General features: G+C 62.6%; 55 protein-coding genes, 1 other RNA gene and 1 pseudogene (1 of these 57 running past the window's edge). 24 read left to right on the top strand and 33 right to left on the bottom strand.

The features are described from left to right. Window positions 1-361, bottom strand: partial view of an oxygen-independent coproporphyrinogen III oxidase gene (gene hemN / locus HUN39_RS12550; protein ID WP_175094841.1) — the 5' portion only. The gene continues 986 nt to the left of window position 1, outside the view; only the first 361 of its 1,347 coding nucleotides appear in the window; its start codon is at window positions 359-361; its stop codon lies off the left edge, out of view. 174 nt (window positions 362-535) lie between these two features. On the opposite strand from hemN, the gene HUN39_RS12545 reads away from it, so the two are divergent. Next, window positions 536-922: an AprI/Inh family metalloprotease inhibitor gene (locus HUN39_RS12545; protein WP_175094840.1), complete on the top strand. Its 387-nt coding sequence runs from the start codon at window positions 536-538 to the stop codon at window positions 920-922. Between the two features lie 130 nt (window positions 923-1,052). Here the strand turns inward: HUN39_RS12545 and HUN39_RS12540 are convergent, their stop codons facing one another. Then, window positions 1,053-1,388, bottom strand: coding sequence for a hypothetical protein (locus tag HUN39_RS12540; protein WP_175094839.1), 336 nt, complete (start codon window positions 1,386-1,388; stop codon window positions 1,053-1,055). Window positions 1,389-1,955: 567 nt separating this feature from the next. Between HUN39_RS12540 and HUN39_RS12535 the strand changes: the two genes are divergently transcribed. Next, window positions 1,956-2,432: an integration host factor subunit alpha gene (locus HUN39_RS12535; RefSeq protein ID WP_175094838.1), complete on the top strand. Its 477-nt coding sequence runs from the start codon at window positions 1,956-1,958 to the stop codon at window positions 2,430-2,432. 88 nt (window positions 2,433-2,520) lie between these two features. Here the strand turns inward: HUN39_RS12535 and HUN39_RS12530 are convergent, their stop codons facing one another. Next, entirely contained in the window at window positions 2,521-4,050 is a 1,530-nt protein-coding gene (locus tag HUN39_RS12530) for an acyl-CoA synthetase (RefSeq protein ID WP_332310757.1), read from the bottom strand. Between the two features lie 136 nt (window positions 4,051-4,186). Next, the gene (locus tag HUN39_RS12525; RefSeq protein ID WP_175094836.1) at window positions 4,187-5,131 is read right to left on the bottom strand and encodes a helix-turn-helix domain-containing protein; all 945 of its coding nucleotides are present in this window, start codon (window positions 5,129-5,131) and stop codon (window positions 4,187-4,189) included. Window positions 5,132-5,259: 128 nt separating this feature from the next. Here HUN39_RS12525 and HUN39_RS12520 point away from each other — a divergent pair, with 128 nt between their 5' ends. Beyond that, window positions 5,260-5,715, top strand: coding sequence for a hypothetical protein (locus HUN39_RS12520; RefSeq protein WP_175094835.1), 456 nt, complete (start codon window positions 5,260-5,262; stop codon window positions 5,713-5,715). Window positions 5,716-5,762: 47 nt separating this feature from the next. On the opposite strand, the gene HUN39_RS12515 is transcribed toward HUN39_RS12520, so the two are convergent. Next, window positions 5,763-6,695: a ribose-phosphate pyrophosphokinase gene (locus HUN39_RS12515; protein WP_175094883.1), complete on the bottom strand. Its 933-nt coding sequence runs from the start codon at window positions 6,693-6,695 to the stop codon at window positions 5,763-5,765. Between the two features lie 250 nt (window positions 6,696-6,945). On the opposite strand from HUN39_RS12515, the gene mnmA reads away from it, so the two are divergent. From mnmA to HUN39_RS12495, 4 genes are all read left to right on the top strand, one after another. Then, a complete protein-coding gene (mnmA, locus tag HUN39_RS12510) occupies window positions 6,946-8,175 on the top strand; it encodes a tRNA 2-thiouridine(34) synthase MnmA (RefSeq protein ID WP_175094834.1) in 1,230 nt (409 codons plus the stop codon). Then, window positions 8,172-8,894, top strand: coding sequence for a class I SAM-dependent methyltransferase (locus HUN39_RS12505; protein WP_175094833.1), 723 nt, complete (start codon window positions 8,172-8,174; stop codon window positions 8,892-8,894). Before mnmA ends, HUN39_RS12505 begins: the two co-directional genes overlap by 4 nt. Window positions 8,895-8,948: 54 nt before the next feature. Further along, window positions 8,949-9,103: non-coding RNA, 6S RNA (gene ssrS / locus HUN39_RS12500), on the top strand. A gap of 26 nt (window positions 9,104-9,129) precedes the next feature. Then, window positions 9,130-9,732 carry a 5-formyltetrahydrofolate cyclo-ligase gene (locus tag HUN39_RS12495; protein ID WP_175094832.1) on the top strand — a complete coding sequence of 201 codons (603 nt, stop codon included), beginning with the start codon at window positions 9,130-9,132 and terminating at the stop codon, window positions 9,730-9,732. Window positions 9,733-9,809: 77 nt separating this feature from the next. On the opposite strand, the gene HUN39_RS12490 is transcribed toward HUN39_RS12495, so the two are convergent. The 4 genes from HUN39_RS12490 to HUN39_RS12475 form a co-directional block, all read right to left on the bottom strand. Beyond that, window positions 9,810-10,769 (bottom strand): LysM peptidoglycan-binding domain-containing protein, encoded by a 960-nt coding sequence (locus tag HUN39_RS12490; RefSeq protein ID WP_175094831.1) that lies wholly within the window; start codon window positions 10,767-10,769, stop codon window positions 9,810-9,812. Window positions 10,770-10,857: 88 nt separating this feature from the next. Beyond that, window positions 10,858-11,880: a nicotinate-nucleotide--dimethylbenzimidazole phosphoribosyltransferase gene (cobT, locus tag HUN39_RS12485; RefSeq protein ID WP_175094882.1), complete on the bottom strand. Its 1,023-nt coding sequence runs from the start codon at window positions 11,878-11,880 to the stop codon at window positions 10,858-10,860. Between the two features lie 154 nt (window positions 11,881-12,034). Beyond that, a complete protein-coding gene (locus HUN39_RS12480; protein ID WP_175094881.1) occupies window positions 12,035-13,477 on the bottom strand; it encodes a cryptochrome/photolyase family protein in 1,443 nt (480 codons plus the stop codon). Window positions 13,478-13,623: 146 nt separating this feature from the next. After that, window positions 13,624-15,090, bottom strand: a complete 1,467-nt coding sequence (locus HUN39_RS12475; RefSeq protein WP_232366072.1) for an amino acid permease — start codon at window positions 15,088-15,090, stop codon at window positions 13,624-13,626. Window positions 15,091-15,361: 271 nt separating this feature from the next. On the opposite strand from HUN39_RS12475, the gene HUN39_RS12470 reads away from it, so the two are divergent. From HUN39_RS12470 to HUN39_RS12460, 3 genes are all read left to right on the top strand, one after another. Next, window positions 15,362-15,595: a hypothetical protein gene (locus HUN39_RS12470; protein WP_175094830.1), complete on the top strand. Its 234-nt coding sequence runs from the start codon at window positions 15,362-15,364 to the stop codon at window positions 15,593-15,595. Window positions 15,596-15,696: 101 nt separating this feature from the next. Then, on the top strand, window positions 15,697-17,280 hold the full coding sequence (locus HUN39_RS12465) for a glucan biosynthesis protein (RefSeq protein ID WP_175094829.1): 1,584 nt from the start codon (window positions 15,697-15,699) through the stop codon (window positions 17,278-17,280). Between the two features lie 27 nt (window positions 17,281-17,307). After that, complete coding sequence (locus HUN39_RS12460; protein ID WP_175094828.1) at window positions 17,308-18,657, top strand: glycosyltransferase family 4 protein; 1,350 nt, start codon at window positions 17,308-17,310, stop codon at window positions 18,655-18,657. A gap of 377 nt (window positions 18,658-19,034) precedes the next feature. On the opposite strand, the gene HUN39_RS19600 is transcribed toward HUN39_RS12460, so the two are convergent. The 4 genes from HUN39_RS19600 to HUN39_RS12440 all read right to left on the bottom strand — a co-directional run bounded on the left by HUN39_RS19600 (window position 19,035) and on the right by HUN39_RS12440 (window position 24,158). Continuing rightward, complete coding sequence (locus HUN39_RS19600) at window positions 19,035-20,366, bottom strand: glycosyltransferase family 4 protein (RefSeq protein WP_175094827.1); 1,332 nt, start codon at window positions 20,364-20,366, stop codon at window positions 19,035-19,037. After that, window positions 20,363-21,751: a glycosyltransferase family 4 protein gene (locus HUN39_RS12450; protein ID WP_175094826.1), complete on the bottom strand. Its 1,389-nt coding sequence runs from the start codon at window positions 21,749-21,751 to the stop codon at window positions 20,363-20,365. The genes HUN39_RS19600 and HUN39_RS12450 overlap by 4 nt, the downstream gene beginning before the upstream one ends. Window positions 21,752-21,951: 200 nt before the next feature. After that, window positions 21,952-22,356, bottom strand: a complete 405-nt coding sequence (locus HUN39_RS12445) for a hypothetical protein (protein ID WP_175094825.1) — start codon at window positions 22,354-22,356, stop codon at window positions 21,952-21,954. 506 nt (window positions 22,357-22,862) lie between these two features. Next, on the bottom strand, window positions 22,863-24,158 hold the full coding sequence (locus HUN39_RS12440; protein WP_175094824.1) for an adenylosuccinate synthase: 1,296 nt from the start codon (window positions 24,156-24,158) through the stop codon (window positions 22,863-22,865). A 170-nt stretch (window positions 24,159-24,328) separates the two neighbouring features. Here HUN39_RS12440 and HUN39_RS12435 point away from each other — a divergent pair, with 170 nt between their 5' ends. Continuing rightward, complete coding sequence (locus tag HUN39_RS12435) at window positions 24,329-24,802, top strand: hypothetical protein (protein WP_175094823.1); 474 nt, start codon at window positions 24,329-24,331, stop codon at window positions 24,800-24,802. Between the two features lie 100 nt (window positions 24,803-24,902). Here the strand turns inward: HUN39_RS12435 and rlmH are convergent, their stop codons facing one another. The 4 genes from rlmH to HUN39_RS12415 all read right to left on the bottom strand — a co-directional run bounded on the left by rlmH (window position 24,903) and on the right by HUN39_RS12415 (window position 27,973). After that, window positions 24,903-25,379 carry a 23S rRNA (pseudouridine(1915)-N(3))-methyltransferase RlmH gene (rlmH, locus tag HUN39_RS12430; RefSeq protein WP_175094822.1) on the bottom strand — a complete coding sequence of 159 codons (477 nt, stop codon included), beginning with the start codon at window positions 25,377-25,379 and terminating at the stop codon, window positions 24,903-24,905. Window positions 25,380-25,445: 66 nt separating this feature from the next. After that, complete coding sequence (gene rsfS / locus HUN39_RS12425) at window positions 25,446-25,874, bottom strand: ribosome silencing factor (protein ID WP_175094821.1); 429 nt, start codon at window positions 25,872-25,874, stop codon at window positions 25,446-25,448. A 421-nt stretch (window positions 25,875-26,295) separates the two neighbouring features. Further along, window positions 26,296-27,267 (bottom strand): quinone oxidoreductase family protein, encoded by a 972-nt coding sequence (locus tag HUN39_RS12420; protein ID WP_175094820.1) that lies wholly within the window; start codon window positions 27,265-27,267, stop codon window positions 26,296-26,298. Next, the gene (locus tag HUN39_RS12415; RefSeq protein ID WP_175094819.1) at window positions 27,260-27,973 is read right to left on the bottom strand and encodes a CDP-alcohol phosphatidyltransferase family protein; all 714 of its coding nucleotides are present in this window, start codon (window positions 27,971-27,973) and stop codon (window positions 27,260-27,262) included. Before HUN39_RS12415 ends, HUN39_RS12420 begins: the two co-directional genes overlap by 8 nt. Before the next feature lie 133 nt (window positions 27,974-28,106). On the opposite strand from HUN39_RS12415, the gene HUN39_RS12410 reads away from it, so the two are divergent. Beyond that, a complete protein-coding gene (locus HUN39_RS12410; RefSeq protein WP_175094818.1) occupies window positions 28,107-29,384 on the top strand; it encodes an FAD-dependent monooxygenase in 1,278 nt (425 codons plus the stop codon). A 33-nt stretch (window positions 29,385-29,417) separates the two neighbouring features. Here the strand turns inward: HUN39_RS12410 and HUN39_RS12405 are convergent, their stop codons facing one another. The 8 genes from HUN39_RS12405 to HUN39_RS19280 all read right to left on the bottom strand — a co-directional run bounded on the left by HUN39_RS12405 (window position 29,418) and on the right by HUN39_RS19280 (window position 38,266). Continuing rightward, on the bottom strand, window positions 29,418-29,918 hold the full coding sequence (locus HUN39_RS12405) for an Hsp20/alpha crystallin family protein (RefSeq protein ID WP_175094817.1): 501 nt from the start codon (window positions 29,916-29,918) through the stop codon (window positions 29,418-29,420). Between the two features lie 95 nt (window positions 29,919-30,013). Beyond that, the gene (putA, locus tag HUN39_RS12400) at window positions 30,014-33,130 is read right to left on the bottom strand and encodes a bifunctional proline dehydrogenase/L-glutamate gamma-semialdehyde dehydrogenase PutA (protein WP_175094816.1); all 3,117 of its coding nucleotides are present in this window, start codon (window positions 33,128-33,130) and stop codon (window positions 30,014-30,016) included. 34 nt (window positions 33,131-33,164) lie between these two features. Then, the gene (locus HUN39_RS12395; protein ID WP_175094815.1) at window positions 33,165-33,380 is read right to left on the bottom strand and encodes a hypothetical protein; all 216 of its coding nucleotides are present in this window, start codon (window positions 33,378-33,380) and stop codon (window positions 33,165-33,167) included. A 62-nt stretch (window positions 33,381-33,442) separates the two neighbouring features. Continuing rightward, a complete protein-coding gene (locus HUN39_RS12390) occupies window positions 33,443-34,252 on the bottom strand; it encodes a formylmethanofuran dehydrogenase subunit C (protein ID WP_175094814.1) in 810 nt (269 codons plus the stop codon). After that, window positions 34,249-35,157, bottom strand: a complete 909-nt coding sequence (gene fhcD / locus HUN39_RS12385; RefSeq protein WP_175094813.1) for a formylmethanofuran--tetrahydromethanopterin N-formyltransferase — start codon at window positions 35,155-35,157, stop codon at window positions 34,249-34,251. Before fhcD ends, HUN39_RS12390 begins: the two co-directional genes overlap by 4 nt. Next, entirely contained in the window at window positions 35,145-36,782 is a 1,638-nt protein-coding gene (locus tag HUN39_RS12380) for a formylmethanofuran dehydrogenase subunit A (protein WP_175094812.1), read from the bottom strand. Before HUN39_RS12380 ends, fhcD begins: the two co-directional genes overlap by 13 nt. Further along, window positions 36,773-37,873 carry a molybdopterin-binding domain-containing protein gene (locus tag HUN39_RS12375; protein ID WP_175094811.1) on the bottom strand — a complete coding sequence of 367 codons (1,101 nt, stop codon included), beginning with the start codon at window positions 37,871-37,873 and terminating at the stop codon, window positions 36,773-36,775. Before HUN39_RS12375 ends, HUN39_RS12380 begins: the two co-directional genes overlap by 10 nt. Window positions 37,874-38,038: 165 nt before the next feature. Continuing rightward, window positions 38,039-38,266 (bottom strand): hypothetical protein, encoded by a 228-nt coding sequence (locus HUN39_RS19280; RefSeq protein WP_232366071.1) that lies wholly within the window; start codon window positions 38,264-38,266, stop codon window positions 38,039-38,041. On the opposite strand from HUN39_RS19280, the gene pqqA reads away from it, so the two are divergent. Both pqqA and HUN39_RS12365 read left to right on the top strand, forming a co-directional pair. After that, the gene (gene pqqA / locus HUN39_RS19665; protein ID WP_407659836.1) at window positions 38,241-38,300 is read left to right on the top strand and encodes a pyrroloquinoline quinone precursor peptide PqqA; all 60 of its coding nucleotides are present in this window, start codon (window positions 38,241-38,243) and stop codon (window positions 38,298-38,300) included. The two genes, HUN39_RS19280 and pqqA, sit on opposite strands and share 26 nt — an antisense overlap. A gap of 160 nt (window positions 38,301-38,460) precedes the next feature. Further along, entirely contained in the window at window positions 38,461-39,498 is a 1,038-nt protein-coding gene (locus HUN39_RS12365; RefSeq protein ID WP_232366070.1) for a cytochrome-c peroxidase, read from the top strand. Between the two features lie 44 nt (window positions 39,499-39,542). Here HUN39_RS12365 and HUN39_RS12360 read toward each other — a convergent pair whose 3' ends face one another. Continuing rightward, window positions 39,543-40,163 carry a response regulator gene (locus HUN39_RS12360; RefSeq protein ID WP_175094810.1) on the bottom strand — a complete coding sequence of 207 codons (621 nt, stop codon included), beginning with the start codon at window positions 40,161-40,163 and terminating at the stop codon, window positions 39,543-39,545. Between the two features lie 108 nt (window positions 40,164-40,271). Here HUN39_RS12360 and HUN39_RS12355 point away from each other — a divergent pair, with 108 nt between their 5' ends. After that, a complete protein-coding gene (locus HUN39_RS12355) occupies window positions 40,272-41,603 on the top strand; it encodes an ATP-binding protein (RefSeq protein ID WP_175094809.1) in 1,332 nt (443 codons plus the stop codon). Here HUN39_RS12355 and HUN39_RS12350 read toward each other — a convergent pair. Next, window positions 41,597-41,968: a SpoIIAA family protein gene (locus tag HUN39_RS12350; protein ID WP_210266951.1), complete on the bottom strand. Its 372-nt coding sequence runs from the start codon at window positions 41,966-41,968 to the stop codon at window positions 41,597-41,599. The genes HUN39_RS12355 and HUN39_RS12350 overlap by 7 nt on opposite strands. Window positions 41,969-42,264: 296 nt before the next feature. Between HUN39_RS12350 and HUN39_RS12345 the strand changes: the two genes are divergently transcribed. The 8 genes from HUN39_RS12345 to HUN39_RS12310 all read left to right on the top strand — a co-directional run bounded on the left by HUN39_RS12345 (window position 42,265) and on the right by HUN39_RS12310 (window position 50,889). Then, a complete protein-coding gene (locus HUN39_RS12345) occupies window positions 42,265-42,993 on the top strand; it encodes a DUF1614 domain-containing protein (protein WP_175094807.1) in 729 nt (242 codons plus the stop codon). 309 nt (window positions 42,994-43,302) lie between these two features. After that, window positions 43,303-45,696 (top strand): TonB-dependent receptor, encoded by a 2,394-nt coding sequence (locus HUN39_RS12340; protein WP_175094806.1) that lies wholly within the window; start codon window positions 43,303-43,305, stop codon window positions 45,694-45,696. A 91-nt stretch (window positions 45,697-45,787) separates the two neighbouring features. Then, complete coding sequence (locus HUN39_RS12335) at window positions 45,788-46,192, top strand: EF-hand domain-containing protein (protein WP_175094805.1); 405 nt, start codon at window positions 45,788-45,790, stop codon at window positions 46,190-46,192. A 65-nt stretch (window positions 46,193-46,257) separates the two neighbouring features. After that, a complete protein-coding gene (locus HUN39_RS12330) occupies window positions 46,258-47,436 on the top strand; it encodes an ABC transporter substrate-binding protein (RefSeq protein ID WP_175094804.1) in 1,179 nt (392 codons plus the stop codon). A 131-nt stretch (window positions 47,437-47,567) separates the two neighbouring features. Further along, window positions 47,568-48,521: a YVTN family beta-propeller repeat protein gene (locus HUN39_RS12325; protein WP_175094803.1), complete on the top strand. Its 954-nt coding sequence runs from the start codon at window positions 47,568-47,570 to the stop codon at window positions 48,519-48,521. 145 nt (window positions 48,522-48,666) lie between these two features. After that, the gene (locus HUN39_RS12320; protein WP_175094802.1) at window positions 48,667-49,413 is read left to right on the top strand and encodes an ATP-binding cassette domain-containing protein; all 747 of its coding nucleotides are present in this window, start codon (window positions 48,667-48,669) and stop codon (window positions 49,411-49,413) included. Next, window positions 49,410-50,237, top strand: a complete 828-nt coding sequence (locus HUN39_RS12315; RefSeq protein WP_175094801.1) for an ABC transporter permease — start codon at window positions 49,410-49,412, stop codon at window positions 50,235-50,237. Before HUN39_RS12320 ends, HUN39_RS12315 begins: the two co-directional genes overlap by 4 nt. Window positions 50,238-50,286: 49 nt before the next feature. Beyond that, window positions 50,287-50,889, top strand: coding sequence for a class I SAM-dependent methyltransferase (locus HUN39_RS12310; protein WP_175094800.1), 603 nt, complete (start codon window positions 50,287-50,289; stop codon window positions 50,887-50,889). A 16-nt stretch (window positions 50,890-50,905) separates the two neighbouring features. On the opposite strand, the gene HUN39_RS12305 is transcribed toward HUN39_RS12310, so the two are convergent. From HUN39_RS12305 to HUN39_RS12290, 4 genes are all read right to left on the bottom strand, one after another. Then, window positions 50,906-51,604: a hypothetical protein gene (locus tag HUN39_RS12305; protein ID WP_232366069.1), complete on the bottom strand. Its 699-nt coding sequence runs from the start codon at window positions 51,602-51,604 to the stop codon at window positions 50,906-50,908. Window positions 51,605-51,872: 268 nt separating this feature from the next. Next, the gene (gene infC, locus HUN39_RS12300; RefSeq protein WP_018408763.1) at window positions 51,873-52,400 is read right to left on the bottom strand and encodes a translation initiation factor IF-3; all 528 of its coding nucleotides are present in this window, start codon (window positions 52,398-52,400) and stop codon (window positions 51,873-51,875) included. A 181-nt stretch (window positions 52,401-52,581) separates the two neighbouring features. Then, window positions 52,582-53,460, bottom strand: coding sequence for an alpha/beta fold hydrolase (locus HUN39_RS12295; protein ID WP_175094798.1), 879 nt, complete (start codon window positions 53,458-53,460; stop codon window positions 52,582-52,584). Continuing rightward, window positions 53,457-53,681 (bottom strand): FmdB family zinc ribbon protein, encoded by a 225-nt coding sequence (locus tag HUN39_RS12290; RefSeq protein WP_175094878.1) that lies wholly within the window; start codon window positions 53,679-53,681, stop codon window positions 53,457-53,459. The genes HUN39_RS12295 and HUN39_RS12290 overlap by 4 nt, the downstream gene beginning before the upstream one ends. A gap of 76 nt (window positions 53,682-53,757) precedes the next feature. Here HUN39_RS12290 and HUN39_RS12285 point away from each other — a divergent pair. Continuing rightward, window positions 53,758-54,027 (top strand): annotated as a pseudogene (locus HUN39_RS12285) (IS66 family transposase); the annotation flags it as partial. A gap of 4 nt (window positions 54,028-54,031) precedes the next feature. On the opposite strand, the gene HUN39_RS12280 reads toward HUN39_RS12285, so the two are convergent. Beyond that, window positions 54,032-54,586, bottom strand: coding sequence for a hypothetical protein (locus HUN39_RS12280; protein WP_175094797.1), 555 nt, complete (start codon window positions 54,584-54,586; stop codon window positions 54,032-54,034). Between the two features lie 77 nt (window positions 54,587-54,663). Next, window positions 54,664-55,173, bottom strand: a complete 510-nt coding sequence (locus HUN39_RS12275; protein ID WP_175094796.1) for a cysteine peptidase family C39 domain-containing protein — start codon at window positions 55,171-55,173, stop codon at window positions 54,664-54,666. Between the last annotated feature and the right edge of the window lie 134 nt (window positions 55,174-55,307).

Below are 55,307 nucleotides of genomic sequence, written 5' to 3'. Positions count from 1 at the left end.
CGATCGCACTGAAACGCGCAGGGCCGAGAATGCTCGGGGTGCCGCCGCCCCAATGGATGCTGGCGACGCGACGCGCGCGCGTCGCTTCCGCGGTCAGCACGATTTCGCGCTTGAGCGTCCGCGTATAAGCCTCAAGCGGAGCGTCCTGGCGCACCGCCTTCGTGTGGCAGCCGCAATAGGCGCAGATTGCGGTGCAAAACGGAACGTGGAAATAGAGCGAGAGCGACGAGGAAGGATCGAGGTTCGCGAGCCACGCACGCGCGTCGTCGTCGCCGATCGACTTGGAGAAATGCGGCGCCGTGGGATAGCTCGTGTAGCGCGGCGCGGATCTTTCGGCCAAGGCCAGGGACGCTGGGTCCATCCTACTGACTCCCTCGTCGCCGCGCGGCGCCGCTCAAATTGATAGCGCGCCTCGGCCTGGCGCGCAAAAGCCACGACCTGCCGCACTTTGACGCGGGCGCGTGCGAATCGGCTGGACGCAGGCCGGGAAAAAGGCAAAGTGAGGCAATTTCACGAGGGTGGGAGCATAGCGCAAATGGCGATATTTTCTGAGCGACGACTGCAATGGTTGGGATTCTGCCTTGTCGCCGCTGCGAGCGTCTCGGCGCCGCTCGCATATGCCGCCGGTTCGACGGATGCCTCTGGCCGCTACTCGATTCTTCGCGAGGGAGACAAGGATACGGGCTGCATGCTGACGCTCGACGCGCGCACGCGCGGCCGCGCCGGCCTGAAGGCGCAGCTTGCGCCGGCCTGCCGGGACAATGGCGTGGTGATTTTTGATCCGGTCGGCTGGGGGCTCGACCGGGGGCGTCTCGTGCTCACCGCCCGCAAGGGCCATAAGGCGCATTTTGACAAGGGCGCTGACGGCGTTTGGCGGCGCGACGACAAGGAAGGCAAGGCGCTCGGCCTTCGCCCCCTCTAGCAACCCTTAGCTCTTCATCAGTGAGAGACTTCTGCGAAAGAAGCCTCCCGGATTTCTCCGGGAGGCTCTCCGCCGTCGCCGCGCGAGAGGGGCGGGGTGCCGGCGACGGATCGTGTGGCGCGGTCGTCGGCTAATCGCAAACTCGTACCCGGCGATAGTCGACGATCTCGCCCCACTGCCCAAGAACCGGCTCCTGGAGGAAATGGCATTCTCCATAGCCGTAATAGGCGTCGGCGTGATCTGACCAGGAGCCGCGATAAGGCTCCGGCGCAAACCAGGCTTCGCGACCGTCATCATAGGGATCGTAGCCATGACCAAAGCTCTCGCTTTGACCCCGGCCATGACCAAAGCCTCCGCCTTGATAGGGAGCATGGCTTTCAGAGGAGTCGTCGCTCAGATCCTGCGCGACGACAGGGGAAGCTGCGAGCGCCAGGATGACAGCGAGGACGAAAGGCTGGCGCGACATGCTTGGTGGCTCCGGTCACTGGGGGAGAGCGGGCGTCGGGGAGAACAGTTCGTCAAGCTCGCCTGCCCAATACGCACAATCTGACGCACGTTAGCTGAACCGCACATGGCCGCGTCGTTCATCCGACAGTCAGCTTTGCAGTGGGGCTGCTGAGTTCTGCTGACGTCTGAGGCCACCGCGCCAAGGCGTATCATTTTGGTCCAGGCCGATCATTTCTTGCCTGCGCTGTCTCAAGATGGAACGCTTTTCTGCGTCTCGGCGCCGGCGTCAACATCCAGTTGTCCACGAAATCGCTGTGCATGCGGCGTCCCGCGAAGGTGCGGCTCAAGCGCCGCGCGTTAGCACGCAATCTGCAGAATAACGAAGATATTGCGCCCAGTTGCGTCAAATTGGAACGTGCGGCGGCTTCTTGTCGATGACTGAGATGCGCATTGAAAAGAGAGTCAATCGGCGATGTGCCTGCCGCACTTCTGAGCAATCAGGTTCCGACGCAAGTGGAGCGCAATCCCTCGGCCAAGCGGAAAGGCAAACCCCGCTTGCGGCCCAAAAATGGGGATTAGAGCGCTGATGTCGATCGCGAATCCAAAAGAGATGCTGAAGCCCTTCGTCGCGCGCGCCAATGGCGACGAAGTCGAACATGAATCGGCATCGCATGAAGACGGCGCGCGCGGCACCCTCACGCGCGAGGACATTGCCCTGGCGATCCATCGCCGGCTTGAAGGCATGTCCCGCCGCGAAGCCAAGCGCCTGACCGACCTGGTGATCGAGGAAATGGCGGCGACTCTGGCGTCCGGCGAGTCGCTCAAGCTTCACGACTTCGGCTCGTTCATCGTGCGCACGAAACGCGAGCGCGCGGGCCGCAATCCGCGCACCGGCGCGCCGGTGCCGATCGAAGCGCGGCGAGTCATTACGTTCAAGGCGTCTCCCAATATGAAAGCGGTCATTAATGGCGAAGTTGCCTTGACGAAGGTCAAGAAGCGCGCCCGTGGCCGCCTCGCGCCGCAGAACGGCGGCGCCGAAGTCGTGAGAATCTTCGCACCTTGAATTTCCGGTAGTCCGCGCTCCTCCCTGTGAGCGGACGTGGGCCCGATCGTTCGCCGCTCGCCCCGGCGAACCTTCGGGCCCTCTCTATTTACGGCAAGGCCGCGCGGTTGAGCTTGCCATTGGCGTTGCGTGGCAGCGCATCGAGGAACATGACCGCGCGCGGACATTTGTAGGCGGCAAGATGCGCGCGGCAGTATTCGAGAATGGCCGTCTCGTGCCGCGCCGCGCCGTCGCGCATCACCACATAGGCCTTGATGATCGTCGCGGTTGCGTCGCGCCCTGGCCGTTCCGCCGCCGCCGCTTCGACGACGCCGTTGATCTCGAGCAGCCTTTTCTCAACTTCCGCGGGCGAGACCCGGTAGCCTCCCGCATTCATGACCTCATCGACGCGGCCGTGGCGCCACATGTAGCCGTCGGTGTCGAATTCGACGATGTCGCCCGAGACGAACCACTCGCCGCGAAACGACTCGCGCTCCTCTTCTTCACGGTTCCAATAACCGAGCATCATGCCCGGATCGTCCCGGCGCACGGCGAGGAGGCCGGTTTCGCCTGGCCGAAGCGGAGTCTCGCCGCCCTCTTGCGGCAGCGCCGCGACCGCCCTGCCCGGCTGCGGCCTGCCGGGCGAGTCGGGACGCACCGGCGCCGTCGGCCCACTGGAGACGAAGGTCGAAATCTCGCTCATGCCGAAGGCTTCGTAAATCTCTTTGCCCGTACGGCCGCGCCAATCGGCGAGCAGGCTCGACGGCAACGCCGCGCCGGCCGAGAGCGCATGGCGCAGGCTCGATAGATTAGCGGTCTCCGGCGCGCCATATTTAAGGATCTGCCGAAAGACGCCTGGCACGGCGGCGAAGATCGTCGCGCGATACGTTTCGATGAGACGCGGCCATGCGGCGGGATCTGGATGTCCATTGTAGAGCACCGCGCTGGCCCCGGCCGACAGCGGATCGATGACGCCGACGCCAAGCGTATAGGTCCAGTTGATGGCGCCGGCGTGCAACATCACGTCGCCGGGGCCAAGCCCCGTCCAATGCTCCCGCATCGGCCTCCGGCCCCAAGCGGCGCGATGCGCATGCAATACGCCTTTCGGCCGGCTCGTCGTGCCGGAGGTGTAAACGAGATAAGCGGGATCGTCGGCGGCGGTGTCGACATAGTCCGGGATGGGCGCGCTCTCGGCGAGCCGCGCCAGATCGGCGCCGCGCAAGACGTGGAAGTCTCCGCTATGCGGCTCGTTCTCGAACGATGCGCCCAACGCCAGCGCGGACGCGCCGCAGTCGCGCGCCATGAACTCGGCTTCCTCGAAAGTGAGCTGAGAGGACGCGAGCAGCGCCACATAGCCGGCGGCGATTGACGCGAAATAGGCAAGCGCCGCATTCGCTTCGTTGCCCATGCGGATCATCACGCGCGCGCCCGCCGGAAGGCCGAGCGACTGCAAACCGGCGGCGAGACGCCGCACTTTCAGATCGAGTTCAGCGTGGGTCCAGCGCTGCGCGCCGGCGTCGCCGACGACGGTGAGCGCCGTGACGTCGGGCCGCAGCCGCGCATTTTCGGCGAGGCAATAGCGCGCGAGATTGAAGCGCGGCGGAACGGGTTCGCGAGCGGAACAAGTCTTCGAAGGCACGCCGTCTTCTCGCATTTGCGGGCGTTCAGGCGCAAGGCCGACGCGCGCATACGCAGCGCGTCCCGACAAAACGGTCGCAACACATCCGTTCAGAAAGTCCGGCTGGGCACGCCCAAATAGCGCCTGATCGAGCCGGCTATTCGGCCTGCATCCGCATACTGCGCGCGGATTGTCCAAACCGCCGGCGAAACGCCCGGCTGAAGTGGGAAAAATCGCTGAAGCCCCAGCGAAAGGCGATCTCACCAATCGGGGCGTGCGCTCGGGCGTTGAGGTCGGCGCGACAATGATCGAGACGCCTCGACCAAACATAGCGCATCAGCGATACACCCTCAGCTTCGAAGAGCGCGTTGAGATAGCGGATTGAAAGCCCCAGCGCCTGGGCCGTCATGGTCGGATCAAGCCGGGGATCGCCCAAGCGGCCTTCGATGAAGCGCTTCACCCGTCGCAGCGTGGCGTCGCGACTGCGGGCGGTCGCGGGAATTTGTTGCGAATCGGCAACGGAAAGGGCGATGAGGTCGGCGCAATGGTCCGTCGCCGCCGCGAAGGACTCATCCGTGAGTACGGCGGCATGCGCGGCGATAGAACGGATATGCGCGGCGGCGATCGCGCCAAGTCCGCGCGCGCCGGCGATCGGTGCGGCCAATCGACGGTCCATATCGGGCAAACGCGTTCGCATGGCGGCGCGCGGCAGAGATACGATCAGTTTCGAGAATGAGCCAGGACAATAGATTTTGTGCGGCCGGGTGGCGTCGTAGATCGTCATGTCGCCAGGACGCAACGCCGCTCGGCGCTCGCCTTGCTCAAGAAAATATTCGCCCGAGAGCAGCACAACGGCGAGATACACGTCCTGACTGTCGGGCAGCGAAGGCCGCTTCGGTCTTTCGATGAGGATGGCGTTTGAGCGGATCGCCGAGAGTCGCACGTCAATTTCGCCATATATCGTCATTTCATTGAACAGCGGCTGCGTCGGCAGGGCGCAAGCGTCTGCGCGGGCGTATTCACGTCCGATCACCTCACAGAGCCACTCACGGCGCCGGGCATGCGGCACGCCTTCGGTCGAAAGGAATTGCGCTTTCGTCATCGAATCCCTCCTCACGCCCGGCAGATCCATTTCAGACAAGTTTTTCAGCCGCCTCGGTCAAGCATTGATTCGATCAATGTTGCATATCCGCCCCGCGGCGAACCGCCGAAATCGGCAGGAATGTCAAAATGAGTCAAAACGCGCGATCAGTCCAAGAAAACAACATTATTTTGCTAAGAGGCGCCGCCCTTTGGGTGCTCGTTGCGCTCGTTCTGGCCTGGTGTCTGGTGGCGCTCAAGATGGAAGCGCCGCTCATGTCGGCGATCTTTCCCGGGAAATTCTCGCGCGTCTTGCAGGCCCATATCGACTTCCTGCTGATGAGCGCGCTCCTGCTCGGCTTCTACGGAACGCGAGTTCCTTTCGCCTGGCCCGTGCGCTGGGCAATGGTCGTGGGCGCATTCACCAATTCGAGCCTGTTCATCTTGCAGGCGGCGTTTCCAATCCTCGACGGCCCGCCGGCGGAAGGCTGGGGTCCGAACGTGTTCAGGCTCTATCTCATGGCGAGCATCGTAACGACCAGCTTCGGTTTCGCCGGCGCCTGCCTCACCGTCCTGCGTGCGAGCTTCCGCTCGGAGCCTTATTGACTTGATCGGCAGAGAAAGCCGCCGCGTGGCATATCCTCACGGAAGGCCTAATCGAACAGGCTTGAGACGCTTTCCTCCCGCGCCGTGCGGGCGATCGCCTCGCCGATCAGATGGCCGATCGGAATGACGCGAATGTTGGGGGCGGCTTCGACCGCGGCCGTCGCGCGGATCGTGTCGGTGACGACAAGCTGCTTCAGCTTCGAGTTGGCGATGCGCTCCGCCGCCGCGCCCGACAGCACGCCATGGGTGATGAAGGCGTAGACCGAGCCGGCGCCCGCCGCCAGCAGGGCTTCGGCGGCGTTGCACAGCGTTCCGCCCGAATCGACGATGTCGTCGATGAGGATGCAGTTGTGGCCGCTCACGTCGCCGATGATGTTCATGACCTCGGAGTCGCCGGCGCGCTCGCGGCGCTTGTCGACGATGGCGAGCGGCGCGTCGATGCGCTTCGCCAGCGCCCGCGCGCGCACCACGCCGCCGACGTCCGGCGACACAACCATGACATTCTTGAGTTCAAGGTGCGACTTGATGTCCGCCACGATGACCGGCGCGGCGAAGAGATTATCCGTTGGAATGTCGAAGAAGCCCTGAACCTGGCCGGCGTGCAGATCCACGGTCAGGACGCGGTCCGCGCCCGCCCGCGTGATCAGATTGCTGACAAGCTTGGCCGAGATCGGCGTGCGCGGCCCCTGTTTGCGGTCCTGGCGGGCGTAGCCGAAATAGGGAATGACCGCCGTGATGCGACGCGCTGAGGCGCGGCGCAGCGCGTCGACCATGATCAGGAGCTCCATCAGATGGTCGTTGGCCGGCGCGGACGTGGACTGGATCACGAACGTGTCCTGCCCGCGCACATTCTCCAGGATTTCGACCCAGATTTCCTGGTCGGCGAAGCGGCGAACCTGGGCGCGACAGAGCGGAACGCCAAGGTGGGCGGCGATCGCCTCCGCGAGCGGCCTGTTGGAGTTGCCCGCCAGGAGTTTCATCGCCGCCATTTAGATCCATCCCCGCGCCCTAAACGCCGCGGCGTCATAGCAGCGATGGCGGCTGCGAACAATATGACGCCGGGATGGCGGCTTTCTCTGTCGAAAAATATCGACAGGATTGCCTCTTGGACGGGTAATGCTCTAAATGGTGACAGCGGCCTCACCGATGCGCGGCGGGCCGGGGCGCTTGATTTTTGCGCCTTCATCCACTCGCCCCACTTTCCGTAGTAGACAGGCGTCGCTTCCGTAAATGACGAATAGCGTATCGGATCATGCGCCGCAGCCTTCCTCGCCGCGCGAGACGCGGGTCGTCGTCGCCATGTCCGGCGGCGTCGACTCGAGCGTCGTCGCCGCTCTGCTGAAGGAGCAAGGCTACGACGTCGTGGGCGTCACGATGCAGCTTTATGATCACGGCGAAGCCACGCACCGCAAGGGCGCCTGCTGCGCCGGGCGCGACATTCACGATGCGCGAAATGTCGCGGCGCGACTCGGCATTCCGCACTTCGTTCTCGATTACGAGAGCAAGTTTCGCGAGAAGGTGATTGACGAATTCGCCGCGAGCTACGCCAGCGGCGAGACTCCCGTGCCTTGCATCGCCTGCAACCAGTTCATCAAATTCGCCGATCTCATGGAGACGGCGAAGGACCTCGGCGCGCACGCGCTCGCGACGGGCCATTACATTTCCGCCCGCGACGACGGACGCGGCGGCCGTGCGCTCTACCGCGCCAAGGATGCGGCGCGCGACCAGAGCTATTTCCTGTTCGCGACGACGCGCGAGCAGCTGCGGATGCTGCGCTTTCCGCTCGGCGACTATGCCAAGGCCGAAGTTCGCGACATGGCCCGCCGCTTCGGACTCGAGGTCGCCGACAAGCCGGACAGCCAGGACATCTGCTTCGTGCCGACCGGGCGCTACACCGACATCGTCGAAAAGCTTGCGCCTGCGTCGGTGGTGCCCGGCGAGATCGTGCATCTCGACGGCCGTGTCCTGGGGCGACACGCCGGCGTCATCCACTACACCATCGGACAGCGCCGCGGCCTAGGGCTGGGCGCAAAAGTCGCCGGCCGCGACGCGGAGCCGCTTTACGTTCTGCGCCTTGACGCCGAGAAGGCTCAGGTCGTGGTCGGCCCCCGCGAGGCTCTGGAGACTCGCGCCGTACAGCTACGCGACGTGAATTGGATTGGGGAGGGCGCGCTCTCTTCCCTCCCGCCCGAGGGCATCGACATTATGGCGCGCGTGCGCTCGACGCGGCCGCCTGTTCCGGCGCGGGTGATCGCGGGCCGGGACGGCGTGCTGGTGGTCTTCGCGGCGAGCGAATTCGGCGTCTCGCCTGGGCAGGCGTGCGTCTTCTACGATGCCGACGAAAATGAAGCGCGCGTGCTCGGCGGCGGATTTATCACCGCGATCGAGCCCGCAGCGATGACGATGTCATCAAAGGCGCCGCCGCTGCGCGCCGAAGAAGTGCGAAGGGCGCCTCGATGAGCGAAGCCAGGAATTTTTTGCGCGAAGTCGAAACGCTCGATAACTGCAATGTCGAGGCCGCTTATGCCCGCTGGGCGCCGATCTACGATTTGACCTTTGCGACGCTGCTGAAGCCCGGCCGCCGCGCCGCCGCCGCCGCAGCCTCGAAGGCGCAGGGACCGATCCTCGATGTCGGCGTCGGCACGGGACTCGAACTGCCGATGTTTGCGGCCAATACGCAGGTCATTGGCGTCGATCTGTCGGAGCCGATGCTGCGCCGCGCCGCGCAGCGCGTGCGCCGCGAGCGCCTCTCCCATGTCGCCGGCCTCGTGAAGATGGACGCGACGCGAATGGCGTTCTCGGACGCGAGTTTCGCTTGCGTTGTCGCGCCTTACGTCCTGACGGTCGTGCCGGAGCCGCAAGCCATGCTCGACGAACTCGCGCGCGTGCTTCGGCCGGGCGGCGAGATCGTGCTCGTCAATCATGTGAGCGGCAAGGACGACGCGATTGCGCTGTTCGAGGCGTGGCTCGACCGCCATATGGCTCCCAAGCTCGGCTGGCGTCCGCAGTTTCCCTGGTCGATCATCGGCGACTGGATCGACCAGAACCCGCAAATGAAGCTCATCGAGCGCCGCCCGCTCGCGCCCTTCGGTCTGTTTACGCTGACGCGGATCGAGCGTCTCCCGGTGGAGAGAAAAGAACGCGAAAAATCCGCGCCATTGGAGTTAGCGCTCGCCTAGCGAATCTCTCAGACGCCACTGGCGCCCGGCCGCGCGCGGCGCTACATTCATCAGGCGGCGCTGCGGGGTGCGTGCAGGACTATTATTCCCCGGGGCCTTATCGATCCTTATGGGAGCTGTCCCTGGCCTCGCCCGTGGGCTTGGTCATATGGCGCCCACCTACGTTGTAGGTTCCCGGGATCGATGTCCCACGGCTCTTGTGGCCCGCACTCTCCTTCCCTGTTATTCCTCTCGCATGAGCGATTTGAAAGCCGAGCTGCGGCGCCGTTCGCTGGCGCGCCGCGATCTCATCACGCCGCACGAAGCGCATGAGGCGGCCGCGTCCGTCGCGCGCCGGGGCGTCGCGCTGGTCGCCGGCTTTGCGCGCGATGCGAAACTGAGCGCGCCGCCTGTCGTTTCCGTCTATTGGCCGATCCGCAGCGAGTTGAACACGCGCCCGCTCATCGATGCGCTCGCCGCCGAAGGTTACCGCGTGACCTTGCCGGTCATGCACAAGGTGCGTCAGCCTTTAGTCTTTCGCGCCTTCGCGCCTGGCGACGACCTCGTCAAAGGGCCGTTCGGCCTGTCCGAACCGTCGGACGACAAGTCTGCATATGACCCCGATATTGTGTTTTCGCCGCTCGCCGCCTTCGATCGGCGCGGTTTTCGGCTGGGCTATGGCGGCGGCATCTATGACGCCACGCTCTCTACCCTTCGCGCCAAAAAGCCGGTCGTCGCCGTCGGCGTCGCATATTCCTGGCAGGAAGCCGACCATGTGCCGATCGAACCGCATGACCAGCGGCTCGACGCCGTCATGACCGAACAGGAGACGCTGCGGTTCGCAACCGCGGTCGCCTAGGACGCCGGTCACATCTCGTCAAAATACAGACGTCTCGGCGGTTCGACAGGAGCCGCCGAGAATTGGGCGTTCGCACATCACCGCGCCGGCGCCGGCGGCAGGTTGACGAGCTGACCAGCACGCAGCCTTTTCGACTTCAGGTCGGGATTGAGCTCGGCGATCGCGCGCCATTTGCTTGTTGCGCCGTAGAGTCGCCTGGCGATGGATTTAAACGTGTCCCCCGTGCGGGCTGTATAAATTCCCGGGTCCTTCGCCGCGGTCGTCGGGGGCTCGACGGGCGCATGGCCAGCAGAGGCCTGCGGGGCTTCCGCCGCCGCACTTTCTCGGCGCTCTGTCTTCGGCTCTTCATTGGTCTCAGACGGATTGACCTCTGAAGCGGGTTCCTCGCTGGTTGTCGTCTCGCCGCTCGCAGCGGTCTCTTCGGTCTGCGCCTCCTGCTGCTGCGCAGAATCTGACTCCGAACCGATATGCGCCGCTTGCGGCCCAGCGACGAGCAGAAAGGCGATGGCGATCGCCGCGGCCGCCAGTGAGGCTTCTGCGAAACCACGACGGCGCAGGGGCGGGAACAGCGGCGGCCGCGCGCGATCGCTCGCTCCCGGGGACTCTGCCGGCTCCTGCGCCTCGCGGCCGCGCAGCCAGACGAGCGCCTCGAATATGAAATACAGGAACAGCGCCGCCGTCACCGGCGGCTTTCGAAACGAATCCGGCGCAAACATGTATGCGACGACGCCGAGCTGGATCAGCGCCGAAAGCCAGGGCAGCCCGATCGCGCCGAGCGTCATACGGCGACGCGCCGCGATGCCCGCCGCGAGAAGGAAAAGCGCGAGGTAGACCCAAAGCAGCGCACTTTGTCGGTCGAACGTCCAGCCGAAGGCGGTCGCGCCCAATAGACAAAACAGTCCCAGTGCGGCGGCGGCATAGGCCGCGTGAAGCAGCCGCTGCGGACCCAGTATCCGATTGAGATGAAAGGGCAGCGCCGCCGCAAGCGCCGCCATCAAGATCACGGCAGCGTAGGCGGATGTAAGATTGGAGTTCATGCAACCGCGCTCCTCAGGGGTCGGTTTTGACTTCAATGCGCTCCGGACGTGACAGTTTCTTGAGAGCAAGCCGCCGGCCATCCATGAATCATTCCGATTTTTCCGATACGCCCGCGCTCTCAAAAGTCGCCATATCCCTATGACACGCGAGCGCGGCTTTGATCAGGCCAATGGCGAGCGCCGCGCCCGAGCCCTCGCCAAGCCGCATGTCGAGATCGAGCAGCGGGCGCATTCCAAGCCGCGTCAGAACGTCGCGATGCGCGCCCTCCGCAGAGACGTGGCCCGCTGAGCAATGCGCGATCGACTCGGGCGCGATCGCGTGGAGCAGCGCGGCGGCGGCGCAGGCGACATAGCCGTCAAGCACCACGGGAATGCGGTTGAGACGCGCGGCGGCGATCGCGCCCATCATCGCCGCGATTTCCCGCCCGCCGAGCCGGCGCAAGATTTCTAAAGGATCGGCGAGATGTGGCGCATGCAGCGTCAGCGCGGCGTCGATCGCGGCGTTCTTGCGCGAAAGCCCGGCGTCGTCGACGCCCGTGCCGCGTCCGGTCCAGCGCGAGGCGGGCCCGCCGTAAAGCGCCGCATAGATCGCCGCAGCGCTCGTCGTATTGCCGATGCCCATCTCGCCAGGGGCGAGGAGATCAATATCGCCCTGGATCGCCTCCATCCCATAGGCGAAGGTCGCCGCCGCTTCGCGCTCGTCCATGGCCGGCGCCACAGTAAAGTCGGCGGTCGGCCGTTCGAGCGCCAGCTCATAGACCTTCAGGCCGACGCCATAGGACTTGCAGATCTGATTGATCGCGGCGCCGCCAGTGAGAAAATTCGCCACCATCTGCTGCGTGACGCTCGCCGGGAAAGCCGAAACGCCCTGCGCCACGACGCCGTGATTGGCGGCGAAAACCGCGACGAGCGGGCGCTCGATCGCGGGCTCCGCCCTGCCCTGCCAGGCGGCGAGCCATTCGACGATCTCTTCGAGACGACCAAGCGCGCCGGGCGGCTTGGTGAGCCGGCCGTCGCGCGCGCGGACCGCCTCCGCGGCTTGCAGATCGGGGTCGGGCAGAGCCGCCAACAGGATACGAATTTCTTCGAAGGGATGAATGGCGTGAGACATGCCGCCGGCTTTACCGGGTCGCGGCGACATTGGCGAGCGCTCGCGTCATTCTGGCGCAGCGAAGCCATTTAGCCGTCATTGCGAGCGAAGCGAAGCAATCCTGATATCGCGTCTCCTGGATTGCTTCGTCGGCTTCGCCCCCCTCGCAATGCCGCTATGCGGGTCGCAACGACGCCTGGCTCCGCATCCGCTCGAAAGCGGCGAGCGCGCGCTCGCGGGCTTCGGCGTGATCGACGATCGGATGGGGATAGGTGACGCCAAGCACTACGCCGGCCGCGCGCAAGACGTCCTCCGGAGCCGCCCACGGACGATGGATGTAGCGGGCGTCGAGCGCCGCGAGCTCCGGCACGTAACGGCGCACATAGGCGCCGTCCGGATCGAATTTTTCACCCTGAAGCGCGGGATTGAAGATGCGGAAGTAAGGCGCGGCGTCCGCCCCGCAGCCCGCCACCCACTGCCAATTGGCGCTGTTGTTGGCGAGATCGGCGTCGACCAGCGTGTCCCAAAACCAGCGCTCTCCCTTCCGCCAGTCGATGAGCAGGTGCTTGATCAGGAAGCTCGCCGAAACCAGACGGGCGCGATTGTGCATCCAGCCCGTGATCCACAATTCGCGCATCGCCGCGTCGACGAGCGGATAGCCGGTCTGACCGTTCCGCCAGGCGTCGAGCGACGTCTCGTCGTCGCGATAGGGAAAGCGCTCGAAAGTCGTATCCAAAGGGCGGTCTGGCAGGTCCCAGTTGGAGATCAGCAAGTGATGGCAGAACTCCCGCCAGCCAAGTTCCCTCAGATAGGCTTCGCCGCCGATGCTCCCAGGCTCGCTGATCGCGTGCCAGACTTCGCGCGGCGACAATTCGCCAAAGTGCAGATGCGGGGAAAGCCTGGAAACGCCGACGCGGCCCATGAAGTCGCGTTCGACCTTGTAGTCGCCGACATGGTGGCGCGCGAAGTCTGCAAGCTCGGCGCGCGCCGCCGTCTCGCCGACGAGCCAGACCTTGCGCATGCCGATCGCCCAATCGGGGTTCTGTGGCAGCAGCCGCCATGCGTCGAGATCGTCGCTGTCGGGCGGAAGCGGCGCGGCGTGCAGGATTTCGGGCGCCGGAAGGGGCCGCTCCGGCGGCGGCGCGGCGAGGCAGGCCCGCCAAAAAGGCGTGAACAACCGGAAATTCTCGCCCTGTTTGGTGCGAAGCTTCTCCGGCTCGAAGAGTACAGAATCATGGAAACAATGAGTTTCTACGGCATCCTCGCGCAGCTGCGCCTCGAGTTCCGCATCTCGCCGGATCGCCCAAGGCTCGTAAAGCTTGTTCCAAAAGACGGCGTCGGCGCCGGTTTCGGCGACAATCTGCTCGAAGACGTAATGAGCGCGCCCCCGGCGCAGGGTCAGCGACACGCCCCTGCCGTCGAGGCTCTGGGACAGCGCCCTCAGAGAATGGTGCAGCCACCAACGCGCCGCGGCGCCGGTCCGCCATTCTCCGGGGCTTTCATCGTCCAGGATGTAAAGGGCGACGAGCGGCGCTCCCGTTCGGGCAGCCGCCAAAAGCGCCGGATTGTCAGAGATGCGCAAATCATTGCGAAACCAGACGATCGCCGGCGCATTCATATCGCGAGAACCCCGATTGACGTTCCGAAAGGTCACGCCCGATCGCTCCGCTGCGACGAAGGATCGGGACTAAGTCGTAACCTCGCCGGCGGCCAAGGGTTCCCCCATCCGCGCTTTCATACCGTCAATACAGTCGCGCCAGCCGCCTAATGAAGGCGTTTGGCGTGCTTGAGGCCATAAAAGAGGTAGATTGCGACCCCGATGACGGTCCAGATCAGCAGCCGCAGCCAAGTGTCGAGCGGAAGCGCGACCATCAAAGCGAAACAGGACAAAATGCCGGCGACCGGCAACCATGGGATCCCCGGCGCGCGGAACGGGCGGCGGAGTTCCGGGTGCATTCGACGCAGGCGCAGCACCGCCAAGCAAACGAGCGCGAAAGCCGCCAGCGTCCCGATGCTCACCATTTCGCCGAGAATATCGAGCGGCAACAGACCCGCCGCGAGCGCCACGACCACGCCGACGAGGATCTGGCTTACGGCGGGCGTGCGCCATGCCGGGTGAAGCCTCGCAAAGATCGGGGGCAGCAGGCCATCATGCGCCATGGCGAAGAAAATGCGCGTCTGTCCGTAGAGCAGCACCAGAATCGCCGTCGTCAGTCCGGCCAGCGCGCCGAGCTTCACCGCCCAGGCGAGCCACGAGACGCCGGTGCGATCCATGACCAGCGCCATCGGGTCCGGAACGCCCAGCTCCTTGTAGTTGACGACGCCGGTCGCCACCGCCGCAACGGCCACGTAGAGTATCGTGCAGATGATGAGCGAGCCGACGATGCCGATCGGCACGTCCCGCTGTGGATTATGCGCCTCCTGCGCCGCGGTCGAGACGGAGTCGAATCCTATATAGGCGAAGAACACCACCGAAGCGCCGCGCACGACGCCGCTCCAGCCGTAAGTTCCGAACTCGCCCGTGTTCTCCGGAATGAGCGGCGACCAATTGGCATGATCGATATGCGCAGCGCCAAATACGATCACCATCAGCACGACAGTGACCTTGATGGCGACGATGACGTTATTGAACAGCGTCGACTCGGACGTGCCGCGCACGAGCAGCGCGGTCAGCAAAAGAACGATTCCGGCGGCGGGAACATTGAACAACCCATGCACGGCGCCGGGCGGCGCCCCATGCGCGGTCGGATCGGCAAAAAAGGCCGTCGTCAGTTCAGGCGGCACATGTATGCCAAGCCCTTCCATGACGCGATTGAAATAGCCGCCCCAGCCGACCGCGACCGTGGCCGCGCCGGCGGCATATTCGAGCACCAGATTCCAGCCGATGATCCAAGCGAAAATCTCGCCGAGCGTCACATATGTGTATGTGTAGGTGCTCCCCGAGACGGGAATAAGCGACGCAAGCTCCGCGTAGCAGAGCGCGACGAAGGCGCATGCGAGCCCCGACAGTATGAAGGAGATCATGACGCCGGGCCCGGCGTAATTCGCCGCCGCCGTGCCGGTCAGCACGAAAATGCCGGCGCCGATGATTCCGCCGACTCCAAGCGACATCAACGACGCCCAGCCAAGCGCGCGCTTGAGGCCATCTCCGTCCGCGGCGGCATCGTGATCGGCGATGATCTTGAGGACGGACTTGCGGTTCAGATAGCTCTTGCTGGCGCCTTGGAACAAGCGTCACCTCTTCGAATTCGCGACGTGGCGAGCGCGCCGCGCCTTCGGCGGCGCCGATTATCAGCGCGACGCCAAAACATACAAGCGGAAAGACTGCCGGAAGCGGCGCGCGATCGCGTCGCGCGTCAATTAGCGTTCCAGATCCGTGATATCGCGCTCGTGGACGCACGCGGCGCGGTCCCTCCGGCTTGCCTTGCAGCTGCCTTTGCTATAGCAAAACGTGAGCGCGGCGTTGGCCGCCTGTTAACGGGTCGAGCTCGAGAATGAGGCCATGAGCAAGAAGCCCATCAATTATCTGCATCTGTCAACGCTCGTCGCCGTGGCGGTCTTGGTCGGCACCGAGCTTGTCGGCGCGTCCTGGGCCGCCGGCTGGGCGCTGGGCGGCCTTTTTCAGCTTGATCCGCTCATCAGCCGCTCGCTCGAAATTATATTCTCCCTCGCGGGGCTGATCGGACTCTATTTCTTCATGCGGACCGCGATCCGCAATGAGCCGATTCGCGGCTGAATAAAGGGTCTCGCGCCCTCATGTCTCGCGCCCCACGAATGACTCGCGGCGGACGCAGGCCCAAGCGCACATCTCCCAAACTTCGTAACAAGGACGCCGAGATGGTCGACAAGCAGGATCGTCGCTCGTTTCTCAAAGCGGCGGCGGCGACGAGCGCCTTGGGCGCCGTAAGCGCACCTCGCAGCGCGGCGGCGACGAGCGTCTCAAATCTCCGGCTCGGCGAACCGCGGCCATTCTCTTTCGAGACGCTCAAGCAGACGGCGCAGCGCCTCGTCAAAGAGCCTTACCGCAAGCCGAATATCCCTGCCCCCGAGATCACCTCGCAGATCGACTACGAGAAGTGGGGACAGATCACCTACAACACCGATCACGCGCTTTTCGCCGACACCAAGGACCGCTTCCCCGTAGAGTTCTTCCACCTTGGGATGTTCTTCAAGAAGGCCGTGCGCATGAATGTCGTTGAAAACGGCGAGGCGCGCGAGGTTCTTTACGATACGAGCTACTTCAATATGCCGGCGGATTCGATCGCCCGCCAACTGCCGCCCGGCGCCGGCTTCGCGGGATTTCGCATTCAGGAGGCCAAGGACGGCGCGCTCGACTGGAAGAAGAACGACTGGGTGGCGTTTCTGGGCGCGTCATATTTCCGCGCGATCGGCGAATTGCGGCAATATGGCATGTCGGCGCGCGGCGTCGCGCTCGATACCTGGCAGGCAGGATCAAACGAAGAATTCCCCGATTTCACCGAAATTTACATCGGCCCGGAGACCGCCGACGGCGTCGTCCTGCATGCGCTGCTCGAAGGGCCGTCGATTGTGGGCGCCTATCGCTTCCTGATGACGCGCGGCAAGGGCGTCGTCATGGACATCGACTGCTCGCTGTATCTGCGCGGCGCCTTCACGCGCTTTGGCGTCGCGCCGCTCACCTCGATGTTCTGGTTCTCGGAGACTGCAAAGCCGACGGCCATCGATTGGCGGCCGGAAGTGCATGATTCGGACGGGCTGAGCATGTGGACCGGCGCGGGCGAGCGCTTGTGGCGGCCGTTGAACAATCCGAACCGGGTCATGGCGTCGGCGTTTGGCGACAATAATCCAAAGGGCTTCGGCCTGATGCAGCGCGACCGCAATTACGACCATTATCTCGACAACGTCTTCTACGATCGCCGTCCGAGCGTCTGGATCGAACCCAAAGGCGATTGGGGCAAGGGCGCGATTCAACTCATCGAAATCCCGACGGACGACGAGATCCACGACAACATCGTCGTCATCTGGGCGCCCGAGAAGCCCGCCGTTCCCGGCGCCTCCTTTGAATATTCCTATCGGCTGTATTGGCTTGCGGACGAGCCCTATCCGACCAAGCTCGCGCGCTGCGTCGCGACGAGGCTCGGCAACGGCGGCCAGCCCGGCAGGCCGCGGCCCAAGGGCGTCCGGAAGTTCATGGTGGAATTTCTCGGCGAGCCCCTCGCCAAGCTCCCCTTCGGGGTGAAGCCCGAACCCGTGTTATGGGCGTCGCGCGGAACATTCTCCTACGTGTTCACCGAAGCGGTTTTTGACAATGTGCCGGGCCATTGGCGGGCGCAATTTGACCTCACCGTCGAAGGCTCTGAGCCTGTGGAGATGCGCCTGTTCCTCAAGAACGGCGATGACGTGCTTTCGGAAAATTGGCTGTATCAATACCACCCGTTGTAACGTCGAGTATTTTCTCCGGAGACAATTATGGACAACAATAGCGCCGTAAGCCGCTACTTTTTAGATGTTTTATACAGCGAGTATTTTTATCTCAAGAACCACGAGAAACCAAAGAAGAGCCGGCTCAGAGATTTTTTTTTGAAGCGTATGCTCGAGTTCTATTGGTCGACAACCCGATTTATTGGGTTGGGTTTTTTGCATGACGGCCGATGGCAAACGACGAACCGCGTCGATCAGCTCCTTCGCCAACGCCCGTCCATCCCACGCAGCTCCTGCATTCAGGCTTCAGACTGCGGGAGGATGTTGATCGATGTCGCGTCTACCCATTTGTCGGGAAAAGAAACTGGGATCCAGCGGGTCGTGAAGGAAATTGCTTTCGCTGGCGCTGAAATGGGCGCGGCTCTCCCGGTTCTTCGTATTAAGGACAGGTTTTATCCATATTTCAGGAATGCGATCTCCTCGGATTCTGTTGAATTGGCGCCCGGCGACATCTTGCTGCTTTTGGATGCGCCAGCGGCGGATTTGGAGAGCTATTCTGCGGCTATGAAAGCCGTCAGAAGCCTAGACGGCCAAAACGTTGTCTGCATATACGATCTGCTACCGAAAACGATACCATGGTCGTTCAGTCCCGAGCAGCTGCAGCATTATGAAAATTGGTTCAGCGCAATAGTTTGCGAGTCCGACGCAGCGGTTTGCATCTCCGAAACTGTAGCGCATGAACTGAAGGCGCACTTGACGGGCTTGCCTCAGCCCGTTCGAATGCCGGTCGGTTGGTTCCAGCTCGGAGGCAATTTCCGCTACAGTAAAACATTGCCCGTAGGCGCTGACGTCGCCGCTATCACGCGAACATCATCTCCGTTTTTTTTAAGCGTCGGAACGCTCGAGCCGCGCAAAGGGTACCATGTTTCACTTGATGCGATGGAGGAGTTGTGGAAACACGGGATCGACGTTCATTTCGTCATCGTTGGCCGTTACGGCTGGATGAGCGATGTTTTGCAACGAAGAATTCTTGAACACGAGGAGCATAGAAAGCGTTTGCACTGGTTGCAGAATGCAAATGACGCAGAATTGCACTGCTTGTACAGTTCCGCGCATGCGCTGGTCTTTGCTTCGATCGCAGAAGGATTCGGTCTTCCCATTATCGAGGCAGCAAATGACGGGCTGCCGGTGATTGCATCCGACATTCCTATTTTTCGAGAAGTGGGCGGCAAAAATATTTCCTATTTCAGAGCTTTAGATAGCTCAGATCTCGCGCGCAAATTGCTGGAGGCCATGACTAAGGAGAGGCAACCCCAAAAAATCGAAGTTCCCGGTTGGAAGCAGTCGACTCAGCAGCTTCTCGATATGGTGCGAACACAATCTTATCAGTTGAAATAGGTTCGTCCGCTTCATACGGTTTCGCCAAGCGCGCTCCTTGCTCGTCGATAGCCGATATTCAGTGGCGCCATGAAGCATTGCTAAGCGGCCATCAAGAGATGTTGAACCGCCCCGGGTTTGCCGGGGGCTGTTTCGCTTGGGGCGCGCGCACGGGTATTTGAGAAGTTATCCAGACGGTTTGGGCCTGCGCATATTCACGCTAATAATTGCGGACCCTTATGCAATGTGATGAACGTGCCAGCGCCGGACGTCATCGAAGCCGCCTTCGCTCGTCGCAGCCGCTATAAGGCAAAGGACAGCGACGAAATATTCCCCACGCTCCTTGATTCGACCAATGACCCGCGCTCAGCGGACATCGTCATCGGGGCGTTCCGATTCTAGGAAGCAGCCGAATGGAGATCATTCCGTATCAATCCCAGTAGCGCCTGAGACGATTGTTTCCATGATAACACCGGCAGCGGTCTTCCGCGTCTTCCAGATGCAAGCGACTCGACAATCCGCGTTCCCAATGAGTCGGCGTCGAGCATATTAAAATAGGTGATCGACTCGCCTCCCACTTCATGGAAAATTTCAATGTCGCTTGCAATGACGGGCGCACCGGCGCGCGCCGCCTCTATCAGCGGCAAGCCAAAACCTTCCGCATAGGATGCGCAGATGACGGCATGAGCCTTTCGATAAAGGCAACCCAGTTCCGCGTCGCTCGCATCGCTGAACCAAAACAATCGGCCGCCATGCTCAACATGCTCGCACAAGCGCCGCTCGAGAGCCGCCGTGTTCCATCCCCGTCGGCCGACGATCACAAACGCCACGTCGATCCCCCGCGCCCACAGGCGCTCAAACGCCGCAAGCGAGAGAGCCTGACCTTTATTTGGCGCAAGCGTTCCGACGCTTAGAAAAAAAGTGCGAGAACCGTCACAGATCATTTGAACGCGCGCCGTAGGATTTGTTTTTTCCTCTTCAGTAAAATCCGCTCCGAGCTTCCATACTCCGACCCTCTGTCCCTGTTTTCGCGCGAGACCGCGTTCCTCGCAATGCTGCTCAAACTCCTGCGCGACGCTGCTCGAAATTGCTGCGACGGAATCGCATGACAGAACGATCTCCTCGAACCATTTGCTGAAGCCGCTCCGCAGCCTCGCAGGAAAGCCCGCCGCGTAAAGAATGGGAAAAAGATCGTAGAGACAGACGACGTTTCGACCGCCGTTGGCCCAGACCAAGTCAATGATCGGTCGATATTCTGAGACGTAAATCCAGCCAGCATCGAGTAGAAGAAAAGTATCCCCGCTTCGAATATCGATAGCTACAGGCTCACTGGCGTCCGCGGTATGGCAACAGAGGCGGCCGTCGATAATCGTCACGGGAAAGCCTTGGCCCGACGCGATCGCCGCTTTCGCGACTTCCCGAACGACGCGCTGAATGCCAGTGCCGACGTCGCTGCGGTATGTCGGCGTTACGTCGATTAGCAAGCGTCCGCAGTCCGCGTTGCTAACTATGTTCTGATCGACCAACATCCACGACGGCGGCGCCTTTTGTTCCTCCCCACCCCATCCAATAAATTTCCAGACTCCCCGCAAAAGCCTAGAAATCGTCCAATATAGTTCACGTATCCGATCGTAAATCGCCTTGAAGCGAGCGTCGACGCTTTGGCGATCTCGTTCACAGACCTCCTCATAAAGTTGCCCAAGGAGGTAAGAACGTATGGCTTCTTTCACTGCCCTACCTCCACAGCCGAGTTCTTGGAAGTTAGGAGCCGCACCGCTTCGGCGTCGATTTGATAGGCGTTGTCCCGCAACATCCCAGCCAAGGCGTCAGCCGAAGCCTGCCAACTGACGAAGGAAACCCGGTGAGGCGCGTTCTTTGCGGCCAGTTCCGCTCGCACATGCGTTGCGAGCGAATGGGAATCGAGCAGGTCGAAATAGACATGGCCCTCGCCGCCAATTTCACGCAGCACTGGAATGTCGCTCGCGATGGCGCGCGTCCCATAATATGCAGCTTCCACCAGCGGCATGCCAAACCCCTCGGCAAAAGAAGGAAAAATTAGCGCCCGCGCAAGTGGATAGAGATATACAAGATCGACGTCGCTGGCGTTATCAAGCCAAAAGAGCTTCCGGTTGAATTCCGCGTGTTCACGGATCCGGCGTTGTAACGCGCGTGTGTTCCAGCCACAGCGGCCAGCGATCACATAACGCACATCGCACCCTTCCGCCCAAAGCGTTTCGAATGCGTCCAGAGCGATGGAATATGCCTTTCGCGGCTCGAGCGTGCCGACGCTCATGAAGAACGGCGCCTGCATCGAGGCGATGCGCTGTGCGATTGGCGAAGGCGAGGATTGGGAGGGCGCACGAAAATCCGCGCCAAGCGGCCACCAGCCAATTCGCATGTTGGCAGGGGGCGCAAGATGCTCCTCACGTATATATGCCACAAGATCCAGCGCCACGCTGTGCGAGATGCAGACGATCGCATCGCAGCGCATCAGAACGTCTTTAAACCAGGGAACAAAGGGAGCGCTATTTTTCGGCGCCGTAGCGGCCGGATAACGTAAGGGAATAAGGTCATAGAGGCAGCCGACGACTTCGGCGCCAGCATCATGCGCTGCGCTCAAGAGCTGCGGATATTCCTCGACGAAGCCCCATCCTGAATCGAGCAGCAACAGCTTATCGCCCGATTGCAGTTCAACCGCGTCGGGCAAATTGTCGTGCTTGAAATGGCCGTAGAGCCGGCCCCCTTCAAGATAGACCGGAAGCGCTTCGCCGCTTTCAACGCAGGCGCGCGCGATTTCGCGCACGACGCGCTGGACGCCCGTATGGCCGCGAAAACGATGCGTCGCCGTCATATCGATGAGCAAACGATTGCGCGCCGCCGGCGCCGGGATGCCGCCTTCAAGCCGCGTGCGCAGCGCCTGCGCTTTGACCGCATCCGGCTTGCGCCAGCGCCCGTCATGCAGGCGGCCAAGACCAAAGAGGCGCGAGAGCGTCCAATAGAACTCCAGCGCCTTCCCGTAAATGAAACGCGTGCGCGGATCGACGTCATACTGCTCGATATCGCTCAACTCGCGATGCATTTCTTCCAGCAGATAAGCTTCGATCTTTTCCTTCATTCCCGCTCTCCACACGTAGCTCCCGCCGCCAGCCGTTCGTACGGCGGCGCTTCGGCCGTAACAAGGGCGCGGCGCCAATGATGCTGGCTCGCTTCAGAGCGCTGACTGACCTAATGTTCAAGTGGGCTCAGACGCAGGTTCGCCTGATAAAGACGGTAGCTCGTGGAAGAATTTTACAGCAGTGGGCGGATTGACTCGAGCTAAAGCGTGCGGCCAACGGCCACTCTGCTGGAAGGCATCGGAAAAATCACGATATTTCCGCCCTGCCCCGATGCGGCGATCACCGCCGCCGCCGCAATCTCCGCCGACGCTTCGCTGACACAGCGCCGGAAAAATGAATGGGCGGCGCCGTCATAATTCATGCTCAGCAAGTCATGGGCGCATTGTTCCGCGCGCACGAGCGAGACTTCCGCCAATGGCGGCACAGGATCAGCGCCCGACAATTTGGAGAATGCGTTCAACTCGCTTTCAAGCGCTCGGCGCGCAAAATCCGGCAGCGCCGCGAGCACTTGGCGCTCGAAATGGGTGCGAAGCTTATTCGCGGCGTCTTCAAAGAATGCGCACGCTCGGCTGTCCGTCAAAAGCTTAGCATTATTCGCATTCATCCTACACCCTTCCCGAAGCGCAAAGTCTAGGCTTTAAGACGCAAGCAAGACGGAAGCCTTATTGCTCAGGCATCTACCTCAAATACATAATTACGGCAAACAAAAGGAGACGCTAAAATCATCGATCCAGCCGGCGCTTAGGCGCGGCGCTCAGGGTGTGGGACGCGTGTGGCATACAAGCAACGCCTGCGCCGCTTACGCGAAAACCAATGATGCTGACCGCTCACGAGATTAGATTTTCGGTTGCGCCGATGAGGGATTGGAGAGAGTAACTTTAGATTTCAAATCGTTGAATCGCTGCGTGTGCAGTTCTGCGCACCGACTGTTCACTCTTTCTTCTTCCACGATAACTTGCGCAATGGCGCCCAGTCGTATGAAAGAATTTTCGCTTATCCCAGCGACGTGTTGGTCCGGAATCCGGGTTTGCTCGTTCAGCCCCCTGAGCGCGTGATCGAGAACGGGAAGGCATGATCAGGTCGAACCCTCCATTGAGGGAGAGGGTATGCTCAATCCTGAAACGGATTGTGCACGAGGATCGTGTCGTCGCGTTCGGGACTCGTCGAAAGCAGAGCGACCGGCGCCTCGATCAGCTCCTCCACCCGGCGGACATATTTGATCGCCTGCGCCGGCAGATGCGCCCAGGAGCGCGCGCCGCTCGTCGATTCCTTCCAGCCGGGGAAGCTTTCATAGACCGGCTGCACGCGCGCCTGCGCCGCTTGCGAGGCGGGCAGCCGCTCGATGCGCTTGTCGTCGAGCATGTAATGCGTGCAGATTTTGATTTCGTCGAAACCATCGAGAATGTCGAGCTTCGTCAGCGCGACGCCGTTGATGCCGGACGTCTTCACCGCCTGACGGGTCAGCACGGCGTCGAACCAGCCGCATCGGCGCCGCCGTCCGGTGTTGGTGCCGAATTCGCGGCCGCGATCGCCGATCAACTGGCCAATCTCGTCATGAAGCTCGGTCGGAAACGGGCCGCCGCCGACGCGGGTCGTATAGGCCTTGGCGATGCCGAGCACATAGCCGATCGCGCCGGGGCCAAGTCCCGAGCCGCTCGCCGCCGAGGCGGCGACGGTGTTGGACGATGTCACGTAAGGATAGGTGCCGTGATCGACGTCGAGCAGCACGCCCTGCGCGCCCTCGAAGAGGATGCGCTTTCCGGCGCGGCGATTGTCCTCGAGCAGTTCCCACACCGCATCCATGAACGGCAGGATGCGCGGCGCGACGGACAGCAGCTCCTCGCGCAAGGCGCGAGGATCGACCTGGGGCAGGCCCAGGCCGCGCCGCAGCGGATCGTGATGCGCGAGCACGCGCGCGATCTTGTCGTCGAGCAGATCGGGCTCGGCGAGATCCATGAGGCGAATCGAGCGGCGCCCGACCTTGTCCTCATAGGCGGGTCCGATGCCGCGCTTGGTCGTGCCGATCTTGACGGCGTTTCCGGCGGCCTCCTCACGATGCGCGTCGAGCTCGCGATGCAGCGAGAGGATCAGCGGCGCATTTTCGGCGATCTTGAGATTCATCGGCGAAATGTCGACGCCCTGCTCGCGCAGCCGGTCGATCTCGCCGACGAGGAAATGCGGGTCGACGACGACGCCATTGCCGATGACGGAAAGCTTGCCGGGCCGCACGATGCCCGAGGGCAGCAGCGCAAGCTTATAGGTCACGCCGTCGATGACGAGCGTGTGCCCGGCGTTATGACCGCCCTGAAAGCGCACGACGACGTCGGCCTCCAGCGACAGCCAGTCGACGATTTTGCCCTTGCCCTCGTCGCCCCACTGGGCGCCGACCACCGCCACATTCGCCATGGCCGTATCTCGATCTCCAAACAGAAAAAGCCCCGCGCGGTAACGCCGGGGCTCGTTACCGCCGGGGTTTAGCGCATGCCGCCGGGTCGGTAAAGGCCCGGCCAATCGGCCCGCAAGCAGGAACTTCGAGCGGTCTTTTCGGTTGGAAACAAATAAGGGGAGGTAGATGCATGCCGACCACGGTCGCTCGCGTTGCACAAAACACCGATGAGGACATCAACCGCGCCATTCGCAAGGAAACGCAGGCGCGGCTGTCCTATTTCGCCAAACACCCGGAGAAGATCGACGAACGTCTCGAGGAGCTTGATCGGGAGTGGGACATCGAGCGGGCGCTCGAAGCCAACGCTTCCTCTTTGGCGCTCGTTGGGCTTGCGCTCGGCTTAACGTCAGATCGCCGCTGGCTGGCGCTGCCGGTTCTGGTGAGCGGCTTCCTTTTCCAGCACGCTCTGCAGGGCTGGTGCCCGCCTTTGCCGCTCCTGCGTCGAATGTCGTTCCGAACGGCCGAGGAAATCAGTCAGGAGCGCAACGCGCTCAAGGCGCTGCGCGGCGATTTCGACAAGGTCAAAAAGGCCGGCAACAAGGTTCAGGAGGCGGCGCGCGCCGCCGGGCTCGGCTGCGAGATGCACGGACGGACCGTGCATTAGGACCTATCGCCACTGGCCCGCCCTGAGTGATCTGCGTCCTCCTCCCGCTCCGCGACGCGAAAGGCGCAGTTGGAGGGCCATGATCTGGCGACCCAAATCGTCAGGCGCGATGATACGGGTGCCCTGAGAGTATCGTCATCGCCCGATAAATCTGCTCCGCCGCGAGAATGCGCGCCAGCTGATGCGGCAGCGTCATCGCGCCGAAGGAGAAGACGGCGGTCGCTCGGGCGCGCACGCTCTCGTCGAGCCCTTCGGCGCCTCCAATTGCAAACCACAGCGCCTTGCAGCCTCTGTCGCGTTCGGAGGCGATGAATTGCGCGAAGGCTGCGCTGGTCTCCGGCCTGCCCCGTTCATCAAAAGCCGCAAGCCGCGATTCGGCGGGCAGCGCCGCAAGCAGCTCCATCGCTTCGCGCGACGCCCGCTCGGCTCCGGAGGCCTTGCTCTCGTCGATTTCCTTGAGTTCGAGACCTTCGAGGCCCAGCCGCCGCAAGGCGCGGATGCGCTCGGCATAGCGCGCGAAAAGCTCACGCTCGGGACCCGCCTTCAGGCGGCCGACGCAGATCAGTCCCAGTTTCATCCGACGCCAGGCGAGACGAGAAGCGGGACGGGCAAGCGATCCCAAGGACGCTTGCGTCCGCTCCCGTCAGACCAGGCGAATCTCCACCGGTCGGTCGCCGCCCCACATCTTTTCGAGATTGTAGAACTGGCGCACCTCGGGACGAAAGATGTGGACGATGACGTCGCCGGCGTCGATCAGCACCCAGTCGCACTGGGACAGGCCTTCGACGCGCGGGGCGACGACGCCCGCGGCCTTGAGGGCCTTGATCGCCTTGTCGGCGATGGCGCCGACATGCACGGTCGAACGGCCCGTCGCGATGATCATGTCATCGGCGAGCGCCGTTTTTCCGCGCAGATCGATGGAGACGATGTCCTCGGCCTTGGTTTCGTCCAGGCTGGCGAGAACCTTTTGCACGATTGAGCCGGCCAATTGGGCGCTTGCGCCAATTTCCGGTCGGAGCGGACCACGAGCCGCCCCCGGATGAACACCTGTCGACAGCGTTGCAACCCTCATGCTTCGCGGCCCCACGCCCAGGAGAGCCGGCCGCCACACAAGGATGGGGCTCTTACCGAAAAATTGCAATAGAAACTGGGGGGTTGTCGAGAGGGGCTAAGAAAAAAGCCCGGCTCAAGCGCCGGGCTTTGGAAGGCGGTTCGGGCTAATCGAGAGGCGGGAGGAACCTCAAAGCCGGAACATGGAAATCATAATCGATTTGCGAAAAAAGCGTAGGACGAAATTGTCGCCTGGCCAGCTGGCGTCGCGAATAGCGGGGAAAAACTGCTAAACTCGTGCCGCGAGAGGCGCGCGGACGGCGCCCGATTCGGCTAAGGTAACAAAGCGTTGCGAAGCGCATCCGTCGGCCCAGTGCTTAAATTGCAACACAAGTCAAGTTTGTCGCTAGAGCCCTGCTTTCGCCGGTCCCTTTATGGCGAAATCATGGAATTAGAACCATGGAGCCGCTGGTGGCGCGTGATTCGAGCGCGGCGTGCACCTTGGCGGCGTCGGCGAGCGGATACCGCGCGGGCTCGGCGAGAGTCACGAAGCCCCGCTTCACCGCATGGACGAAATCATCCATCATCTCCTCATAGTCGCGCCGGCGGGCGATATGGGTGAAGAGCGAGGGACGGGTCGCATAGAGCGATCCTTTCAGCGCCAGAAGTCCGAGATCGAACGCCGCGATCGGACCGGAGGCTGAGCCAAAACTTACGAACATGCCGAACGGCTTCAAGCAATCGAGCGAAGCCGGGAACGTCGCGCGCCCGACGCCGTCATAAACGACATCACACAGCTTGCCCTTGGTGATGTCGCGCACGCGCTCGACGAAATTCTCCTCGCGATAGAGAATCGTGCGCCGCGCGCCGGCCTCCTCCGCGATCTTCGCCTTTTCAGGAGAGCCGACGGTGGCGATGACCTTCGCCCCGAGCGCGTTCGCCCATTGGCAGAGGATCTGCCCCACGCCGCCGGCGCCGGCATGGACGAGAACGCGATGACCTTTCTCCACCTTGAATGTCCTGCGCAGCAGATATTGCGCAGTCAGCCCTTTCAGCATCATCACCGCGCCCTGCTCATAGCTGAAGGATTTCGGCAGATGGACCACTGAGCCGGCGGCGATGTTGCGCGCCTCCGAATAGCCGCCAAGCGCGCCGACGTAAGCGACCCGATCCCCGACCTTGAAGTTCTTCACATTCTCGCCGACGGCGATCACCTCGCCGGCGCCTTCATGTCCGGGGATAAACGGATATTCCGCCGGATAAGCGCCGGTACGGCGGTAGACGTCTATGAAATTGACGCCAATGGCGGCGTGGCGGATTTGCACGTCGTCGGCGGTCGGAGCCGGCAGATCGATGTCTTCCATGACGAGCGCATCCGGCCCGCCGGGTTGATGCACGCGAATCGCCTTAACCATCATCCTCCCCTTTCGCGATCGCGCCGCCCTCGCGAAAAAGCGGCAAAGCGAGAAAATAGCCCCCCGTCACGACCAGAGCCGCCTTTACGAAGAACGAGGCCGCCGCAAGATCCTGTGCGACCGCCGCGATCGCCGCCGCGCCCCAAACGCCGGTGACGACGAGCGTTACCAGTCGTAGCCGCTGAACGCGCAGCGGATGAACAAAGGCGACCGGAACGAACATGAAGGCCGCCGTCACGAGAACCAGCGTGAGACTCGCGGCGGCCGGCGGCCGCAGCACGAGAAGATAGAAGACCACGATGTTCCACAGCGACGGAAATCCGCGAAACCAGTAGTCCGCCGTTTTCATTCGCCGATCCGCGAAATAGAGCGCCGAACAGGCGCAGACCGCGGCGCAAACGGGCGCGGCGAGCGCCGGATCCAAGAGGCCGGAGCGCCATAGCGCCACAAGCGGCGTGACCACATAGTTGAGAAAGTCGACGACGAGATCGAGCGCGACGCCGTCGATGAAGGGCGCCGTTTCAGTCACTCTGAAATGCCGCGCCAGCGTTCCGTCGACGGCGTCGACGACGAGCGCTGCGCCGAGCCAGGCGAACATCGGCGCAAAGCGGCCGTCCGCCGCGAGGAACAGCGCGATCAGGCCGAGCGCCGCGCCGCTCGCCGTGAACAGGTGGACAGAAAGGCCGATGAGGCGAGAAGACGTCACGGGCGCCGAGACTGGAGAAGCGGGACGTGAGCCTAGCACCGCCCCCGCGCCGAGCCAAAGCCATCCTGCTCGCGCCGGTCCTGCTCGCGCTCCGAAGACTCTCTCGCTATAACAGGCGCAGGAGACGGATAAGATGACAGCGGCGCACGAAAACATCAGATCGGAAATTCTCGTCGCCGGCGCCGGGGCGACCGGCCTTGCAGCCGCGCTGGCCTTCGCGCGTGCGGGATTGAAAACGACCCTCGCCGGTCGCATTCCGCCGCCGCTGCCGGGACGCACGGTCGCCTTGTTCGAAGCGTCCGTCCGATTTCTCGATGCGCTCGGCGCGCTGGAGCGCGTCAGAGCGCGCGGCTGCGCCGTCGAAGCGATCCACATGATCGACGACACCGATCAGTTTCTGCCGGTGCCGGAGCTCAGCCTGCGGGCGCGCGAGATCGGACTGCCGGCGCTCGGCGTCAATGTATCGAACGATGACCTCGTCGCCATTCTGCTGGATCTTTGTCGCGGCCGCTCCGAAATCGCGTTCGTCGACGCCGACATCGCGGATTATGAATTCAACGGCGACGGCGCCGTCGCCATTCTCGCAGACGGACGCCGGCTCGAGGCGGACTTCATCGTTGCGGCGGACGGGCGCAACAGCCGCGCCCGCGCGGTCGCCGGCATCGACGTGAAGGAATGGACCTATCCGCAGATCGCGCTCACCATGATGCTGCGCCACGAGTTCCCGCACGAAAATGTTTCGACGGAATATCACACGCGCTCGGGCCCTTTCACGCTGGTGCCGCTGCCCGCGCGAGAGGATGCGCCGAATCGTTCGAGCCTCGTCTGGCTGATGAGCGTCGCCGACGCGCGGCGGCGCCTCGCCAAGCCCCGGGAGGAGCTCGAATATGAAATCGAGGATTTCGCCAAGTCGGAACTGGGCGCCATGCGCATCGAAGGCGACATCGGGCAGTTCCGCATGGGCGGCATGCAAGTGTCGAAGCATGCCACGGGCCGCCTCGCGCTCGTCGGCGAGACATGTCACATCTTTCCGCCCATTGGCGCGCAAGGACTGAATTTAAGTCTGCGCGACGTCGCCGATCTCGAGGATTGTCTCGCGAGCGTCGATCTCAAGAATCCGCGCGAACTGTCGCGGGCGCTGGCGCGCTACGATCGTCACCGGCGCGGCGACATCGGCTTCAGAACGCATGGCGTCGACCTGCTCAACCGGTCGCTTATCATTCCCTATCTGCCGGTGGATTTGCTACGCGGCGCGAGCTTCATCGCTATGGCGGCGCTCGGGCCGCTGCGGCGCGCGGTCATCCGCGAGGGCGTGTTGCCGCATCTCGTTCTGCCGCGCCTGATGCGACGGCCGGCGCACAAGCAAAATATCGCCGGCGCTCCGCACGGACGCGCCGGCCTGCGATCTTAAAGGCTGCGCTTGAGCGCCGCGGCTAATGCGGCGCTACTTCGCGGCAATCTTGATCTTCTTTTCTTCCTGCTTGGATTCCGGCGTTTTCGGCAACTTGATTTTCAGCACGCCCTTTTCGAAGTCCGCGGTGATTTTCTCCGCGTCGACTCCTTCGGGAACCCTGAAGGCGCGCCGGAACGAGCCGTATCGGCGCTCTGAGCAGTAATAGCCCTCCTTCTTTTCTTCCTTTTCTTCATTCTTCTCGCCGGAGATCGACAAGACGCCGTTGGAAAGCTTCACATCGACGCTCTTCTCATCGAGCCCCGGCAGTTCGGCGGTGATCTCGTATCCACCATCCTTTTCGACGAAGTCGACCGGCGGCGTCGCCCCCGACATCAGTCGGTCAAACGGCTGGAAATCGGCCAAGCTTCTACGCGACGGAAAGTCGTCGAAGAGACGATCGAACTGGCGCCGGAAGGATTCGAAAGGATGCCAATCGAAAACGCCGGCCTGCGTGGACTCTCGTGACGCTGGCAGCTTGCTTTGTTCGGCCATGCTGATCTCCCTCGTGAACGACGATCGCCAAGCAATCTAAAACTCAGCAACGATGGCGCTGACGATCGATGTGGAAACGTTAGTGAAGTGGAGCGTCAGAGGTGTGACTTCAACGGGCGTGTTTGCGCCACTTTGTCGCGATCAAGCTCGTCAGACTCTCCAAGCGCCAATAACCCGGCGTCGCCGCCTGACGACGCGGTGTTGATCGTTAGCGTCGTCTCATGAAGAAAGCGGAGAAGATAATCCGGCCCGCCCGCCTTTGGACCGGTGCCGCTCAGACCAAATCCGCCGAAAGGCTGACTGCCGACGACCGCGCCGATCATGTTGCGATTGACGTAGATATTGCCGGCCGGCGCTTGGCGCGACAACGCGCGAATGCGCTGTTCGATGCGCGTATGCATGCCGAGCGTGAGGCCATATCCACTGGCTTCGATGTCCGTGAGCAGTTGCGGCAGGCGCTCCGAACGCCACGTCGTGACATGCAGGACGGGTCCAAAGATCTCTTCCTGCAAATCCTCGACGCGATCGAGTCTGACGATATGCGGCGCGACGAAAGTTCCTGTAGTCGGCGCAACGCCAGCGTAAAGAATTCGCCCGGCTGCGCGCTGACGCAAAAGATAGGCGTCGAGTTTGCCCTTCGCCTCGACGTCGATCGCCGGGCCGACATGCGTGCCGATCTCGCGCGGATCGCCGACCCGCAACTCGCGCGCAGCGCCAATCAGCGTTTCGAGGCAGACGGGCGCGATCTCCTCTTGCAGGCACAAGAGCCGCAAGGCTGAACACCGCTGGCCCGCCGATCGGAAGGCTGACGCCATGACGTCGTCGACGATCTGTTCGATCAGCGCCGTCGAATCGACGATCATCGCATTGATCCCGCCCGTTTCGGCGATGAGCGGCGCGATCGCGCCATCTCGCTCGGCGAGCGTGCGATTGATCCGCTGCGCAACTTCGACCGAGCCGGTAAAAACGACGCCGGCGGTCAGCGGATCGGCGACGAGCGCGGCGCCGATCGCGCCATCGCCCGGCGCAAAATGCAGCACGTCCTTCGGAACGCCGGATTCGCGCAGGAGCTCGATCGCCATGGCGGCGACGAGCGGCGTCTGCTCGGCGGGCTTGGCGACGACGCAATTTCCCGCGACGAGCGCCGCTGCGACCTGACCGATGAAAATCGCGAGCGGGAAATTCCAGGGCGAAATGCAGATAAAGACGCCGCGTCCATGCCGGCGCAGAACATTGGCTTCGCCCGTTGGGCCCGGCAGCGGCATGTCAGCGCAGAGAATTCGCGCCTGACCGGCGTAGTAGCGGCAAAGATCGGCCGCCTCGCGCACCTCGGCGAGCGCATCGTCGAGAGTCTTGCCGCCCTCGCTTTGCAACAAGGCGATCAACGGGCCGCGCCGCGCCTCAATCAGATCGGCCGCGCGTTCGATCATCAGCGCCCGCGCCTCGAATGGAGTCCTGGACCATTCTGGGAAGGCGCGCGCCGCCGTCGCGACCGCAGCATGCGCCGCAGCTTCATCCGCCTCGACCACTTCTCCGACGACGGCGCCGTCGATCGGCGACAGGACCGGGCGCGCCGTAGTTCGCGACTCGACGCTCGGTCGCGCGTCAGGCGGCGGAACTGGCGCGCGCGTCTCGTCGATCAGCGCCGCAAGCGCGGTCCGATCGCCGAACTCCACGCCTTTCGAATTGGCGCGCTGCGGCAGGTAAATCTCGCTCGGCAGCGGAAGACGGGGATGGCGCGCGCGATTTGACGCGCCGAGCGCTTCATATGGGTCCGCGATAAGCGCGCTCTCCGGCGTCTCGGGATCGGCGGCGCGCGCGACGAAAGAGGAATTGGCGCCGTTTTCGATCAAGCGCCGCACGAGATAGGCGAGAAGATCGCGGTGCGGACCGACCGGCGCATAGATTCGAACGGCGGCGTCGCTCATTTCCGCCAGCGACTCATAGAGCGACTCGCCCATGCCGTGCAGGCGCTGAAACTCGAAGTCGCGCCGCGCGCCGGCCATCGTCAGAACCGCGGCGACGCTGCGCGCGTTATGCGTGGCGATTTGCGGGAAGAGACGCGGTTGGTCGAAGAGCCGCGCCGCGCAGGCGTCGAAATTAAGGTCGGTCATCGCCTTGCGTGTGAACACGGGATAATCGGCGAGACCGCGCTCCTGGGCGCGTTTGATTTCGCTGTCCCAATAGGCGCCCTTGACGAGACGCACCATGAAGCGCCGATGGTTCGCTTCCGCGAGCGAGGCGACATAGTCGATCGCGGGCATCGCGCGCTTCAGATAGGCCTGCACCGCGAGCCCGAATCCGTCCCAGCCGGAAAGCGACGGGTCTTCGACGACGCGTGCGATCACGTCCAGCGAAAGTTCGAGTCGATCCGCCTCCTCCGCGTCGATGGTGAAAACGAGATCGCGCTCTTTGGCGAGGCGCGCGAGGTCAAGCAACCGCGGCGGCAACTCCCGCAACACGCGTTCGCGCGAAATCGCCTCATAGCGCGGATGCAGCGCCGAGAGCTTGATCGAAATTCCGGGGCGCACAGGGAGCCCGGAGCTTCCGGCCGAGTCGCCGATGGCGCGAATGGCGTGGGCGTAGGCCTCAAAATAGCGCTCGGCGTCTTCCGCCGTCCGTGCCCCTTCGCCAAGCATGTCATAAGAGAAGCGCTCGCGCCGTCCCTGCTCCCGTCTGATCGCCGCTTCGATGGTTTCGCCAAAGACGAAATGAGCGCCCATCAGCCGCATCGCCTGACGCGCGGCGGCGCGCAGCGCGGGCAGGCCCAGACGCCGGGCAAGGTCGGCGACGAGCCCGCGCGGCTCCGTGACGTCGACGATACGCGCCGAAAGTCCCAGCGCGAAGGCGCAGGCCTGAATGAGCAGCGCGTCGCTCGATGTCTCGTGATGGGAGAAATCGCCCTCGGCGAGCTTATCAGCAAGGAGTTGATCGGCGGTCGCATCGTCGGGCACGCGCAGCAGCGCTTCGGCGAGCGCCATAACCGCCAGACCCTCCCGCGAGGAGAGCGAGAATTCGTGAAGGAAATCTTCGACGCCGCCGAGCGGATCACGTTGTGCGCGAATGCCGCGCACGAGCGTCAGCGCAGCTTCTTCTACGACCCGATGTGTCGCAGCATTCGGACGCGAACCGAGAAAGGCTTCAGCGAAGCTCTCGTCGGGGGGCGCGTAAGGCGCCGCAAAGGGCGCTGGCCGATCGTCTTTTCGATTCATTCGCCATGGAACCGACCGCGCCCGCAGGCCTCGATCAGATCTTGTCGCCTTCCTCTCCCGGCCGCGCGCAACGCCACTTCGTAACCGTCAGTTGCGGGTGTTCGCCGCACCATTGAGCGATATATGGCATCGCCTGCATCACGCAATTGCTGGTCGAGCCCGAGGTCGATTCGAGGACGAGCTTGCGCTCGTCGCAGGCGGCGGGCTGCGCCAGCGTGCAGACAGTAAGGATGAGTTCGACGAAAATCATCGCAATCTCCTTGCTCAGCGCCCGCTCGAGGGCGTTTCGCTTCTTAGCAAGGGTAATGCCCGTCAGTCGGCGGTCAATATCTCGCCCTTGCCATAGACCGCCGTGTCGCCGCCATAGCGGCGGAGCTTGCGCGACAGGAGATCGGCGGCGGGGGCGCTATGATCCCTGAGAGAGCGTGCGAAAAGCCTCGCGAAAGTAAGCTCATGCGCGCCGCAGTCGACATAGGTCGAACCGAAGCAGCCGCCGCGCGCGAGCACGATCGAGCCGCGTTTGTTGAGATAGCCGATCCGCCCCTTGGCCTCGCCTAAAACCAGGATCGTGCCGGCAATGACGCGTGCGCCGAGATCTTCGCCAGCGTCGCCCTCGATGACGAGAATGCCGCGACGCAGCCGGTCGCCGGCGCGTTCGCCCGCCTTGCCGCGCACGACGACGCGCCCGCCAGCCATGCCGGCGAGTTCGCCTGCGAGCGGACCGGCGAGGAAATCGCCGACGTCGCCCTTGATCTCCATCTCGGCGCCAAGGTTGCCGGATGCTGCATGCGGCCCTGCGTTCCCGGCGACGGTGATCCTGCCGCCCTTGGCCAGACGGCCGCACTGCGCCCCGACGTCGCCTTCGACATGAATCGCAAAGCCAGGCAGAAGCTTCGCGCCGAGAAGATCGAAGCGGGAAGAGCCGCCCTCATAGCGAACAGTCTTCAGATCGCCTTCCGAAATCTTGAAGAGGTCGCCGACTTTCGTCGAAATGCGCGTGACGCCGAGCTCGATCGCTTCGATCTGCGCGACGGATTTTCCCGCAAGGCGGTCGGGCGTCAGCGCCGAGAGATCGACGCGCTGCGGCGGCTCCTGGCGAAGCGTGAAGGTAAAGGGCTTCACGGCAGCAATTCCTTCAGATGATAATGAAACGGTCCGAGCTTGCCGCCGTAATTGCCGGCGCCGACGCGCTTGGCGCCCTGCTCCGGCCCCATCTCGATGATGGCGTGAAGCCCCGCGCGCATCGCCTCGCGCACGGCGTTGTCGGTCAAGCCGTCGATGACGATTTCGAGCACGCAGCCGATATCCGCGTCGAGCTCGCTTTTGGTGACGCCGCGCAATGTCGGGCAATAAGCGTCATTGGTCGACGCGCTCATGCCCTTGTATTTCGAACCGACCTTTGAGCCCGAGCGCACGATGCCGCCGGGGAACGGCGCAATCGCGTCCGCGACGCCGTCGATCGCCGAGACGGCGGCCTCGGTCGCGCGCATGGTTTTGTCCCAGTCCGCGCCCATGATCAAAAGATTGCCGCCGCCCACGGATTTCTTGGTCAGGCCGACCTTGCCTTCGCAGAAAAACTCTCCGTCCATGACTGGCACGCGCCAATAGCGCCGATCGTCGACGACCTTGGACATCTGCCACTTGTCGCCAAACTGGCGCACCGCGTCGCCGACCTTGATCTCGAATTCGCCGGCGACCGTCGAATAGACCGCGGAGCCCGGGCAGGTCAGCACGCATTGGCCGAGCCGGTTGACGAGCTGCTTCTCCGCGTCTTTCGACGACATGGCGAAGAGCAGCGCGCGAACGCCTGGACGTCCGTCCGGCGTTTCTTCGGGCGGCACTTCGCGATCGATTCCGGCCTCGCAGCCGCAGCCGATGACCGACGTTGCAAAACCCGTCATCGTCAACGCCGCCTGCCGCGCCCATTTGGCGTTCGGCGCAGTGATCAGAATGCCCGTCCCGCTCATTGGGAAGGCTTCGGCGAAATTGTCGTCTATCGTCACGCCGTTGCGAATTATATCCGGCATGGAACCTCCGCAAAGGCGTCCTTGTGCGGCAGCGCGGCGTCGGGCACGTCAAAGATGCTGCGCGGCAGACCGTAAAGGTCGTCGTAATAGGAATCGAGGCGATTCGTGATCCGCTGATCGTAACGCGGGCGAATATGCAGCGTCTTGCCGCGCGTGTAATGCGAGACTTGGCCATCGCGCACGATGAGGGCGCCGTCCTTGAAGACCAGGGCCGCGCGCCGGAACATGCCGGCAACGTCGCGTCCAGGCTTATAAACGGCGATGTCGGCGACGGCGCCTGGACTGAGCCGGCCGCGATCTACGAAGCCAAAGAGCTTCGCGGCGCCGGATCGGCTCATCTGCGCGATTTCGTAAAGCGTATATTCGCGCGAAATCGATGGCAGCGTCGTGTGCTCCAGCACGTCAGCCGGAAGGCGCGCAAGATGCTGCGCGCGAAGATCGGCGCTCATCAGCAGCGCGAAGAGCTCCGGATAGGTGGTGAACGGACCGCCGTTCGGATGGTCGGTCGTGAAAAACACCTGCTCGGGATTATCAATCAGCAGGAAGAGTTCGAGCCCCGCCGCCCATTGGATGGCGTTGTAGTAATTCGAAATCTTATAGGCGTAGGGAACGATGCCACCGCCATTGGCGTCGCCGTCGAAGATCGCGCCCTTCTTCGGGATCGCGCCGGGCAGGCTGTTGAACTGCTTTAGAACGTCCGACGAGATCGTCACCGTGTCGGAAAACATCACCTGGCCGACGTCAACGCTCACATTCTTATTGGCGTTGATCTTCTCGGCGAAGAGCGCGCCGGCCGACGAGAAGCCGTTCTTGCCTTCCTTGCCATAGGCATAGAACTGCACATGGGCGAGATGCAGCGGCAGCCCCTGCGCCGCGTCGATCGTGGCGAGCGCCGTGTCGATATTGCCGGCAAGGCCGAGATTGTTCATGTGCAGATGCAGCGGATGGGCGATGCCCACCGCCTGAGTCGACTTCTGCAGCGCCTGGAAAATCTGGCGCGACGTCAGCCCGTAAAAAGGCACGACGTCGTCAAGCCCGAAGGCGCGCATGTTCTCCTTGAAGGCCTCGACCCCACCCGGATTGATGCACTTCAGGCCGAGCGAACGGGTGTTCTCGACGGTTTGGGCGACATAGTCATTGATCGCGCCGTCGGTCTCGCCGTCGCGCAGCATGCCGAGCAGAAAATCGTCATTGCCGAGCACGGTGAGCGCGCCCTTGTCGATGATCGGCACGTCGTTGAATTCGAGATGGGTCTGCAAGGCGTGATGCGGCGCCATCGCCGGCTCGACGACCGTGGTGAAGCCCATCTGCGCATAGAGACGGCCGGTCTCGTAGCTCGACCATTTCGCGGTCGAAAGCGGCGTGTCGGCGAGCCGCGCGCGAATCGCGCGATGCAGCTCCGGCAGCAGCAGTCGCGCCGTGTTCACATTGCCGCCGGCGATGTGCGAATGGATGTCGATCGCGCCGGCCATCACGATATGGCCGGAGACGTCGATCTCGTGATCGGCGCTGCGCCCTTCAGGGCGCTCGACGATGCGGCCGTCCTCGAACCACACGTCGCCGATCGCGTCCTGGCCGGTCGCCGGATCGACGATATGGCCGCCGCGCAAAACTGTCAGCGCCATGCGCCCTCCGAAACTTCCGCCATGATGGCGCCGATCGCCTGCGCGACGCTCGGCGCGTCGGTCGGCGCGCTGGCTTTGCGCAGCGTCATGCCGCCGGTCTCCTGACTCATCAGCACCGCGTCATGCGTGACTCCGGGCTGACCGACTTTAATGAACAGCCCGCGAGACGGCGAGGTATGCGCCGGCGCAAGCGTGATGAGCGGGATGTCGGCGCGAGACCAGGCGGGTTTTTCGTCGTCGAAGGCGGAAATCCACAGCGCCGCATCGGCCTCGCCGCTGTCGACAAGCCGCGTGGCTTCGAAACGCCAGGGGTCGTGCTCCGGATACCCACGGCCAAAGCCCGTGCGCGGCGGAAAGCCCGTCATCCAGCCGGCGGCCTGGGTCACGCCCGAAGCGCCGCTACGGCCGCCGATATGAACGCCGGTGAATCTGGTCGTGGCGTTGAGTTCGATCACCAGTCCCTGCATCATTTCGATCGCCAGCGGATCGAGCGTCGACGCCGACCAGACGAAGACGCCAAAGCGGGCGTTTCGCAGCCTCTCCACGAGGTCGTCAATGAGCGCGACTTTTTCGGCGCCCAGGGCCACCGGCCGTCCGCCGAAGCGGGCGCGCCACGCCGCCAGCACGCCGGAAAGTTCCTGCACAGAGGCCGGAATGACCTTTGCGCCAGGGACGGCGTTCGCTTCCTCGCCTTCCGGCCCGACCCAAATCACCTTGCGCGGCTGCTGCGCTTGCGCCCCGCGGCGCGGCGGCTCGGCAAGCGCAAGGCGCTCCAGCATTCCAGGCCAGGCGCGCGTCAGCCCAGGGCCGATCAGCACGACGCAATCGCCGCGAAGGCGCGCCTCATTCGCCGTCGTCGTGAACATGCCGAAGGAACGCTTAACGTCGATATCGGCGAGCGTTTCGCGCGACGCGAGATGGTCGAAGGCGCCCTTCAACCGCTCGGCCAACAGGATCGCGGCGCGCGCGCCGGCGACGTCGGCGCCGAGGCCGGCGACGAGCGGAAAGGCCGCCCCACTGAGAATTTTGGCGGCATGTTTATAGGCGTCGCCAAGCGCAATCGCCTTGCCGTCGAGCGTCGCTGTCTCCATTCCTACCCCGATTTGCGACCTGCCCCGGCCAAGCTCAAAAGCTTAACGGCGAAGTGAACGCTATCCATTTGTTTTTTAGCGTCTACTCGCCGAGCCGGGCGGCTCCTCCCGCGATTTGCTTATGCCTATCAGCCGTCACGGCGACTGTCGAGACGTTCGGCTGCGTCATTTGCATTCGAAGCCCCCACAGAAGCGCTCAGCTGTCGTCGCCAGCGGCCGATATTGTGCGCCGCATCCCATTTGCGAAGCGGCGGCGATCATGTTAAATGCTGCGCCGAGCTTAAACCTGCGGGCGCGATGCGCCACATAAGCAGGCAGAGCCGTAAAGAGTTCTAATACGGAGGAAAAAATGGCCTGGACGACTCCCGTGATTGTCGAAGTCTGCGTCGGCATGGAAATCACCAGCTACGAGTCCGCCGAGATCTAATTTCGGCGCGGCCTTCGCTTCGCCGAAGCCGCCAACGAATTCCAAAAATCGAGCCGGCAAGAAGAGCGCTGCGCAAAGCGGTTGCGCTTTTCGTATCGCCGGCTCGAATCATTTTGGCCGACGTCGGCGAGACGTGTGGCCGCGAACAGGAGCGTCGAATTTGCGCGCGCCTTCTTTTTTCATCGCCCTCGTCTCTCTCCTGTTCATCGCTGCGACCGCCCACGCGGAACCTCCGAACGCGAAGACGCTTCTTGAGGACGCGAAACAGAATTTCCAGCCGATCGTCATCCCTCCCCCCATCAATGATTCGGTGACGGCGGCGCGAATCGCGCTTGGTCGCCGGTTGTTTTTCGAAAACCGCGTGTCGATGGACGGCAATGTCAGTTGCGCGCATTGCCATTTGCCGGACAAGCAGGCGAGCGACGGGCTGCCGAAGGCGATCGGCGTGTTCGGCAAGGAGAATCCGCGCAACGCGCCGTCGATCTTCAACGCCGCGCTGAATTTCAAACAGCATTGGCGCGGCGAACGCGAGTCGCTCGAAGACCAGGCGGAAAAATCGCTCCTCGGCCCTGCGAGCTTCGGCAATCCCGATCAAGCGACGGCGATGAGCAAACTCAAGGCGATTCCCGCCTACGCCGGCGCTTTCGCAAAGGCGTTCCCCGGCGACAAGGACCCCATCAATTCCAAGAATTGGGGCATCGCGGTCGGCGCCTTCGAGCGCACGCTGCTGACGCCCTCCAAATTCGACGCTTTTCTTGCGGGGGATACTTCGGCGCTGACGAATCAAGAACAGGCCGGGCTGCGCAAATTCATCGATCTCGGCTGCGCCTCTTGCCACAATGGCCCGGGCGTCGGCGGCAATTCCTTCCAGAAATTTGGCGTCGTGAGCGACTACTGGAAGGCGACAGGAGTCACGACGCCGGACAAAGGTCGCGCGGACGTCACCAAGAATGACGCCGACCTTTATGTCTTCAAGGTCGCAAGCCTTCGCAATGTCGCGCAGACGGCGCCCTATTTTCACGATGGGTCTGTCGCCGACCTGACCAAAGCCGTGAAAATCATGGGCAAGACGCAGCTTGGGCAGGATCTGTCGGAGAAGGACGCGGCCGATATTGTCGCCTTTCTCGGCGTGCTGACGGGACCGATTCCGGCGGATTATTCTGCGCCAGAGCCCTATCCGGACGCCGAGACGAAATAGGCCGCGCGTCCCCTCTCCCGCTCGCGGGAGAAGGGATACGCCTCTCACGTCAGTTTGTGTTCCAGCGCGATGCGCATCAGCTCCATCGGCGTGCGGGCGCCGAGCTTTCGTTTCATGATCGAGCAGCTGTTGGCGATGGTCTTGTAGGAGACTTGAGTCGCGTCGGCGATCTCCGTCGTTCCGAGCCCGCGCCCGAGCATTCGCAAAATCTCCAATTCGCGCGCGGTCAACGCGGAGAGCGGACTGGCCGAAGCGCCGCTCTTTTCGAAGGCGAGCTGGTTGGCGATTTTGGGCATAAGGAAAACGCCGCCGGACGCGACCTCGCGCACCGCCGTCAGCAAGAGATAGGGATCGTCGTTCTTCGTCACATAACCTTTGGCCCCCGTCTGAATCGCGCGCGCCGCGAAGATCGGATCGTCGTTCATGCTGAAGACGACGATGCGCGCCTGCGGATCAGCTGCGAGAATCCGCCGCGTTAATTCGAATCCCGAAACCCCCGGCAGACCGATGTCGACGACGGTCACGTCCGGCTTTTGCGCCACGAAGACGGCAAGACCCGTCTCCGCGTCTCGCGCGTCGACGACGTCGATGTCGCCTTCACCGGCGAGCATCGCCGCGCAGCCGGAAACGATGATCGGATGGTCGTCGACGATAAGAACGCGCATAATCGGACGTGGCTCCAAGTATCCCGTGCTTGCCGAAGGCAGGCGGCAGAACATTGCCGGCATTTGGGGCCTTTCGTAAAGTCGCACGCTTCTCTAGAGAATTGGCCCATGCTTCGAAGGCTCTCCCTGCGCCTTCGCCTGTCGCTGCTGCTCGGCGTCGTGCTTGCGCTGGGATTGGCGCTCGGCGTCGGCCTGCTCGTCTTGCATGCGGGCGCGCGCGTTCGCGCCGAAGCCGACGGCGCGACGCGGCTTGCGCGCGAACTCATAGAAGCGACGCTAGCGCGGCTTGACGCAGCGCCAGACCCGCAGGCCGAGATAGCGCGACTTCTCGCCGACGCGCGGCGGCTGCGCCATGTTCGCGTCACGCTCGCCGGAGAGGAGACGCCCGCACGGGAGGACGTCGACCGCGCGCCGCAGTGGTTCACCCGGCTCGTGCTGCCGAACGCCGCCGTGACCCGGATCGAAACTGGGCGCGGCGCCGCGATCATGATCGCTCCCAATCCCGCGGATGAGATCGCCGAGATTTGGCAGGAGATCGTCTGGCTCGCGATCGGCGGCGCGGGAATCGCCATCGCCGCCTTCGCCCTCGTTTCGCTCGCCGTGTCGCGGACGCTGCGTCCGGTCGCGACGCTCGCGGAGGGACTGAAGCGTCTGGAGCGCGGCGAACATTCGATGCGCGTTCCCGCCGACGGGTCTTTGGAATTCGTCATCATTGCCGAACGAATCAACGCGCTCGCCGCAACGCTGCAACGGCTCGACGAAGAAAATCGCAAGCTCGTGCGGCGCATGATCCATGTGCAGGACGAAGAGCGAAAAGACATCGCCCGCGATCTGCATGACGAAATCGGCCCCTTTCTGTTCACGGTGCGCGCTGGCGTTGGCGCGTTGGCGCGACGGGCGACGGCGTCGGGCGCAGACCCGACCCGGCTCGCCGAAGACTGCGCCCGCATCGACGCGCAGATCGCCGCTCTGCAACAGGTCAACAGGCGCATTCTCGGCCGGCTGCGTCCCGCCGCCCTCGAGGAGATGGGACTTGCCGACGCGTTAGAGGCGCTGGCGCAAGGCTGGCGCGAAACCAACCCGAAGGTCGCCATCGCGCTTTCGCTCGACGGCGCCTCAGGGGACATCGAAGAAGCGACCGCGCTCACCGCCTATCGCATCGTGCAGGAAGCGCTCGCCAATGCTCTTCGACATTCAGGCGCCAATCGAGTCGAGGTCGCCGTCAAGCGGTCGAAGGGCGCATTGCATATTGTCGTGCGTGACAATGGGGCGGGTCTCCAAGCGACTCGTTCCGCGTCGTCGAGCGGTCTCGGCTTGCGCGGTATGAGCGAACGAGTCGGCGCGCTCGGCGGCGCGCTCACGCTTGCAAACGACGCAAAGGGCGGCGCGCGGCTAACCGCGTCGCTGCCGATGCGCGAGGGCGGAGCGCCGCGTCACTGAGCGACAATCCAGTCACGCGCCTGATCGGCTTGCGTGGTCGGAAACGCCTTCATGTCGCCGGGCATCATGAAGCTGAAAAACTGCATCGTGTGCTTGATCCACTCAACATCCGTGACAAGCGCGACCCGTTCCCAGCGCGAGAGATGCTCCATGCCAACCCTAAAGTCCTCCCACATCGCGCCCGGATCAAATCCCGAAAAGTCAGGCGCGATTTCGTAATAGATCCTGACCTTGTCATGTTTCTCGAGCGCATCTCGAACCGCCGGCACAAGAACGGCGTCATAATCGGCTTTCGTCACGCGTCCCTTGCAGACGATCGCAACGACGTTCGCGGGAAAGTTCGAGAGCAGCTCGATCACCGGCATTCTCCTCAAATCTTCGCCGCGCAAGATGCGGCTATGCGCAGGACTCCACTTTGAGCGCAGGCATGAACGATCGCACGTCGGACATCGCGTAATTGTGCTAGCCGCCAGGAATTTGAAGACAATCGCCAAAATTTATGTCGGCGATCATTCGCTCCAACAGACGGCGCCGGACCACCGTGAGGGTCAAGCCAAGGGCGCTCGCGGTCTTTCGCCTAACTGAGACTCAACTCGACCGGCGTCGCTTCGCCCCTATATGCGGCTTAACGGTCGACGCACCGCAATGCACGGGGTGGCGCGTGAACTCAGAACATGTTGACTATCTCCCGCTGCCGCCAATCCTCTACGCGGTCTTCCTGGGCGCGCTCATCGCGCTGTTCCTGCTGATCCAATTCGGAGTGCTCCGCTATGCTTTCGGCCGCATCGGCCTGAGCTCCAAATTTGCGACGCTCCTCTTGCTCGCGTCGCTTCTGGGAAGCTATGTGAACATTCCGATCGCGCACTTCGCCGACGAACGCGTCGTTCCTCAAGAGATGATCGACTTTTTCGGGAGGCGCTATGTCGTCCCGGTGGTGGTCGATTGGCCGGGAATGATACTGGCGGTCAATGTCGGCGGCGCCGTTATTCCGCTGTTTCTTTCGATCTATCTGCTCGTCCGCAATCCTATCTGGATCGTGGCGGCGCTGGCGACGGCGGTCGTCGCTTTGGTTGTCCATTACTTTGCGCGGATTGTGCCCGGCGCCGGCATTAGCGTGCCGATCCTGGCGCCGCCGCTGTTGTCGGCGGCTCTCGCGATCCTGCTGTCGCGCGATTTCGCTGCGCCGGTCGCCTATGTCAGCGGCAGTCTCGGCACGCTTATCGGCGCCGACTTACTCAATCTTGATAAGATCGAGGGCATCGGGACGCCGATCGTTTCGTTTGGCGGCGCCGGAACGTTCGACGGCATTTTCGTCACCGGAATACTTGCGGTGCTGATCGCGAGCCTGCCCTTGCGGCGGAAAACCACTGGCGTTTCGGCGACGACTTAATCCGATCTGCGCCGAGCCAACAACAGCGTGCGAGCCAGCCTGTTCGACGCGCTCGACGGCAAATTTGCGCCGGACAAACACATTTATCCCGCCGGTATTCGGCTGTTGACGCCGTTCGCCCTCGTCGCGCGGCTCGGGATATCTTCCCGAAGCATACGGGAATGTATCCGCAGATTTCCGTTATTTTTCAGAAGTGTAGCGGTCGTACAACAGACGGGAAATATTGCCGGTTTGTCGTCTCTGGCCACTACCCGCGGCGAGCCGCGTCGATATAACTCGTTCAAACACGGTTCGAATTCCAGGTCTCTCATGCGCTACGTCAAACAGGTCTCGCTGATCGCGCTTTGCGCCTCCATCGCCACAACGGTTCGCGCGCAGCAGGCGCTGCCAACGATCGAGGTGGGAGGCGCGCCTTTGCGTTCGACCGCGCGGCCGCCTGTTCAGACGACGCCCTCGACCCAGCGCGCGCCGGCAGCGTCGGTGACGTCTGCGCCTGCGACGCCTGCTCTGCCGGCGTCTCCCATCGTGCGTTACGCTGTTCCCGCCGCCACCTACACGATCACCGGCAAGGAGCTTCAAAACACCCGCGCTTTCGACCTCACCGGAAATCTCGTTCGCCAGGCGCCCGGAGTCATCGTCAATGACGTGGCCGGCGGGCCTTTCCTTCCCGAAGTGGATTTCCGCGGCTTCGTCGCTTCTCCCATCGCCGGCACGCCGCAGGGCCTAGCGGTCTATCAGAACGGCATTCGCATCAACGAGGCCTGGGGCGACAACGTCTTCTGGGACATGATCCCAAGCGTCGCCATCGATCGCTTCACCGTCGTCACCGGCAATCCGATCTTCGGCCTCAACGCCATCGGCGGCGCCATCACGCTCGACATGAAGAACGGCTTCACTTGGCAGGGCTTCGAAATCGATGGCCGTTTCGGCAGCCGCGGCCGCCGCCAGGGCACGATGCAATATGGCGTGCAGTCCGGGCCCTTCGCGACCTATATGGCCATGGAGGCCTTGGGCGACGACGGCTATCGGCAGTTTTCCGGCGCGCATATCAAGCGCTTCTACGGCGACGTCGGCTATCGCGGCGACAGCGGCGAGATTCACGCGACCGCGACACTCGCGCATAACAAATTCGGCGTCTCGGGCCCCGCGCCTGTCGATCTGACCAATATCGACGAAAGCGCCGTCTTCACCACGCCGCAGACGATCAAGAATTCGCTCTCAATGTTCGACCTCAATGGCGTGTTCCAGGCCACGCCGACATGGAAACTCTTCGGCGACGTGCATTACCGCGCCTTCGATCAGGCGCGCGTCGACGGCAATACGACCGAATTCGAATGCGAGGAAGGCGAGGAGCGCTGCGAGTCCGACGCGGGTGACACGAACATCCCCAATTTCTTCAATGGGCAGGCGCCGCTCGGGGCCGTCGACCGCACCTGGACGCGCTCGCGCACCATCGGCGGCACGGTGCAGGCAACGAATGACGACCATTATTTCGGCTTCCACAACAAGATCACCTTCGGCGTCAGCTACGATCATGGTTGGACCGGCTTCTCCGCCAATGAAGAGCTGGGATTGATCCTGCCCAATCTCGTCGTCGCCGGCTTCAATTATTACGTGGATGAGCAGGCGAGCGGCGTCTCCACCGTGTCGATGAAGGCCGGCAATGACTATCTCGGCGTCTATGCGCTCGACTCGCTCGATCTCACCGACCAGCTCACCCTCACGGCGGGCGCGCGCTTCAACCGCGCCGGCATCTCCCTTTACGATCTGCGCGGCACGTCGCTGAACGGCAATGGGATATTCACCCGCATTAATCCGGTGGCGGGCCTGACCTATAAGATCCTGCCCAATCTCTCCGCCTACGCCAGCTATTCGGAAGGCAATCGCGCGCCGACGCCGCTCGAGCTCGGCTGCGCCGATCCCAACCGTCCCTGTCTCATTGACAGCTTCCTCGTCGCCGATCCGCCACTGAAACAGGTCGAGTCGCAGACGATCGAAACGGGCCTTCGCGGCGACGTGCACGTTCCAGCGCTTCTGCCGGCCTATGCCGACGCGCTGCCCGGCTGGGTCACCTGGAGCGCGGGCCTCTTTCGCACGCATAATTTCAACGACATTCTGAGCGTGCCGAGCACGATCAACGGGCGCGGCTATTTCACCAACGCCGGCACGACGCTGCGTCAGGGCGTCGAGGCGTCGCTGCGCTATACGGACGAAAGGCTCAACGCCTTTCTGAACTATACGCTGACCGACGCGACCTTCCGCTCGACCATCATATTGGGCTCGCCGGACAATCCGCTCACCCAAATCTTCGGCACGGGCGGCTCGCTCATGGTGACGCCTGGCGCGAACCTGACCTCCGTGCCGCGCCATCGGCTCAAGGGAGGGTTCGACTTCGCGATGACTCCGCTCTGGAAGGTCGGCGCTGACGTTCAATATACTTCCGGGCCATGGATTCGCGGCGACGAGATCAATTTCGCCGGAACGCTCTCGCCCTACGCCATCCTCAATCTGCGCACCTCCTATCAGCTCGGCCCGAACATCCAGGTCTATGGCCTGCTCGAAAATGTGACGAATACGCGCTCGCGCAGCTTCGGCACGTTTTTCGACACGAATGACATCTCCTTCCTCGCCTTCAACAATCCGCGCATGGTCTCGATCGGGCCGCCGCTGGGCGTCTATGGGGGCGTGAAGATCACCTACTGACGCCAGAGGGCAGGAATGTCGCGGGCCGCTAGCCGGCTCGGCGGCGCCCGCGCTATATTGCGTGCGATGGCCTTACCCAAAGGAGTCGCACATGAAAAAAGCATTTCTATTCGGCGCGCTCGCGCTTGCTGGCGTCATAGCGCTGCCGGCGACGTCCGCGCTCGCGAAGAAGGCGGCGGGCGCCGTGGCCGCGCTCGACACGGACGATGACGGAACTGTTGATCTCAAGGAAATCAACAAGTCTGCGACGGATCTCTTTACGCGTCTCGAGAAGGACGCTGACGGAACGGTCGATTTCAAAGAAATGAAAGGACGCGTCTCAAAGAAGGATTTCAAAACGGCCGATCCTGACAATGACGGCACGCTGTCCAAGGACGAATTTCTGACGATGGTCTCCGTCATGTTCAAGGATGCGGATCCCGACAATGACGGCACGCTCGACGCCAAGGAGTTCGCATCCAAGAAGGGTAAGGCGCTGCTGCGCGTGACACGGTGAATCGAGGAAGGCGCGCGGGCTCTGAAGAACTTGATCCTGCGCGCCAAAGCGGCCATCTAGGCAATATGAAAAGCTTGGTCGCCGCCTTCTGTTTCGTGCTTTTCGCCGCGCCGGTCGCGGCTGAAACGGTCAACGTCAAAGTCGGCGTCTTGCGCGAAACGCACGCCCGAGAAACCCTCTCTATTCTCGATATTCCGGCCGCCGACGATACGCTCGCGGGGGCGCTGATGGGCGCAGCCGACAACAACACCACAGGCAAATTCACCAACCAGACGTTCGAGGCGATCGACGCCAGGCTCGAGGACGGCGATGACGTCGTGGCGGCCCTCGACGCGCTCCTGGACAAGGGCGCGCTGTTCATCATCGCCGATCTTTCGGCCGAACGTCTGCTTGCCGCTTCCGAGCGCGCGAAGCCGAAAGGCGCCGTGCTGTTTAATGTCTCCGCGACGGATGACAGGCTTCGCGAAAATGACTGCCGCGCCAATGTCATCCATGTCGCGCCGACGCGGTCGATGCTCACTGATGGTCTCGCGCAATATCTCATCTGGAAGCAATGGCGCCGCTGGCTCCTCATCAAGGGGTCGCATCCGAAAGACGAATTTTTGGCGCAAGCCTTCCGCAACAGCGCCAAGAAATTTGGCGCAAAGATCGTCGAGGAACGCGTCTATGAAGACACCGGCGGCGGACGACGCAGCGACTCCGGCTCCGTGCAGACCCAGCGGCAAATCCCGGTCCTGACGCAGAACGCGCCCGCCTATGACGCGCTCATCGCCGCCGACGAGAGCGAGGTCTTTGGCGGCTATCTGCCCTACCGCACCTGGGACCCGCGTCCTGTGGCGGGCTCCGGCGGCCTGATGCCGACAAGCTGGGACCCCTCCCATGAGCAATGGGGCGCGCTACAGTTGCAAAACCGCTTCACCAAGACGTTCAGGCGCCTGATGAATGCGCGAGACAATGCGGCGTGGGTCGCCATGCGGATGATTGGCGAAGCCGCAACGCGCACCGGGTCGAACGACCCCGAGAAGCTCCGCCTCTACCTGCTCGGCGCGGACTTCTCCATCGCCGCATTCAAAGGCGTGCGGCTTACGCTGCGGCCCTGGAACCAGCAGTTGCGCCAACCGATCCTGCTTTCCGACGGGCGGATGGTCGTCTCCGTTTCGCCCCAGGAAGGCTTTCTCCATCAGACGAGCGAACTCGACACGCTTGGAGTCGATCAGCCGGAGACGAAATGCAAATTGAACTGAAGAACGCCCCCTCCCCACCCCTCCCCCGCTGCCGCGGGAGAGGGAGCAGATTCGGCCTCTCGCTCCTTTTCGCGAAGCGCCGATCGTTAGCGTCCCCTCTCCCGCGAAGCGGGGGAGGGACAGGGAGGGGGTTGTGGGTCGCGGCGCTGCTCGCAACTTTGATCGCGCCCGCCCACGCCTACAAGGCGTACGTCAGCAACGAGAAGGGCAATTCCATCACCGTCCTCGATACGGAGAAGCTGGAAGCGACAGCGACCGTGAAGGTCGGCCGACGCCCGCGCGGCATTGCGCTCAATAAGGACGGCTCCGAACTTTATATCTGCGCCGGCGACGATGACGCCATTCAAGTGCTCGACACGAAGACTCTCAAGGTCACCGGCAAGCTGCCCTCGGGCCCGGATCCCGAGCTTCTGGCGCTCAGTCCCGATGGCGACGTGATTTATGTCTCGAACGAAAACGACAATCTCGTCACGCTGATCGACGTGAAGAAGAAAGAAATGATCGGCGACATTCCCGTCGGCGTGGAACCCGAGGGCATGGCCATCAGTCCCGACGGCAAGCTGCTCGTCAACACCTCGGAAACGACCAATATGGCGCATCTCATCGACACCAAGTCGAAAGAGATCGTCGCGAATATTCTCGTCGATGGCCGGCCGCGTTTCGCCGAGTTCAAGAAGGACGGTTCGGAGCTGTGGGTATCCTCGGAAGTCGGGGGGACGGTTTCGGTCATCGATCCTACGAAACGTGAGTTGAAGCAGAAGATTGCCTTCGACATTCCGGCGATGTCGAAAGAGGCGATCCAGCCGATCGGCATTTCATTCACGCGCGATGGAAAGCGCGCCTTCGTCGCGCTGGGGCCAGCCAATCGCGTCGCGGTGATCGACGCCGAGACGAAAAAGGTCGAAAAATATCTGCTGGTCGGTCAGCGCGTCTGGCACCTTGCTTTCACGCCCGACGAAAAATATCTGCTCACCGCCAATGGCGTCTCCAACGACGTCTCGGTGATCGACGTCGCATCGCTCAAAGTGGTGAAGTCGATCCCGGTCGGCGCTTTCCCCTGGGGCGTCGTCGTGGCGCCGCAATGAGTGTGGGTCTTCCCGCCTGTCATTCCCGACGCGCGGAGCGCGATCGGGAATCCAGAGCCGCGATCGGCGCTGTTGGCCGCGGCTCTGGATTCCCGATCATTCGCTTCGCGAATGCCGGGAATGACAATCCTGTCGGAGCGCCGCAATGACCCCCGCGCTCGCAATCAGAAATGTCAGCCACGCCTATGGGGCGCGCAAGGCGCTCGACGACGTCAGCTTTTCCGTTCCGGCCGGCAGCTTCACGGTGCTGCTTGGATTGAACGGCGCCGGCAAGAGCACACTGTTCTCGCTAATCACGCGGCTCTACGCCGCGCGCCACGGCGCGATCGAAATCTTTGGCCACAATGTCATGCGCGAGCCCGGCGCAGCGCTGCGCCAGCTTGGCGTCGTCTTTCAGGCGCGCACGCTCGATCTCGAACTCAGCGTGATGCAAAATCTCCTCTACCACGCAGCCCTGCACGGCATTGGCCCGATCGACGCGCGCCGCCTCGGACAGGCGGCGCTGGCGCGTGCGGGCCTCGCGGACCGCGCCAAGGACAAGGCCCGCTCCCTGTCTGGGGGACAGATGCGCCGCGTCGAAATCGCGCGCGCGCTGCTGCATGATCCGCGGCTGCTGCTTCTCGACGAGCCGACCGTCGGGCTCGACATCAAGGCGCGCGCCGATCTCCTCGCGCTTGTCCGCGGTCTGGTGCGCGATCAACATCTCGGCGTTTTGTGGACCACGCATCTTGTCGACGAGATCGCCGACGACGATCAGGTGGTCATTCTGCATCAGGGCAAGGTGCTCGCGACCGACCGGGCGCGGGAGATCGTCGCGGCGCAGGGCGCGGCGACCATTGGCGACGCTTTCGCGCGCATCGCCGGGATCGGTCAGGAGAAGCTTTCGGCATGACCGAAATTGCTGCGCCGAGAGGCTTCACCCTTCGCCAATATCTCATCTGTCTCTCGGGAGTCGTCTGGCGCGAGGGCCTGCGCTTCCTGCATCAGCGCGAACGCTTCGTCTCGGCGCTGGTGCGCCCGCTCGTCTGGCTCTTTATTTTCGCGGCGGGCTTCCGGCAGGTGCTCGGCGTTTCGATCATCCCGCCTTACGAAACTTACGTTCTCTACGAGGTCTATATCGCGCCCGGCCTGATGGCGATGATCCAGCTGTTCAACGGCATGCAATCCTCGCTCTCGATGGTCTACGACCGCGAAATGGGCAGCATGCGCACGCTGCTCGTCTCGCCCTTTCCGCGCTGGTTTCTGCTCGGCTCCAAACTTCTGGCCGGCGTCGCCGTCTCGATACTGCAGGTCTACGCCTTCCTGGTGATCGCCTATTTCTGGGAGATCGAGCCGCTAACGAATTGGGGCTATCTCACCCTGCTGCCGGCGCTGGCGCTCAGCGGCCTGATGCTCGGCGCGCTCGGCATGCTGCTGTCATCGCTGATCAAACAGCTCGAAAACTTCGCCGGGGTGATGAATTTCGTGATTTTTCCGATGTTCTTCGCCTCCTCCGCGCTCTACCCGCTGTGGCGCGTAAAGGAGTCGAGCCCCTGGCTCTATTACATGTGCGAGGTCAATCCGTTCACGCATGCGGTCGAACTCATCCGCTTCGCCTTTTATGAGAAAGTCGCGTGGACCTCGCTCGCGATTGTCTTCGCCTACACGAGCGCCTTCCTCATCGCGGCGATCCTCGCTTATGATCCAGCGCGCGGCATGTTGATGCGAAAGGGATAGTGTCGCCTCGAACCTCCGGCGGCATTTGAATTCGTGACCAACTGAAAACATGATCAACGGAGCCGAGCGCATCATCGGGCTTTATCGGCGTCACGCGCATCTTTGGGCGGAGCGCCGGGGTGACCGGCTGATGGAAGCTCATTGGCTCGATCGATTCAGAAATCTTCTGCCCGCCAAAGCCAACGTGCTCGATCTCGGCTGTGGCTCGGGCAAGCCCATCGCCCGCTATCTGATCGAAAAAGGATGCGAGGTGACGGGCGTCGACTCCTCGCCCCAGCTCATCGAGCTGTGCCGGGAGAGCTTTCCTAAAAGCGAATGGCGCGTCGCCGACATGCGGGAGCTTTCGCTGGAGCGCCGCTTCGACGGAATCATCGCCTGGGACAGTTTCTTTCACTTGGGTTTCGACGATCAGCGCCAGATGTTCCCGATCTTTCGCGCTCACGCCGCGCGGGACGCCGCGCTGATGTTCACGAGCGGACCCGCGCATGGCGAGGCGATCGGCGAATTCGAAGGCGAGTCGCTTTATCACGCAAGTCTCGCGAGCGAAGAATATAAATTCCTGCTCAGCGCTAACGGTTTCGAGGTCGTCGCTCATGCGCTAGAGGATCCGACCTGCGGCAAACACACCATCTGGCTCGCGCGACAACGGTGATACCGGCGGCGCCTTCCTATTTCTTCTCGTCCTTCTTCGTGTTCTCCGCCGCGACCTCTTCGGCGACAGCAGGCGGCAACTTGACGCCAGCGGCGAGCTGCGCGCCAAGCGCAATGGCGCGGGCTTCCGTCAGTCTCAAGGCGCAATAGCCGAAATCCGGCTCGCGCGCATAGGACCGGCACACTTCCTCGCGCCAGGAGGAGAAGCCCGCCTGTTCCTTCACGATGAAGTTGCGGATCGCCTTTTCCTTCTTGTTCTGGTCGTAAAGCGCCCGGAATGTGCTTCGCACCGTCTTCTCGACGCGCGCGCGGGCGCCAAGCATCTCTTCGCCCTTCTTGGGGTCGATCTCATCCGCGCTCATCCCCCAGAGTCCTTCAGGATCAGCGCGGCAACCGGCGTCCTTCAGTTCACACGCCTTGCCCTCGTTGGTGACGAGAATCGCGCCGTCCAGAACGTCAAATGTGAAGGCGCAGGCTGGAAATGCGATCTGATAGCGCCGCAATCCGGTCTCGCTCTGGCGGGCCGTGAGCTTCAACGGCGTTCCGGCCACTTCGACTCGGCAGGCTTCGCCGGAGCGCCGCAAATCATCCCCGACGAATGTGAGCTTGGCGACCTGCAGGTCAGCTCCGGCTCGGGAGAATTCTATGGCGCTGCCCTCGCCGTCGCGTTTGATAATTTTTCCGACGATCGCGTCTTCGGCGGGCGCCTTTGGCATGATGGCCGGCCCCGCGGCCGCTCCCATCTCGCCGCCGACGCTTCTTTTCTTTGCTTGTCCGGGACTGGCGACCGTCCCTTCGGGAGTCGGGGCGACCGCCCCCGGGAGCACAAGCTGTGCTCTGGCCGGCGGGACGCCCGCAACAATCAGCGCCGCTGCGCCGAGAACGCAAGCGCGACGCGCGGTCAGAGTGCGAAACTGAAATCCAAACATAGCGATCGCCACCCCTCGGCCGCAGCCCGGCCCTGCCCTTGCGGCGAGACGCGCGCTATCGAGGCGCCAGCACCATCACCATCTGCCGTCCTTCCATGGACGGTTCGAGTTCGACCTTGGCCAGCGTGGCGGTCTCAGCCTTCACGCGAGAAAGAAGCCGATAGCCGATGTCCTGATGCGCGATTTCGCGGCCGCGAAAGCGAAGGGTGACCTTAACCTTGTCGCCTTCTTCGAAGAAGCGGCGCACCGCCTTCATTTTCACGCCGTAATCATGGTCATCGATGCCGGGCCGAAGCTTTATTTCCTTAACCTCGACGACTTTCTGTTTTTTGCGGGCCTCGGCGGCCTTCTTTTGCTCAGCGAAGCGAAAACGCCCGTAATCAAGAATTTTGCAGACGGGGGGCGTAGAGTTGGGCGCGATCTCGACGAGATCGAGTCCCGCCGCTTCGGCGATGCCCAGCGCGTCCGGCAATTGGATGACGCCGTGATTTTTCCCCTCGGAATCGATTAGCTGCACTTCTCGCGCGCGAATTTCCCGATTGATGCGCGGCCCTTCCTTCTGGGGGGCCGCGATGCTCTTCATTGGACGGCGAATGGATCATCTCCTTCTCTTGGCCAAAAGCCGGCCGCTGAGCCAAAGGCGCAAAACAGCGACCGCCGGACGCAGGGGTCCGGGACCATTGAACAGATTCCCACGCCAGCGCGCCAAGTCAACCGTTACTGGCCCCGGCACGCCGCTTTTTGCGATGGGAAGGTCGAATATTTTAAACAAAGCCCAAAATCAGCTCATTAACTTTTTCCGGCGCGTCTTCGGGCGTCCAATGCGACACGCCTGGCAGCCGCTCGATCCGCAGATCGCGAACATAGCATTCCGTGCCGTCAAGACAGGACTCGCCAAGCGCCACGTCCTGCATCCCCCAGACGAGCAGCGTCGGCGCATCTATCGGCGCCTCGAGGTCTTCCGCCGCCAGAATGTCACGTCCGGCGGCGCGATACCAATTGAGCATGGCGCTGGCGGCGCCCGGCGCCGCGACATTGGCGCGGTAGATGTCCATCGCCTCTTTTGAGAAGACGCCGTCCCGGCCTGCGGCGCGTTGCATCAGCCACGCGGCGCCGGCGCCGCGCCGCGCGGACAGCAGTCGTTCAGGCAGCCAGGGCAGCTGAAAGAAGGCCGCATAGGCGGACTTCAGCTTCTGTCTCCATCCCTGTTCGAGGGCGCGCCGGAAGCACAGGGGGTGCGGAATGTTCAGAACGACGAGAGCGTCGATCGGCCGCAGCTTGCGAATGGCGACGACCCAGGCGACAAAACCGCCCCAGTCATGGCCGACAAGCGAGACCGAGGCGGGATTGGCGGCGTCGATCAATCCGGCGACGTCGGCTGTCAGCGCCTCGAGGGAATAGGCCTCCTTCTCCACCGGGCGCGTCGTGGCGCCGTAGCCGCGCTGATTGACCGCCCAAACGCGATATCCGGCGGCGGTGAGCGGTCCGATGAGATCACGCCACATGACGGCGTGCTGGGGAAAGCCGTGCAGGAGCAGCGCGAGCCGATCGCCCGCGCCCGCCTCAAAAACCTCGAACTCAATTCCGTTGGCTGGAACGACCAGGCGACGCGCCCCGAGTAGAGTCGCCGCCGCGGACGTCACACCTGTCCCGCCAACGCCGGGCAGCTCGGACAGGGCGAACCGCCCATCATGGCGGCGCAGCCCTCCCCGGACTCTCCGCCCGCGGCGGGTCGCGCGATGAGCGACAACTGGCGCTCGACATGGGCGCCGCCGCACGTGGGGCACTCGGGAATCTCATCGAAACGCGACAGAGTCTCGAACTGATGCGCACAGTCACTGCAGCGATAGGCGAAAAGCGGCATGAGTCCCTCTGGCGGCTCATCGGATGGATAGGCGATTTTACCGGTTCGCGCGCCCGGCGCAAGGCGCGTAGGGGCTCGCAAAGCCGTCCGCCTGGCCCGCTCCAAGCCGATCGTCGAGGCGTAGAAGCCGTGGCTGGAGAAAAGGCTCGCGACGATCTCGGGCAAATCCACGCTCGCCGTCGCCATCCGCTACGCCTTGCCGCGATGGGAGGCGCTCGTCCGCTTCATCGACGATGGCCGTATCGACATCGACTCCAACGCCGTCGAACGCGCCATGCGCCCGATCGCGCTCGGGCCTAAGAATCATCTCTTCGCGAGTTCGGACGGCGGGGCCGGGCATTGGGCTCACGCTAAGACGGCAGCCCGCTCAACAGCACTTGCGTAACATCGTTCAGATTATAGAGATGATAGAGGTTCAGTTTATGCCCGATGGTCGGTTCAATTGGTATAATGAGATCCTGTGTCTCATTGTGCAGCCAGAGCGCCGTAAAGTAGCACCAGGCTAAATTCAATTCTCGAAGTTGAAAGTCCTGCTGCTGCACCCGGGCATCCTCTTCTGCCGCGCGGAGTGCTTGTATCGTAGAGGATAATGTCGGGCCATCTAGCGCCATCGACACGAAATTGAGCTTGCCATCTTTTCGGTCCAGATGAATATCGGCAACAATTTCTCCTCCTGACTGGAGAAGGTATCGCCAGCCCGTCTCTTGGGCGGCGTCGATCAACGACTTCATTTTCGCCAAATCAGGACCGCCAACGTGGAACACGTCGATGGGTAAGGATGTCGAAACATCGCTCAAATCCAGGCCACTGCCTGTATGTATCATCCCTGATGCAGAGATATCTTTCAGGGTAGATGCGATCATTTCGGATGCGCCGTCTGAATGGCTTGAAAACAAAATAGGCATTCTATTCCCCTGACGATATTTGAAACAGATGAGTTTCGTTGCGTGCTCGAAAACAGAAATACATGCACTCAAGGCTATTATGGTCTACGGGTGAAGTCTGTGAACCACCAGTAAGCCAAGGGATCGCCACGGTAGCCCTTTGGGAAGGAGACAAAGTCGACAATCTGGACGCCAAATATAGGGTCGAAAACCCTCCAGAAAGAGCTGTTACCCTCGTTGTACGCATCGGAGATCACGATGGCATGACCAAATGCCCCATCCACATCGTGCCCATACGAGAATTTGACGCCCATCACAATTGGTCTGTTTTCCAACATTTCTAGTAACATGTCACTACTAGACGCTCTCCCAAATACTTCTTTGGAAAATGCATTGATAACGCTGAGTGCTTTGTTGGGCCATCCGGTACCGTTGCAGCGCTTGTCTTCATTCGAGTAAGAACAAGGTGGGTAATTACAAGCGCCGGATGGAAGATCGTTTGCCGTTTCATAAATAGCTTCCTGACGACGCCCAAATTCTTTGTTCATATAAAAGCTTCCAACACTTGCAGCGCAGGCAACCCAGCACCAATGGGTTTGCTCCTGCATTTGACCATACCCATTCCTTACCAAGTCGGTGAAGTAGCCGGAGCTGTTGCCGTATAGCTGGACGCCTCCAAAAACCTCTGGCCAAATCGGGGTTGAGTTGATTCACTTGGTCATGTCGCAAGGGGATCGCGGCC

The organism is Methylocystis silviterrae (genome assembly GCF_013350005.1).
Lineage (GTDB): Bacteria > Pseudomonadota > Alphaproteobacteria > Rhizobiales > Beijerinckiaceae > Methylocystis > Methylocystis silviterrae.
Note: the sequence above shows the minus strand (reverse complement) of the source record. Positions and strands in the feature narration are given on the sequence as shown.

Excerpts from the sequence above, each read along its gene's own strand:
- HUN39_RS12545 (WP_175094840.1), top strand. The coding sequence starts at position 536 with ATGGCGATATTTTCTGAGCGACGACTGCAATGGTTGGGATTCTGCCTT.
- HUN39_RS12540 (WP_175094839.1), bottom strand. The coding sequence starts at position 1,388 with ATGTCGCGCCAGCCTTTCGTCCTCGCTGTCATCCTGGCGCTCGCAGCT.
- HUN39_RS12535 (WP_175094838.1), top strand. The coding sequence starts at position 1,956 with ATGTCGATCGCGAATCCAAAAGAGATGCTGAAGCCCTTCGTCGCGCGC.
- HUN39_RS12525 (WP_175094836.1), bottom strand. The coding sequence starts at position 5,131 with ATGACGAAAGCGCAATTCCTTTCGACCGAAGGCGTGCCGCATGCCCGG.
- HUN39_RS12520 (WP_175094835.1), top strand. The coding sequence starts at position 5,260 with ATGAGTCAAAACGCGCGATCAGTCCAAGAAAACAACATTATTTTGCTA.
- HUN39_RS12515 (WP_175094883.1), bottom strand. The coding sequence starts at position 6,695 with ATGAAACTCCTGGCGGGCAACTCCAACAGGCCGCTCGCGGAGGCGATC.
- mnmA (WP_175094834.1), top strand. The coding sequence starts at position 6,946 with ATGACGAATAGCGTATCGGATCATGCGCCGCAGCCTTCCTCGCCGCGC.
- HUN39_RS12505 (WP_175094833.1), top strand. The coding sequence starts at position 8,172 with ATGAGCGAAGCCAGGAATTTTTTGCGCGAAGTCGAAACGCTCGATAAC.
- HUN39_RS12495 (WP_175094832.1), top strand. The coding sequence starts at position 9,130 with ATGAGCGATTTGAAAGCCGAGCTGCGGCGCCGTTCGCTGGCGCGCCGC.
- HUN39_RS12490 (WP_175094831.1), bottom strand. The coding sequence starts at position 10,769 with ATGAACTCCAATCTTACATCCGCCTACGCTGCCGTGATCTTGATGGCG.
- cobT (WP_175094882.1), bottom strand. The coding sequence starts at position 11,880 with ATGTCTCACGCCATTCATCCCTTCGAAGAAATTCGTATCCTGTTGGCG.
- HUN39_RS12480 (WP_175094881.1), bottom strand. The coding sequence starts at position 13,477 with ATGAATGCGCCGGCGATCGTCTGGTTTCGCAATGATTTGCGCATCTCT.
- HUN39_RS12470 (WP_175094830.1), top strand. The coding sequence starts at position 15,362 with ATGAGCAAGAAGCCCATCAATTATCTGCATCTGTCAACGCTCGTCGCC.
- HUN39_RS12465 (WP_175094829.1), top strand. The coding sequence starts at position 15,697 with ATGGTCGACAAGCAGGATCGTCGCTCGTTTCTCAAAGCGGCGGCGGCG.
- HUN39_RS12460 (WP_175094828.1), top strand. The coding sequence starts at position 17,308 with ATGGACAACAATAGCGCCGTAAGCCGCTACTTTTTAGATGTTTTATAC.
- HUN39_RS12450 (WP_175094826.1), bottom strand. The coding sequence starts at position 21,751 with ATGAAGGAAAAGATCGAAGCTTATCTGCTGGAAGAAATGCATCGCGAG.
- HUN39_RS12445 (WP_175094825.1), bottom strand. The coding sequence starts at position 22,356 with ATGAATGCGAATAATGCTAAGCTTTTGACGGACAGCCGAGCGTGCGCA.
- HUN39_RS12440 (WP_175094824.1), bottom strand. The coding sequence starts at position 24,158 with ATGGCGAATGTGGCGGTGGTCGGCGCCCAGTGGGGCGACGAGGGCAAG.
- HUN39_RS12435 (WP_175094823.1), top strand. The coding sequence starts at position 24,329 with ATGCCGACCACGGTCGCTCGCGTTGCACAAAACACCGATGAGGACATC.
- rlmH (WP_175094822.1), bottom strand. The coding sequence starts at position 25,379 with ATGAAACTGGGACTGATCTGCGTCGGCCGCCTGAAGGCGGGTCCCGAG.
- rsfS (WP_175094821.1), bottom strand. The coding sequence starts at position 25,874 with ATGAGGGTTGCAACGCTGTCGACAGGTGTTCATCCGGGGGCGGCTCGT.
- HUN39_RS12420 (WP_175094820.1), bottom strand. The coding sequence starts at position 27,267 with ATGGTTAAGGCGATTCGCGTGCATCAACCCGGCGGGCCGGATGCGCTC.
- HUN39_RS12410 (WP_175094818.1), top strand. The coding sequence starts at position 28,107 with ATGACAGCGGCGCACGAAAACATCAGATCGGAAATTCTCGTCGCCGGC.
- HUN39_RS12405 (WP_175094817.1), bottom strand. The coding sequence starts at position 29,918 with ATGGCCGAACAAAGCAAGCTGCCAGCGTCACGAGAGTCCACGCAGGCC.
- putA (WP_175094816.1), bottom strand. The coding sequence starts at position 33,130 with ATGAATCGAAAAGACGATCGGCCAGCGCCCTTTGCGGCGCCTTACGCG.
- HUN39_RS12395 (WP_175094815.1), bottom strand. The coding sequence starts at position 33,380 with ATGATTTTCGTCGAACTCATCCTTACTGTCTGCACGCTGGCGCAGCCC.
- fhcD (WP_175094813.1), bottom strand. The coding sequence starts at position 35,157 with ATGCCGGATATAATTCGCAACGGCGTGACGATAGACGACAATTTCGCC.
- HUN39_RS12380 (WP_175094812.1), bottom strand. The coding sequence starts at position 36,782 with ATGGCGCTGACAGTTTTGCGCGGCGGCCATATCGTCGATCCGGCGACC.
- HUN39_RS12375 (WP_175094811.1), bottom strand. The coding sequence starts at position 37,873 with ATGGAGACAGCGACGCTCGACGGCAAGGCGATTGCGCTTGGCGACGCC.
- HUN39_RS19280 (WP_232366071.1), bottom strand. The coding sequence starts at position 38,266 with ATGCCGACGCAGACTTCGACAATCACGGGAGTCGTCCAGGCCATTTTT.
- HUN39_RS12360 (WP_175094810.1), bottom strand. The coding sequence starts at position 40,163 with ATGCGCGTTCTTATCGTCGACGACCATCCGATCATCGTTTCCGGCTGC.
- HUN39_RS12355 (WP_175094809.1), top strand. The coding sequence starts at position 40,272 with ATGCTTCGAAGGCTCTCCCTGCGCCTTCGCCTGTCGCTGCTGCTCGGC.
- HUN39_RS12350 (WP_210266951.1), bottom strand. The coding sequence starts at position 41,968 with ATGCCGGTGATCGAGCTGCTCTCGAACTTTCCCGCGAACGTCGTTGCG.
- HUN39_RS12340 (WP_175094806.1), top strand. The coding sequence starts at position 43,303 with ATGCGCTACGTCAAACAGGTCTCGCTGATCGCGCTTTGCGCCTCCATC.
- HUN39_RS12335 (WP_175094805.1), top strand. The coding sequence starts at position 45,788 with ATGAAAAAAGCATTTCTATTCGGCGCGCTCGCGCTTGCTGGCGTCATA.
- HUN39_RS12330 (WP_175094804.1), top strand. The coding sequence starts at position 46,258 with ATGAAAAGCTTGGTCGCCGCCTTCTGTTTCGTGCTTTTCGCCGCGCCG.
- HUN39_RS12320 (WP_175094802.1), top strand. The coding sequence starts at position 48,667 with ATGACCCCCGCGCTCGCAATCAGAAATGTCAGCCACGCCTATGGGGCG.
- HUN39_RS12315 (WP_175094801.1), top strand. The coding sequence starts at position 49,410 with ATGACCGAAATTGCTGCGCCGAGAGGCTTCACCCTTCGCCAATATCTC.
- HUN39_RS12310 (WP_175094800.1), top strand. The coding sequence starts at position 50,287 with ATGATCAACGGAGCCGAGCGCATCATCGGGCTTTATCGGCGTCACGCG.
- HUN39_RS12305 (WP_232366069.1), bottom strand. The coding sequence starts at position 51,604 with ATGCCAAAGGCGCCCGCCGAAGACGCGATCGTCGGAAAAATTATCAAA.
- infC (WP_018408763.1), bottom strand. The coding sequence starts at position 52,400 with ATGAAGAGCATCGCGGCCCCCCAGAAGGAAGGGCCGCGCATCAATCGG.
- HUN39_RS12290 (WP_175094878.1), bottom strand. The coding sequence starts at position 53,681 with ATGCCGCTTTTCGCCTATCGCTGCAGTGACTGTGCGCATCAGTTCGAG.
- HUN39_RS12280 (WP_175094797.1), bottom strand. The coding sequence starts at position 54,586 with ATGCCTATTTTGTTTTCAAGCCATTCAGACGGCGCATCCGAAATGATC.
- HUN39_RS12275 (WP_175094796.1), bottom strand. The coding sequence starts at position 55,173 with ATGCAGGAGCAAACCCATTGGTGCTGGGTTGCCTGCGCTGCAAGTGTT.